Origin of the sequence: Catellatospora chokoriensis (genome assembly GCF_011297315.1) — a bacterium.
GTDB classification, from domain to species: Bacteria; Actinomycetota; Actinomycetes; order Mycobacteriales; family Micromonosporaceae; genus Catellatospora; species Catellatospora citrea.
The window spans coordinates 57,672-114,437 of the sequence record NZ_JAAOTI010000007.1 but is presented as its reverse complement, the minus strand read 5'-3'; the positions used below and the strand labels follow the sequence as shown (position 1 = coordinate 114,437).

Annotated in this window: 49 protein-coding genes (2 of these 49 running past the window's edge); 20 read left to right on the top strand and 29 right to left on the bottom strand. The window is 72.3% G+C overall.

Features of this window, described 5'->3' with window-relative positions; all coding sequences use genetic code 11:
- The 3 genes from HAV39_RS12840 to HAV39_RS42625 all read right to left on the bottom strand — a co-directional run.
- Positions 1–216 carry the 5' portion of a hypothetical protein gene (locus HAV39_RS12840; protein WP_191839424.1) on the bottom strand. Its footprint begins 54 nt before the window's first position, so 216 of the gene's 270 nt are visible here — the first part of the coding sequence; it begins with the start codon at positions 214–216; its stop codon lies off the left edge, out of view.
- A gap of 117 nt (positions 217–333) precedes the next feature.
- The gene (locus HAV39_RS12835) at positions 334–1,014 is read right to left on the bottom strand and encodes a response regulator (RefSeq protein ID WP_191839423.1); all 681 of its coding nucleotides are present in this window, start codon (positions 1,012–1,014) and stop codon (positions 334–336) included.
- Entirely contained in the window at positions 1,011–2,294 is a 1,284-nt protein-coding gene (locus tag HAV39_RS42625) for a sensor histidine kinase (protein WP_191839422.1), read from the bottom strand. The genes HAV39_RS12835 and HAV39_RS42625 overlap by 4 nt, the downstream gene beginning before the upstream one ends.
- A 173-nt stretch (positions 2,295–2,467) precedes the next feature.
- Here HAV39_RS42625 and HAV39_RS12825 point away from each other — a divergent pair, with 173 nt between their 5' ends.
- The 5 genes from HAV39_RS12825 to HAV39_RS12805 all read left to right on the top strand — a co-directional run bounded on the left by HAV39_RS12825 (position 2,468) and on the right by HAV39_RS12805 (position 8,140).
- Positions 2,468–3,148, top strand: coding sequence for an ABC transporter ATP-binding protein (locus tag HAV39_RS12825; protein ID WP_191839421.1), 681 nt, complete (start codon positions 2,468–2,470; stop codon positions 3,146–3,148).
- The gene (locus HAV39_RS12820; protein ID WP_191839420.1) at positions 3,145–5,586 is read left to right on the top strand and encodes an ABC transporter permease; all 2,442 of its coding nucleotides are present in this window, start codon (positions 3,145–3,147) and stop codon (positions 5,584–5,586) included. The genes HAV39_RS12825 and HAV39_RS12820 overlap by 4 nt, the downstream gene beginning before the upstream one ends.
- 231 nt (positions 5,587–5,817) lie before the next feature.
- A complete protein-coding gene (locus HAV39_RS12815) occupies positions 5,818–7,005 on the top strand; it encodes an LLM class flavin-dependent oxidoreductase (RefSeq protein ID WP_191839419.1) in 1,188 nt (395 codons plus the stop codon).
- On the top strand, positions 7,005–7,472 hold the full coding sequence (locus HAV39_RS12810; protein WP_191839418.1) for a MarR family winged helix-turn-helix transcriptional regulator: 468 nt from the start codon (positions 7,005–7,007) through the stop codon (positions 7,470–7,472). The genes HAV39_RS12815 and HAV39_RS12810 overlap by 1 nt, the downstream gene beginning before the upstream one ends.
- Positions 7,469–8,140, top strand: coding sequence for a CE1759 family FMN reductase (locus HAV39_RS12805; protein ID WP_191839417.1), 672 nt, complete (start codon positions 7,469–7,471; stop codon positions 8,138–8,140). Before HAV39_RS12810 ends, HAV39_RS12805 begins: the two co-directional genes overlap by 4 nt.
- A gap of 82 nt (positions 8,141–8,222) precedes the next feature.
- On the opposite strand, the gene HAV39_RS12800 is transcribed toward HAV39_RS12805, so the two are convergent.
- Both HAV39_RS12800 and HAV39_RS12795 read right to left on the bottom strand, forming a co-directional pair.
- Positions 8,223–10,424 (bottom strand): xanthine dehydrogenase family protein molybdopterin-binding subunit, encoded by a 2,202-nt coding sequence (locus tag HAV39_RS12800; RefSeq protein ID WP_191839416.1) that lies wholly within the window; start codon positions 10,422–10,424, stop codon positions 8,223–8,225.
- Entirely contained in the window at positions 10,421–10,894 is a 474-nt protein-coding gene (locus HAV39_RS12795) for a (2Fe-2S)-binding protein (protein ID WP_191839415.1), read from the bottom strand. Before HAV39_RS12795 ends, HAV39_RS12800 begins: the two co-directional genes overlap by 4 nt.
- A 125-nt stretch (positions 10,895–11,019) precedes the next feature.
- Here HAV39_RS12795 and HAV39_RS12790 point away from each other — a divergent pair, with 125 nt between their 5' ends.
- Positions 11,020–11,688, top strand: coding sequence for a hypothetical protein (locus tag HAV39_RS12790; protein ID WP_191839414.1), 669 nt, complete (start codon positions 11,020–11,022; stop codon positions 11,686–11,688).
- A 40-nt stretch (positions 11,689–11,728) separates the two neighbouring features.
- Here HAV39_RS12790 and HAV39_RS12785 read toward each other — a convergent pair whose 3' ends face one another.
- The 3 genes from HAV39_RS12785 to HAV39_RS12775 are packed head-to-tail and all read right to left on the bottom strand — an operon-like array spanning position 11,729 to position 14,099.
- Positions 11,729–12,343 carry an MFS transporter gene (locus HAV39_RS12785; protein WP_191839413.1) on the bottom strand — a complete coding sequence of 205 codons (615 nt, stop codon included), beginning with the start codon at positions 12,341–12,343 and terminating at the stop codon, positions 11,729–11,731.
- On the bottom strand, positions 12,343–13,443 hold the full coding sequence (locus HAV39_RS12780) for a winged helix DNA-binding domain-containing protein (protein ID WP_191839412.1): 1,101 nt from the start codon (positions 13,441–13,443) through the stop codon (positions 12,343–12,345). The genes HAV39_RS12785 and HAV39_RS12780 overlap by 1 nt, the downstream gene beginning before the upstream one ends.
- Before the next feature lie 50 nt (positions 13,444–13,493).
- Entirely contained in the window at positions 13,494–14,099 is a 606-nt protein-coding gene (locus HAV39_RS12775; RefSeq protein WP_191839562.1) for a class I SAM-dependent methyltransferase, read from the bottom strand.
- Between the two features lie 151 nt (positions 14,100–14,250).
- On the opposite strand from HAV39_RS12775, the gene HAV39_RS12770 reads away from it, so the two are divergent.
- Positions 14,251–15,075: a hypothetical protein gene (locus tag HAV39_RS12770; protein ID WP_191839411.1), complete on the top strand. Its 825-nt coding sequence runs from the start codon at positions 14,251–14,253 to the stop codon at positions 15,073–15,075.
- 89 nt (positions 15,076–15,164) lie between these two features.
- On the opposite strand, the gene HAV39_RS12765 is transcribed toward HAV39_RS12770, so the two are convergent.
- Positions 15,165–15,503, bottom strand: coding sequence for an RNA polymerase-binding protein RbpA (locus tag HAV39_RS12765; RefSeq protein ID WP_120321199.1), 339 nt, complete (start codon positions 15,501–15,503; stop codon positions 15,165–15,167).
- A gap of 236 nt (positions 15,504–15,739) precedes the next feature.
- Between HAV39_RS12765 and HAV39_RS12760 the strand changes: the two genes are divergently transcribed.
- The 5 genes from HAV39_RS12760 (at position 15,740) to HAV39_RS12740 (ending at position 21,919) form a co-directional block, all read left to right on the top strand.
- Complete coding sequence (locus tag HAV39_RS12760) at positions 15,740–17,317, top strand: SMI1/KNR4 family protein (RefSeq protein WP_191839410.1); 1,578 nt, start codon at positions 15,740–15,742, stop codon at positions 17,315–17,317.
- Positions 17,318–17,367: 50 nt separating this feature from the next.
- Entirely contained in the window at positions 17,368–18,480 is a 1,113-nt protein-coding gene (gene macS, locus HAV39_RS12755; RefSeq protein ID WP_191839409.1) for a MacS family sensor histidine kinase, read from the top strand.
- Positions 18,481–18,497: 17 nt separating this feature from the next.
- The gene (locus HAV39_RS12750; RefSeq protein ID WP_191839561.1) at positions 18,498–19,127 is read left to right on the top strand and encodes a response regulator; all 630 of its coding nucleotides are present in this window, start codon (positions 18,498–18,500) and stop codon (positions 19,125–19,127) included.
- A gap of 81 nt (positions 19,128–19,208) precedes the next feature.
- Positions 19,209–21,104, top strand: a complete 1,896-nt coding sequence (locus HAV39_RS12745; protein ID WP_191839408.1) for a 3-oxoacyl-[acyl-carrier-protein] synthase III C-terminal domain-containing protein — start codon at positions 19,209–19,211, stop codon at positions 21,102–21,104.
- On the top strand, positions 21,101–21,919 hold the full coding sequence (locus HAV39_RS12740; protein ID WP_239120335.1) for a DUF6999 family protein: 819 nt from the start codon (positions 21,101–21,103) through the stop codon (positions 21,917–21,919). Before HAV39_RS12745 ends, HAV39_RS12740 begins: the two co-directional genes overlap by 4 nt.
- A 79-nt stretch (positions 21,920–21,998) precedes the next feature.
- On the opposite strand, the gene HAV39_RS12735 is transcribed toward HAV39_RS12740, so the two are convergent.
- From HAV39_RS12735 to HAV39_RS12710, 6 genes are all read right to left on the bottom strand, one after another.
- On the bottom strand, positions 21,999–22,961 hold the full coding sequence (locus HAV39_RS12735) for a DUF3824 domain-containing protein (protein ID WP_191839407.1): 963 nt from the start codon (positions 22,959–22,961) through the stop codon (positions 21,999–22,001).
- Positions 22,962–23,132: 171 nt separating this feature from the next.
- Positions 23,133–24,941 (bottom strand): discoidin domain-containing protein, encoded by a 1,809-nt coding sequence (locus HAV39_RS12730; RefSeq protein ID WP_203736120.1) that lies wholly within the window; start codon positions 24,939–24,941, stop codon positions 23,133–23,135.
- 14 nt (positions 24,942–24,955) lie between these two features.
- Positions 24,956–25,921 (bottom strand): substrate-binding domain-containing protein, encoded by a 966-nt coding sequence (locus HAV39_RS12725; protein WP_191839406.1) that lies wholly within the window; start codon positions 25,919–25,921, stop codon positions 24,956–24,958.
- A gap of 30 nt (positions 25,922–25,951) precedes the next feature.
- On the bottom strand, positions 25,952–26,926 hold the full coding sequence (locus tag HAV39_RS12720; protein WP_191839405.1) for an ABC transporter permease: 975 nt from the start codon (positions 26,924–26,926) through the stop codon (positions 25,952–25,954).
- Positions 26,923–28,392: a sugar ABC transporter ATP-binding protein gene (locus HAV39_RS12715; protein WP_191839404.1), complete on the bottom strand. Its 1,470-nt coding sequence runs from the start codon at positions 28,390–28,392 to the stop codon at positions 26,923–26,925. Before HAV39_RS12715 ends, HAV39_RS12720 begins: the two co-directional genes overlap by 4 nt.
- The gene (locus HAV39_RS12710) at positions 28,389–29,789 is read right to left on the bottom strand and encodes an aldehyde dehydrogenase family protein (protein ID WP_203736121.1); all 1,401 of its coding nucleotides are present in this window, start codon (positions 29,787–29,789) and stop codon (positions 28,389–28,391) included. The genes HAV39_RS12715 and HAV39_RS12710 overlap by 4 nt, the downstream gene beginning before the upstream one ends.
- Before the next feature lie 224 nt (positions 29,790–30,013).
- Here HAV39_RS12710 and HAV39_RS12705 point away from each other — a divergent pair, with 224 nt between their 5' ends.
- Positions 30,014–31,219, top strand: a complete 1,206-nt coding sequence (locus HAV39_RS12705; RefSeq protein WP_191839403.1) for a hypothetical protein — start codon at positions 30,014–30,016, stop codon at positions 31,217–31,219.
- 30 nt (positions 31,220–31,249) lie between these two features.
- On the opposite strand, the gene HAV39_RS12700 is transcribed toward HAV39_RS12705, so the two are convergent.
- The gene (locus HAV39_RS12700) at positions 31,250–31,702 is read right to left on the bottom strand and encodes an ester cyclase (RefSeq protein ID WP_191839402.1); all 453 of its coding nucleotides are present in this window, start codon (positions 31,700–31,702) and stop codon (positions 31,250–31,252) included.
- A 157-nt stretch (positions 31,703–31,859) separates the two neighbouring features.
- Positions 31,860–32,741: an oxidoreductase gene (locus HAV39_RS12695; protein WP_191839401.1), complete on the bottom strand. Its 882-nt coding sequence runs from the start codon at positions 32,739–32,741 to the stop codon at positions 31,860–31,862.
- 199 nt (positions 32,742–32,940) lie between these two features.
- Between HAV39_RS12695 and HAV39_RS12690 the strand changes: the two genes are divergently transcribed.
- Together HAV39_RS12690 and HAV39_RS12685 are read left to right on the top strand one after the other, a co-directional pair.
- The gene (locus HAV39_RS12690; RefSeq protein WP_191839400.1) at positions 32,941–34,113 is read left to right on the top strand and encodes a cytochrome P450; all 1,173 of its coding nucleotides are present in this window, start codon (positions 32,941–32,943) and stop codon (positions 34,111–34,113) included.
- A gap of 38 nt (positions 34,114–34,151) precedes the next feature.
- Complete coding sequence (locus HAV39_RS12685) at positions 34,152–34,580, top strand: GNAT family N-acetyltransferase (protein WP_191839399.1); 429 nt, start codon at positions 34,152–34,154, stop codon at positions 34,578–34,580.
- A gap of 52 nt (positions 34,581–34,632) precedes the next feature.
- Here the strand turns inward: HAV39_RS12685 and HAV39_RS12680 are convergent, their stop codons facing one another.
- The 3 genes from HAV39_RS12680 to HAV39_RS12670 all read right to left on the bottom strand — a co-directional run bounded on the left by HAV39_RS12680 (position 34,633) and on the right by HAV39_RS12670 (position 41,033).
- Positions 34,633–35,256, bottom strand: a complete 624-nt coding sequence (locus tag HAV39_RS12680; RefSeq protein ID WP_239120337.1) for a class I SAM-dependent methyltransferase — start codon at positions 35,254–35,256, stop codon at positions 34,633–34,635.
- 64 nt (positions 35,257–35,320) lie between these two features.
- Positions 35,321–36,241, bottom strand: a complete 921-nt coding sequence (locus HAV39_RS12675; protein ID WP_203736122.1) for an SMP-30/gluconolactonase/LRE family protein — start codon at positions 36,239–36,241, stop codon at positions 35,321–35,323.
- Between the two features lie 115 nt (positions 36,242–36,356).
- Complete coding sequence (locus HAV39_RS12670) at positions 36,357–41,033, bottom strand: HEAT repeat domain-containing protein (protein ID WP_191839397.1); 4,677 nt, start codon at positions 41,031–41,033, stop codon at positions 36,357–36,359.
- Positions 41,034–41,252: 219 nt separating this feature from the next.
- Between HAV39_RS12670 and HAV39_RS12665 the strand changes: the two genes are divergently transcribed.
- Positions 41,253–41,879 (top strand): P-loop nucleotide/nucleoside kinase family protein, encoded by a 627-nt coding sequence (locus HAV39_RS12665; RefSeq protein ID WP_191839396.1) that lies wholly within the window; start codon positions 41,253–41,255, stop codon positions 41,877–41,879.
- A 144-nt stretch (positions 41,880–42,023) separates the two neighbouring features.
- On the opposite strand, the gene HAV39_RS12660 is transcribed toward HAV39_RS12665, so the two are convergent.
- The gene (locus tag HAV39_RS12660) at positions 42,024–43,277 is read right to left on the bottom strand and encodes a vanadium-dependent haloperoxidase (protein WP_239120339.1); all 1,254 of its coding nucleotides are present in this window, start codon (positions 43,275–43,277) and stop codon (positions 42,024–42,026) included.
- A gap of 417 nt (positions 43,278–43,694) precedes the next feature.
- Here HAV39_RS12660 and HAV39_RS12655 point away from each other — a divergent pair, with 417 nt between their 5' ends.
- Positions 43,695–45,626 (top strand): potassium transporter Kup, encoded by a 1,932-nt coding sequence (locus HAV39_RS12655; protein ID WP_203736123.1) that lies wholly within the window; start codon positions 43,695–43,697, stop codon positions 45,624–45,626.
- 58 nt (positions 45,627–45,684) lie between these two features.
- On the opposite strand, the gene HAV39_RS12650 is transcribed toward HAV39_RS12655, so the two are convergent.
- Both HAV39_RS12650 and HAV39_RS12645 read right to left on the bottom strand, forming a co-directional pair.
- Positions 45,685–47,583, bottom strand: coding sequence for an adenylyl cyclase (locus tag HAV39_RS12650; RefSeq protein WP_191839555.1), 1,899 nt, complete (start codon positions 47,581–47,583; stop codon positions 45,685–45,687).
- A gap of 287 nt (positions 47,584–47,870) precedes the next feature.
- Positions 47,871–48,932: a saccharopine dehydrogenase family protein gene (locus HAV39_RS12645; protein ID WP_191839395.1), complete on the bottom strand. Its 1,062-nt coding sequence runs from the start codon at positions 48,930–48,932 to the stop codon at positions 47,871–47,873.
- Between the two features lie 95 nt (positions 48,933–49,027).
- On the opposite strand from HAV39_RS12645, the gene HAV39_RS12640 reads away from it, so the two are divergent.
- Both HAV39_RS12640 and HAV39_RS12635 read left to right on the top strand, forming a co-directional pair.
- Entirely contained in the window at positions 49,028–49,984 is a 957-nt protein-coding gene (locus HAV39_RS12640; protein ID WP_191839394.1) for a helix-turn-helix domain-containing protein, read from the top strand.
- Between the two features lie 235 nt (positions 49,985–50,219).
- On the top strand, positions 50,220–50,993 hold the full coding sequence (locus HAV39_RS12635) for a class I SAM-dependent methyltransferase (protein WP_191839393.1): 774 nt from the start codon (positions 50,220–50,222) through the stop codon (positions 50,991–50,993).
- Position 50,994: 1 nt separating this feature from the next.
- Here the strand turns inward: HAV39_RS12635 and HAV39_RS12630 are convergent, their stop codons facing one another.
- From HAV39_RS12630 to HAV39_RS12605, 6 genes are all read right to left on the bottom strand, one after another.
- Positions 50,995–51,726 (bottom strand): ABC transporter permease, encoded by a 732-nt coding sequence (locus HAV39_RS12630; RefSeq protein ID WP_191839392.1) that lies wholly within the window; start codon positions 51,724–51,726, stop codon positions 50,995–50,997.
- Positions 51,726–52,649 carry an ABC transporter ATP-binding protein gene (locus HAV39_RS12625; RefSeq protein ID WP_191839391.1) on the bottom strand — a complete coding sequence of 308 codons (924 nt, stop codon included), beginning with the start codon at positions 52,647–52,649 and terminating at the stop codon, positions 51,726–51,728. The genes HAV39_RS12630 and HAV39_RS12625 overlap by 1 nt, the downstream gene beginning before the upstream one ends.
- 90 nt (positions 52,650–52,739) lie before the next feature.
- On the bottom strand, positions 52,740–53,399 hold the full coding sequence (locus HAV39_RS12620; RefSeq protein ID WP_191839390.1) for a response regulator: 660 nt from the start codon (positions 53,397–53,399) through the stop codon (positions 52,740–52,742).
- Positions 53,396–54,559 carry a sensor histidine kinase gene (locus HAV39_RS12615; RefSeq protein WP_191839389.1) on the bottom strand — a complete coding sequence of 388 codons (1,164 nt, stop codon included), beginning with the start codon at positions 54,557–54,559 and terminating at the stop codon, positions 53,396–53,398. The genes HAV39_RS12620 and HAV39_RS12615 overlap by 4 nt, the downstream gene beginning before the upstream one ends.
- 131 nt (positions 54,560–54,690) lie before the next feature.
- Positions 54,691–55,527, bottom strand: coding sequence for an ABC transporter permease subunit (locus HAV39_RS12610; RefSeq protein ID WP_191839388.1), 837 nt, complete (start codon positions 55,525–55,527; stop codon positions 54,691–54,693).
- Complete coding sequence (locus HAV39_RS12605; protein WP_120315008.1) at positions 55,524–56,441, bottom strand: ABC transporter ATP-binding protein; 918 nt, start codon at positions 56,439–56,441, stop codon at positions 55,524–55,526. The genes HAV39_RS12610 and HAV39_RS12605 overlap by 4 nt, the downstream gene beginning before the upstream one ends.
- Before the next feature lie 211 nt (positions 56,442–56,652).
- On the opposite strand from HAV39_RS12605, the gene HAV39_RS12600 reads away from it, so the two are divergent.
- A protein-coding gene (locus HAV39_RS12600; protein WP_191839387.1) for a serine hydrolase domain-containing protein crosses the window boundary here: on the top strand, positions 56,653–56,766 show its 5' portion. Its footprint extends 1,065 nt past the window's final position; only the first 114 of its 1,179 coding nucleotides appear in the window; its start codon is at positions 56,653–56,655; its stop codon lies beyond the right edge, outside the window.

The following is a 56,766-nucleotide window of genomic DNA, read 5'->3' as shown; positions in this document are numbered from 1 at the left end:
GCCGGCGACGAGCACCAGGCCCGACGGGCGATGCCTGGCCACGAACCCGAACGGCCGGTCCAGCAGCAACCGCACCTGCAGATGGCGTCCTGCGGGCGCGGCGCCGCCGGCCCGCATGCCGACGGCGCTGACCGTCGCCGCCTCGAACCCGGCCGCGGTGAAGGACGCCGTCACATCCTGCGCCGCCGCGCCGACGCCCAACGGGAAGTCACTCACGCGGGCAGCCACTGCGCGCTCAGGTCCGACACGCTACGCAGCCCGAACTCGCCGGGCCACCACGGTCACCGCATGGCGCACGAGCATGCCGAGGTGGGCGGGTCGTGGCGGCGGCTGTCACGAACCGGGGCTGACCAGGCCGCTCTCGTACGCGAAGATGACCGCCTGGACCCGGTCGCGCAGCTGGAGCTTGGCCAGGATCCGGGCCACGTGCGTCTTCACCGTCGCCTCGCCGAGCTGCAGCTGCGCGGCGAGCTCGGCATTGGACAGTCCGCGGGCCAGCAGCACCAGCACCTCGCGCTCGCGGGCGGTCAGCGTCGGCAGCGCACCGTGGTCCTCGCGTACGCCGGAGGTCGAGGTGAACCGGTCGACCAGCCGGCGGGTGATCGACGGCGCGAGCAGCGCATCCCCGTCGCGGACCAGCCGCACCGCGTGCACCAGGTGATCCGGCGTCACGTCCTTGAGCAGGAATCCGCTCGCCCCGGCGCGCAGCGCCGCGTAGACGTACTCGTCGAGGTCGAACGTCGTCAGGATGATCACCCGGGTGGGCTCGCCGGCGGTGGTCGTCGCGCCGGTCGCCAGCAGGCGGCGGGTCGCCTCCAGGCCGTCCATGCCCGGCATGCGGATGTCCATCAGCACCACGTCCGGGCGCAGCCGCCGCACCGCCGCCAGCGCGGCCTCGCCGTCGGCGGCCTCCCCCACCACGTCGAGGCCCGCGGCGGCGAGGATCATGGTGAACCCGCTGCGGACCAGCGCCTGGTCGTCGGCGACGACGACCCTGATCTGCGCCTCGCTCATGACGCCGCCGGGATGCGGGCGGTCAGCCGGAACCCGCCACCCGGCGCGGCGCCGGCCTGCAGGGTGCCGTCGTGCAGGCGCAGCCGCTCGCGCAGCCCGAGCAGGCCGCGCCCGGCTCCGGGGCCGCCGGGCTCGGCGGTCGGGACCTCGTTGCTGACCTCGACGAGCAGGTCACCGCCGTCGCGTCGGATGTCCACCGCGGTGCGCGCACCGGGCGCGTGCCGCAGCGCGTTGGTCAGCCCCTCCTGCACCACCCGGTACGCGGTCAGGTCGACGCCCTCGGGCACGTCCGCGCCGTCGCGGCGCAGCGTCACCGGCTGGCCCGCGGCGCGTACCGCGTCGACGAGGGTGTCGAGTTCGCGCAGGCCGGGCTGCGGGTGCAGGCGGTCGTCGACCGGCGCCATCAGGCCCAGCAGGTGGCGCAGCTCGGCCATCGCGGCCCGGCCGCTGTCCTCGATCGCCGACAGCGCGCCCGCCGCCAGGTCGGGCCGCCGGTCGATGACCTTCCCGGCCGCGCCGGCCTGCACCACCATCACGCTGACATGGTGGCTGACCACGTCGTGCAGCTCGCGGGCGATGCGCGCCCGCTCCTCGACGATCGCGGCGCGGGCCGTCGCCGCCTGTTCCAGCTCCAGCGCGGCGGCGCGGCGGGCGGCCGCGTCGGCCCGGCCGCGGGCGTTGCGCAGCGCGAACGCGACCAGGCCCGCGGGCACCAGCACCGCGAACGGGCTGGCCCAGCCGGGCATCTGCGGGATCGACTGGGCGAACAGGGTCGCGGAGATGATCGCCGAGACGACCAGCAGCGCCGCCGCCCACCGCACGGACCGGCCGTACGCGACCGCCGAGTACGCGCAGATCAGGATCGCCAGGAAACCCGGCCAGAGCAGGCCGTCCTGGATCACGAACACGGCTCCGGCCGCGACGGCGAGCGCGGTCATCGGCCACTTGCGGCGCACCGCCACCATCCCCGCGGCGATCACGTTGACGGCCAGCATGCCGACCGACGTCCCGCCGCCGTCCTCCTCGTGCGGGCGGAAGCCCGGCGGCGGCATCGGCACGCGGCCCACCCCGGGCACGTCCGGGACCTCGGGGAGCGCCGGGTACTGGGGCCGCAGGCCCATGCCGGGCAGGTCCAACTGCACCGGGGCGGCCGCGTCACCCCGCAGTCCCCCGCTCGTCGCCGCCCAGACGACCCCGGCCACCACGAGGATCGCCGCGAGGGCGAAGTCGGTCCGGGGCACCCCGAGGCGGTCGGGCAGGCGGCGCAGGTCTATCGGCACGCCGCCCATTGTGCCCAGGTCAGCCGCGGGCTGCGTCCGCCGTGATGACTACCCGCCTCATCATCGTGGCGGACGCCGCCCCGCCAGGTTCGCTCGTGCGCCGGACGCGTCAGGGCGCCGCCGCTGCCTACGGTCACCGGGTCCGATGTCCGACCCGGAAGGGGCCATTGACCATGACCGAACTGATCCGCCTGCGTGACGTGGCGAAAGCGTACGAGGCGGCCGGGCCGCCCGCCCTGGCGGGCGTCGACCTGACCGTGCACGCCGGGGAGGCCGTGGCGGTCATGGGCCCGTCCGGCAGCGGCAAGTCGACCCTGCTCAACGTCATCGCGGGCCTGGACCGGCCGACCGGCGGCAGCGTCGAGGTCGCCGGGGTGCGCGTGGACAAGCTGTCGGAGAGCGCGCTGGCCCGCTTCCGCAGCGCGCACATCGGCATCATCTTCCAGTTCTTCCACCTGCTCGACGAGATGACCGTGCGGGACAACGTGCTGCTGCCGGCCCGGCTGGCCGGAACCCGCCCCGCCCAGGCCCGTTCGCGGGCCGACGAGCTGCTCGACCGGCTCGGCATCGCGGGCAAGGCCGACGAGTACCCGGCGCGGCTGTCCGGCGGGCAGCGCCAGCGGGTCGCCATCGCCCGCGCGCTGATGAACCGGCCGCAGCTGCTGCTGGCCGACGAACCCACCGGCGCCGTCGACCAGGAGGCCGCCGCGGGCGTACGCGACCTGCTGCACGAGCTGTCCGCCGACGGCCTGACCCTGCTGCTGGTCACCCACGACCCGCAGCTCGCCACGGCCGCGGGCCGACGGCTGATCACGATGCGCGACGGCCACGCCGCCGAGGCGGTGCCCGCATGAGCGCCGAGCTGACCGGCACCCGCCCCGCCCGGCCAGGCGTGGCGACCGGACCGGACGAACCAGGCCCCGTGCGGTTCGACGTGCCGCGCCGCGGCCGGGGCGGCCGGGCCGTGGTCGCCGCGGCCCGGTCGGCGGTCGCGCGGCGCAGGCTGCAGACCGTGATCGTCGGCGTCGTCGTGCTGCTGTCGGCGGCCACGGCCGTGCTCGGCGTCGGACTGCTCGTCGCCTCGCACGGGCCGTTCGACACCGCGTTCGCCGACGCGTCGGGCTCCCACGTGACCGCCACGGTCAGCGCCGACGTGCCCGCCGACCAGGTCGCCGCCACCGGCAGGGCCGCCGGGGTCGCCGCTGCCGCGGGACCGTACGACCTGGTCACCGCGCTGCTGAGCGGCGTGATGGGGCCGCAGGGCATGAAGGTCGTGGTCGTCGGCCGCAGCGAGCAGAACGGTCCCGTCGACCGGATCACCGTCAGCACCGGCACGTGGCTGACCGGCCCCGGGCAGATCGTGCTGACCCGGCGCACCTCCGGACCGCGCATCGCGCCGGGCGGCGAGGTGACGGTCGGCGGGGTGAAACTGCGCGTGGCGGGCATCGCCGCGTCGGTCACCGGCACCGCCGAGGCCTGGGTGTGGCCCACCCAGGGCGACGTCCTCACCGGCGACGACGTCGCCCGGCAGATGCTCTACCGCTTCACCACCCCCGGCGCCGACGACACGGCGCTGCGCGCCGCCCTGGCCGACGCCACCGCGACCCTGCCCAGCGGGGCGGTCACCGGCGCGACGACGTACCTGACCGTGCGGCAGGCGCTCAACCGGTCCATCTCGGCCATCGCACCGTTCGTCGTCGCGTTCGCGGTGCTCGGCATCGTGCTGTCCGTGCTGATCACGGTCAACGTCGTCAACGGCGCGGTCGTCTCCGGGTTCCGCACCATCGGCATCCTCAAGACCATCGGCTTCACTCCCGGCCAGGTCGTCGCCGTGTACCTCGCCCAGGTGCTGGTCCCGTCCCTGGTGGGCGCGGCGCTCGGGGTCGGGCTGGGTGCGGTGCTGGCGGTGCCGCTGCTCGCCGAGACCGACGACGCGTACGGCATACCGGGCGACGGTGCGGGCGTCCCGCTGTGGGTGATCGGGCTGGTGCTGCTGGCCGCGCCGGTGCTGGTCGCGCTCGCCGCGCTCGGTCCGGCGACCCGGGCCGGGCGGCTGGCCGCCAACCAGGCGATCAGCGTCGGGCGCGCGCCGCGTACCGGCCGGGGCTTCCGGGCTCGCCGGGCGCTGACCGCCTCCGCGCTGCCGCGCTCGGTCGCGCTCGGCCTCGGCATGCCGCTGGCGCGGCCGTCGCGGGCCGTCGCGACACTGGTCGCGCTGCTGCTCGGCGCGGTCACGCTGGTCTTCTCCAGCGGGCTGTCCGCGTCGATGACCGAGGTCAACACGGCGTTCACCCGGATCGACGCCGTGCACGTGGAAGCCCAGGTCATGATCCCGGGAGCGTTCGGCCCGATGCGGGCCCGGCCCGGCGGCGGCACGATCGAACCGCCCGACCCCGCCGAGGTCGCCGCGGCGGCCGCCGCGCTGCCGGGAACCGCCCACTCGACCCTGCTCCGCGAGGCCGAGATCCGGGTCGCGGGCATCGGCCAGGAGGTCAACCTGCACGGCTACACCGGCGACGCGAGCTGGAACGGCTACCGCATCGTCACCGGCCGCTGGTACTCGGGCACGGGCGAGGTCATGGTCTCGTCGTACTTCCTGCGCCAGACCGGATATCAGGTCGGCGACCGGCTCACCCTGCCGGGCGGGCACGTCGTCACCATCGTCGCGGAGGTCATCGACGGCAGCGACCGGTACACGGTCATCGGCGACACGTCGCTGGTCACCGAGCCGATGATGGCCCGCGTCGAGGTCGCGCTCACGCCCGGCACCGACCCCGGCGCGTACACGAAGGCGCTGCAGGCCACGTTCCCGGAGGAGAGTTCCGGGGTGTACGTCGAGGACCGCACCGTCGGCGAGGACGGCGAGACGATGCTGATCATCCAGTCGCTGATCGCCACGCTGACGCTGCTGCTCAGCGTCGTCGCCGCGCTCGGCGTGCTCAACACCGTCGTGCTCACCACCCGCGAGCGCATCCACGAGATCGGCGTGCTCAAGGCGCTGGGCATGACACCCCGCCAGACCCGCACCATGATCATCACATCGATGGTGGGACTGGGCCTGCTCGCCGGGGTGATCGCCGTGCCGCTGGGCATCGCCCTGCACCACGCCGTAATCCCGATCATGGGCGAGGCCGCGAGCACCGCGCTGCCGCAGTCCGCCATGGAGGTCTACCAGCCCGCCGTACTGGTGCTGCTCGGCGGCGCGGGGATCGTCCTCGCGGTGCTCGGCGCGCTGCTGCCCGCTGGGTGGGCGGCCCGCACCCGGGTGGCGACCGCCCTACGCGCCGAGTAGCCGCCCGCGGGCGGGCGCAAAGATCGCCGTTTGGTGTCTCGATCTGGGGTCCAGCCGCAGATCAAGACACCGAACGGCGATCTTGCTTGCGGGACGGCGCGCGGCGGGTGGTCGGTGGTGTCGGGTGCGTCACGGTGGAATACCGAGGGGGGTGCGGCGGTTTATGTTTATGCAAACGCATGGACTCTCCGGTCGCCACCGCGCCCGGTGTGAGTGGAATGAGGGGTTCTCGTGCAGTTCGGAGTTTTCTCGGTCAGCGACATCACGCGCGATCCGGTGTCGGGCCACACGCCCAGCGAGGCGGAGCGCATCGACGCGGTCGTGCAGATCGCGAAGAAGACCGAGGAGGTGGGCCTCGACGTGTTCGCCATCGGCGAGCACCACAACCCGCCGTTCTTCTCCTCCGCGCCGACGACGCTGCTCGCGTTCATCGCGGCCGCCACCGAGCGCCTGATCCTGACCACGTCCACCACGCTGATCACCACGAACGACCCGGTGCGCATCGCCGAGGAGTACGCGATGCTGCAGCACCTGTCCAAGGGCCGGATGGACCTGATGCTCGGCCGCGGCAACACCGCCCCGGTGTACCCGTGGTTCGGGCAGGACATCCGCCAGAGCCTGCCGCTGGCGCTGGAGAACTACAACCTGCTGCACCGGCTGTGGCGCGAGGACGTCATCGACTGGGAGGGCAAGTTCCGCACCCCGCTGCAGGGCTTCACCTCGACCCCGCGGCCGCTGGACGACGTGCCGCCGTTCGTGTGGCACGGCTCCATCCGCACGCCCGAGATCGCCGAACAGGCCGCCTACTACGGCGACGGCTTCTTCGCCAACCACATCTTCTGGCCGAAGGAGCACTACATGCGGCTGATCAAGTTCTACCGGCAGCGGTACGCGCACTACGGCCACGGCACCGAGCAGCAGGCGATCGTCGGCCTCGGCGGGCAGGCCTACATCGCGCGCCGGTCCCAGGACGCGATCAAGGAGTTCCGCCCGTACTTCAACGAGGCGCCCGTCTACGGCCACGGCCCGGCGATGGAGGACTTCATGCGGCAGACGCCGCTGTCGGTCGGCAGCCCGCAGGAGGTCATCGACAAGACGCTGACGTTCCGCGAGCACTTCGGCGACTACCAGCGCCAGCTGTTCCTGATCGACCACGCGGGCCTGCCGCTCAAGACGGTCCTCGACCAGCTGGAGCTGCTCGGCGGGGAGGTCGTGCCGACGCTGCGCAAGGAGCTGGCAGCCAAGCGCGACCCGCAGGTGCCCGACGCGCCCACCCACGCCGCCCGGGTCAAGACCAAGTACGGCGACCTCGTGCCGCGTCAGCCGCGCCCCAACGCCAACCGGGGCGACAACGTGACCGGCGGCTCGCCTTACCAGGACACCGACCAGGTCGCCCAGGCCGCGCAGCCGGGCAACTGATGTCCGACCGGGGGCGGCTGGCCAACCACGCCTGGGAAGGGCTGCTGACCGCGCACGCCCGGATGATGAAACAGTTCGCCGACACCGACATCTGGCAGGACCTGTCGATGCGCGAGTACGACGTGCTCTACACCCTGTCGAAGTATCCCGAGCCGCTGCGCATCGGCGAGCTGAGCCGCCACGTCCTGCTCAGCCAGCCGGCCCTGTCCCGGATGGTGGACCGGCTGGCCGAGCGGGGGCTGCTGGAGCGGTGCCCCGACCCGGCCGACGGGCGTGGCGTACGGCTGTCGCTGACCGACACCGGCCGCGACACCCAACGCCAGATCGGACGGCGGCACGCCGCGCAGGTCGCCCGGGCCGTGACCGCCGAACTGAGCCGCGACGAACTCCAGCAGCTCGCCACGATCTGCTGGAAGCTGGCCGGAGCCGGCGCCCCGACCGACGACCCGGAGGTTTCCCGCCCATGACCGACCCGTACACCCTCGTGGTCGTCACCGCCGGCATCGGTGACCCGTCCTCGACCCGGATGCTCGCCGACCGGGCCGCCCAGCGGACCCGCGACCTGGTGACCCGGCGCGGCGGCACCGTCGACGTGCGGGTCGTCGACCTGCGTGAGCTGGCCGCCGAGATCACCACCGCGCTGACCGCCAACCACGTGGGCCCGAAGCTGCAGCTCGCGATCGAGGCCCTGGGCCGGGCCGACGGCGTCATCGCCGCCACGCCCGTCTACAAGGCCGCGCCCAGCGGGCTGTTCTCGTCGTTCTTCCAGGTCCTGGACAACGACCTGCTCATCGGCAAACCCGTCATCCTCGCCGCGACCGCCGGCACGGCCCGGCACTCCCTGGTCGTCGACGAGCAGCTGCGGTCGCTGTTCGGTTTCCTGCGTACGGTGGTGGCTCCGACGTCGCTGTTCGCCGCGCCCGAGGACTGGGGCGACCCGGGGTTGAACAAACGCGTCGACCGGGCGGTGCTGGAACTGGTGCTGCTCATGGAGAGCGGCTTCGCCCGCCAGGTCAGAGACGAGTCCTGGCACAGCTACCAGCACGAGTTCGGCAGCGCCGGCGGCACCGAGGTCTCCATCGACCTGAACTCCGACATGATGCGGCTGGCCGCGGGCGGCACCGTGGCGGACTGAACCACACCGGCCGGGTCGGGCCAGGCAGTTGTCTGACCCGACCCGGCCACGATTTCGCCCACGCTCGGCGCCGTCAGCACCCTCACAGCCGCAACGGCAGGCTGCGCAGCCGCGGGCCGCCTGCGGCATGGACCGCGTTGGCCACCGCGGCGGGCACCGGCCCGACCACCGGCTCACCCATCCCGTGCGGCACGTCTCCGCCGCCGGTGAACGTCACCCGCACCGGCGGCGTGTCGGCCATGTCCAGGATCGGGTAGCTGTCGAAGTTGTCCGAAACGACCTGCCCATCGCGGATCTGCAGGCTCTCCCGCAGCGCCGAACTCAGCCCCATCACGATCGACCCCTGTGCCTGCAGCTTCGCCCCGGCCGGGTTGACCACCAGGCCGCAGTCCACCGCCGCGTCGATACCCGTGACACGCAGCCGACCGCCGGACAGGTCGACCTCGGCGACCACGGCCACCACCGTGCCGACGTCACCGGAGCACGCGATGCCCCGGCCCCGGCCGGGCGGCAGCGATTCACCCCAGCCCGCCATCTGCGCCGCGGTGCGCAGCACGGTCCGCAGCCGCTCCCCCTGCTCGCCGCTCTTGCGCAGGTGCGCCAGTCGGTAGGTCAGCGGATCGGACCCGGCTGCCTCGGCCAGCTCGTCGAAGAAGCTCTCCAGCGCGAACGTGTTGGGCAGCAGGCCCAGCCCGCGCCACGGACCGGTCGGCACCGGCAGCTGCTCGCGGCGGTTCACCAGCCGGTACGCGGGCAGGTCGTACGGCAGGAACAGGCCCAGCAGCCCGCCCGGATCGAAACCGAGCAGGCTGCGCACCGGCTCGGGCAGCCCCGCCACCGCCCAGATGATGTCCCCGGCGGCGCTGTGCTGCTCCACGCCCCGGATCATGCCGTCGGGCCCGATCGAGCCGTGCATGCTGGTGTGCGTCGGCGGCCGGTAGAACGCCTGCCGCAGGTCGGTGTCGCGGGTCCAGCCGACGTGCACCGGCCGGCCCGTGGCCGCGGACAGCCGCGCCGCCTCGACGGCCAGGTGCTGGCCGCCCTTGCGCCCGAACGAGCCGCCGAGCTGGGTGACGTGGACGACGACCGGCCGGTCCTCCCCCAGCGCGGCGTGCAGGTCCTCCAGCACGCTCTCCGGGCTCTGCGTCGGCACCCAGACCTCGACCTTGCCGGCCGGGCCCGGCTCCACCCGGGCCAGCGCCGCGAGTGGCTCCAGGTGGGCGTGGGCGGCCATCGGCGTACGGTATTCCGCTGCGACGATCCTGCCCTGCGACAGGGCGGAGCGGATCGAGCCGTCCCGGCGCAGCACCACACCGTCACCGGCGGTGACCTGCTGTTCGAGCGCCGCCGTGTCGACGCGGGTGCCCTCGCTCCAGCTCACCTTCAGGGCCCGCGCCGCCGCCCAGGCCCGGGTCCTGGTGTCGGCGACCACCCCGGCGAACCCGGCCGCGACGTCGACGACCACCTGCCGCACGCCGGGCATGCCCGCGGCGTCGCCCGCTTCGGCGCTCTCCAGCCGCGCCCCGAAGCGCGGCGGCACGGCGAACGCGCCGTAGCCCATGTCCGGCAGGCGGGCGTCGTAGCCGTAGACCGCCTCACCGAGCACCTTCGCCCGGAAGTCGACCCTGGGCACGGACCGGCCGATGCTGGTGAACTCCCCGGCCGGGCGCAGCACCGGCCGCTCGGCGGGCTCCTGCCACGGCCCCTGATGCGCGGCGATCACTTCGGAGTAGGCCAGCCGCCGCTCCGATCCGGCGACCTGGAACATGCCGTCGGCCGCGGTCAGCTGCTGCGCCTGCACGCCGAGCTGCCCCGCCGCGGCCAGCTCCAGCATCGACCGCACCGCGGCGGCCGCCTCGCGGATCGGGGTGTACAGCGAGGCCACCGACGTGGAGCCGAACGTGAACAGCGTCGCCGCCGGGAACCCGCGTGCGGTGTCGGCCTGCACCACTCGCAGCTGATCGGGCCGCACCCGCAGTTCCTCGGCGGCCACCTGGGCCAGCGCGGTGTGGATGCCCTGCCCCATCTCGATCTTCGGCACGTGCAGGGTGATGCCGTCCCGGGTCAGCTCGAACCACACCAGCGACGACTCGGGGATCTCGGTCGGGCCGGTGCCGCGTTCCAGCATCCACTGCACCAGCGACGGGCGGCCGTACTCCAGCGCGATCGGCACACCCACCAGCAGCGATCCGAACGTCGCCCCGGCCCCGATCAGCAGGCGGCGGCGCGCCACCCGCCAGCGGCGGCCGACCGGTGCGGGCGGCTCGGCGTTGGCGTCGCTCATGCGTCGCGGGCCAGCTCGGCGGCGCGGGCGACCGCCGCCTTGATCGTGTTGTAGCCGCCGCACCGGCACAGGTTCGGCTGCGCGGCTTCGGCGATGGCGGCCGCGTCCGGTGCCGGGTCGCGCGCCAGCAGCGCGACGGCGCTCAGCACGTGGCCGGGCAGGCACCAGCCGCATTGCAGCGGATTCTCCAGGAACGCCTGCTGCACCGGGTGCAACGCGACGACCGCACCGTCGGCGTCGCGTTCGGCGAGGCCTTCCAGCGTCACCACGGGACGCTCGCCGACCTCCGCGGCGGTGATCTGGCAGCTGCGCGCCGGGCGGCCGGCCAGCAGCACGGTGCAGCAGCCGCACATCCCGATCCCGCAGCCGTAGTGGGTGCCGGTCAGACCCAGCTCGTCACGCAGCACCCACACCAGCGGCTCGTCGCCGTGCTCGATCTCGTGGTGCCGTCCGTTGATCAGCAACTGCATCGCGACCGCTTCCGGAGCACCATGCGACGTAGTCTAGGCAGCCGCCTGCGGCACCACCACTGGCACATGTCGCTACTTCGATGCCCTGGGTGTCGCCGTCGGTGGTCGCCGCTAAGGTGCCGCCCATGACGGTCAAAGACGGCTGGATCTCGTTCGATCTGGGCAGGTTCCGCCCCCACGAGGTCGACTTCGCCACGTACAGCGGCAGCCCGCACGACAGGCTGCCGACCCTGCCTCTCGGGCACCCGGGCGGTCTGCACGAGTGGATGCGGGAACTGGTGCCGCTGGGCGAACTCGCCGCCGGGGAGTACGGCATGGACACGGTCACCGACGGCGCGCCCGTGTCCGGGCACGAGGCGGCGCTGCCGGCGGAGTTCGTCGCGTTCATGGCCGATCCGGTGCTGCGCGACTCGGTGCCGACCTGCACGTCCTGCTACTGGGCCGCCGACCTTCGGGTGGCGCCGAGCCCGGTGCGCGACGGGGCGCTGCTGGTGCGGTTCCTCAACGACCAGCAGGGCTGCCTGTACTGGTACCTGCATCTGCTGCCGGACGGCAGCCACGAGGTGCTGTGCGGCGGTGAGGCCTACGACCTGCAGCAGGTCCCCCGCGAGGTCGCGGTGGAGGACCTGGTGCGGGTGGCCGACGGCTTCGACCGGTTCATCGCCCGGTTCTGGATCGAGAACCTGGCCTGGTACGAGGTGGCGGGCCAGAAACGATCCGATGCGGAACTATCCGCACCGGTCTGGGCGTACGTGCGCCAGTACACGGGCGCGGACCGGCCTGCCGCCAGGTGAGTGTGGTGGTGGCGGCTCGGCAGGGCCGCCACCACGCCGGTCACCGGGAACCGCGCGTGGCGGCGACAATCCCACCCACCGCGGTCGCGACCAGTGCGAACAGGATCAGCACCACCATCGACAGGTACGCCGGCCGCCAGCCCAGCATCGTCGACAGCAACCAGCCGAGCACCGGCCCCGCCACCAGCCCGCCGAGCACGGCGAGCCCGAGCCCCAGGCGCGCCTGCGCTCGATGCGCACCCGCCTGGCCGCTCAGGCCCGCGGCGGTGCCGAGCACCGCACCCGCGCCGAGACCCGTCACCACCCCCGCGCCCAGCGCCATCGCCGACGTGGCGGACAGTGCGGTCACCACCGCGCCGACGAGCATCAGCAGAAGTCCCGACGCGACCAGCGACGTTGGCGCCCGCCGTCCGAGCAGGAAACCCGGCACGGCACCCAGTGCGGCGGCGACCAGCTGTGCGACGACGGTCATCGCGAGCCACGCGGCCGAGGCATCGAGGTCACGATGGAGGGCACTGTGCGCCGGTCCGAACACGATGGCGAGCTGGCATGCCGCGACCACCGCCGCGACTCCCGGCCCGATGAGCGTCCACAGTGGCCGGTCGGCCGACAGGACGGTGGGAGTCGCATGCGGTCCACTGCTCGGCTCGATCATCACGCCATAGTAGACACCGGTGGTGGGTGCAGGAACCGCGTGATCGCAGTCGCTTCCCGGTCGACCTCGACCTGGATCTGTGCGGCCAGGGGCGAGAAGGGGTCCACGGCGATCGCCCGGCCGCCGGAGCCCCGCGCCCACGTGCCGACCACTTGCCCGTCGAGCAGCACCGTCGGCCGGATCACGCCGCCGCCGGGCCAGACCCGCGCTTCGAACGCGGCGTCGACCGACTCCTGCCGGGTGCGGTAGCCGGTCAGGTAGTTGTCGTATGCGGGCAGCAGCCGCACGTCCGGTGAGCCGGCCTGGTCACCGGTGTCCTCCGGGCGCCGGGCGAGCACGGTCGCGTCGCCGTCGGTGACGATCGCCGCGGCCTGGGCCAGGTCCTGCCACGCCCGCCGCGCCGCGCCGACGGCGAGGCCCGACCAGCACGCGAAGTCGTCGACGGTCGCCGGGGCGTAGGCGGCCAGGTACCGGCGAGCCAGTTCCTCCAGTGCCGCGTCCTCGGTCGGGCCGCGCTCACCGGCCGCGGGCAGCCAGTCGTCCAGCAGCACGTATGTCGGTTCACCGGCGCGTAGCGGCCCGTGGCAGAGCAGCCCGGTCAGCGCGGCGTGCCGGATCAGATGGAACGGCGTCTGACCGGTGGGGTCGACGCCGATGACGGCCAGGCGCTCGGCCAGTTCGGCCCTGGTGAGCGGGCCGTGCGCCGCGAGTGCCTGGCCGATCAGCGCGTCGGTGCGGTGCCGCAGGTCGTCAGTGAGGCCGAGGTCCCGGTAGCGGTGGCGGGTCGCGGCGAGCACGCGCGGGGCGAGCAGCCGGGTGACCCAGCCGACATCGTCCGCCGGGATCGTGTGCAGGGTGCCGCGCATGAACCAGTTGCGCACGATGGTGCGGTCCTGCTCGTACGCGGCGCGGACCGCCCGGGCGGTGAGGTCCTGTCCGCGCGCCCGGATGCCGAGGCCGGCAGCGGTGGTGTCCTGGGCCTGGATCGCGAAGACCCGCCGCACGACGTCCTCGGCGGTCTTCCCGCGCCGTCCGCCGCCCAGCAGTTGCGCGCGGGCACGTGCCCGGCTCAGGGAATCGTCGTCGTCGGGGTGGGACACGGCGTTGAAGTTACGGCACCTCGGCCAGCCGGGATCGAGGCGGCGTCGGCCTACGAGCCCAGCACCGCCGCGATCGCGGCCTGCGGTCGCTGAGTGTCGTCGCCCGGCCGGTGCAGGCGCTCGACCTCCGTGAAGCCGGCCCGCGCCAGCCGAGCGGAGAACTCGTCGACGGGCCAGCGGTAGGCCGTCACGACCTTGTGGTCGAAGGCGGAAAGCTCCTCGCCGTGGACGAAGCCCGCGACCAGCGTGCCGCCCGGGGCCACCACCCGCCGCAGTTCGGCGAGCACGACGTCCAGGTCCGGCGGCGGCAGGTGGATCAGCGAATACCAGGCCAGGATGCCGGCGACGGACCCGTCGCCGGCGTCGAGGCTGTTCATCGACCCGAGCCGGTAGCTGCCGTCCGGGTGAGTCGCCTTCGCATGGGCGATGAACCCGGCGACCGGGTCGATCCCCGTGGCGTCGACACCGAGCGACTGAAGGTGGCCGGTGATGTGGCCGGGGCCACAACCAAGATCGAGCACGAGGCCGGGTCTGATCGACAGGTGCCGCTCGATGAACGCGAGGTCGTCGGCAGGCACCTGCTCTATCGCGCCGAACAGACTGATGTAGAGGTCTGCGACGGAGGCGTACGCATCTCGAACCTGCTCCACGTGCATCACGTGACTATAGGAAGTCCGCGCATCCGTGTCACCGCGACCCCGACTGCGATGCGGCCCCGTCACCGGTCTGGTTACCATCACGCGATCGTCCGAACTGGAGGCATTGTCGATGGCGCGGCGCAGCAGCCCCACCGGGTGCGGGTGCATCATGCTCATCCTGGTGGGCCCGTTTCTGGTGAGCCTGGCGGTCTCCGTTCCCGGCACTGTGCTCGCCTCGCCCGCGGTCGTGGCATTCCTGCTGGCACGGGACCCGAAGCAGATCGCCGTCCACCCCTCGTGGTGGGCGGGCGTGGCACTGGCCCCGTTGGTGGCATACCTCGTGGTCCGGTTCGCCGGACGCGGCAGGGTGTATGCGCGGCACCGGATCCACCTGGTCCGCGCCGGTGTCCTAACCGCGCTGTGCGCCGGCGCGGCCCTGCTGGCGATGGTGCTTTACCAGCAGCACCTCGATGCCACGACCGCCGCGACACGGCCGGCCCCGGCCGGGCCGCAGCCGCTGGAGACCTCGCTGCCACTGGTCGGCTCGGTGGCGGCCGGCACGACGGCGCTGCTCTGCTACGTCATGCTCCGGCTGCTCGACCGCAGGCTCCCGCACCGGTCGCAGGGCGAGCCGCACACGCAGAACGCACCGGCCTGGCTCGAACCGCGGCCGCAGGAGATCTGGTGGGGAGAGATCGAGTTCCGCGACGGCGACGGCGCCAAGGACCGCCCGTTCGTCGTCCTGCGGGCCCTGCCGCATCACCTGGAAGTCCTGCAGATCACGTCGCAGGACAAGGCACACCGCGACGACCACCTCCCGTTCTGGACCGACAGCGACGATCCGTATGCCGTCGACGACGGCTACCTCGAACTCCGGGTCCGGCAGGTGAACAAGCTCGGCCTGCGCCGCAGGGACGCCGCATACTGCCCGGACGAGATCTGGCACCGGGTGCGGTCGATCAAGGCGACCGACACGCCGCGCGCCGGATCGTGACCGCCGGGGTCACGCCGCCGTCCGCGACAGGCCGAGCCGACGCACGCCGAGCCGACGCAGGCCGAGCCGGCCAGGGCCGGCCACCACGGTCAGCGGCCGCGCTTGGCGCGCAACACCGCAAGCCGTTCGTCGAGCAGTTCGTCGAGGTCGGCGATGGAGCGGCGCTCCAGCAGCATGTCCCAGTGCGTACGCGGCGGCTTGCCCTTGCGCTGCTCCAGCTCGGTGCCGTCGACCAGCCGCGCCACCACGCCGTCGAATTTGCAGTCCCAGGTCGTGGGGACCTCCACGTCCATCGCGAACGGCACCGCGAAGCGGTGGCCGTTGACGCAGCAGAACTCGCGGCTCTGCCGCGCCACGAATTCGGTGTTGCGGACTGATTCGTAACTGACGGAACCGAGACGGCTTCCTCGTAGCGTGCGGTCTACCATGCTTTGCTCCTCACGGTTGGTGCCGGTCAAGGTGACGCGACGACGCGTACCACCGTGTTTGCCACGTGAGGTCTGGGCGCCATCCAGCAGATCATGCTTGGGCGTGCCGTCCCGGCCAGCCTACCCGCGGTGCCGGGCGGACGAGCGCGTCATGCGCCGGGAGCGCTGTCGATCACGTCGGGTTCGGGCGAGATGAAGGCACCACGTATCGGCGGCTCTCTGGCACAATCCCCGCCGTGGACGAGATCGCATCCATCGCACACCAGCTCGCGGCAGCGCTCAGCTCCGGGCCGGCCCAGGCCTGTTCGATGCATGCCGTCGTGACCGCCAACAGTCAGCAGACCCAGATCCTCGACGCCGCGGGCAGACGTGTGCGGCTGGGCATGTCGCACGCCGTGCCGTCGTTGCTGACACGGTTCCGGTCCCGGGCCGGGGCCGCGGGCGCGTTCTGTGTGCAGCTGGCCGTGACCGGGTCCGGCGAGTACACGGCCAGCTACTCCACGGACCTTCCCTCGCTGCCGCCACGGGTCGTCCTCGACGCGTCGTACCGCTATCCGAACGACCCTGCACCGGGGATGGACAGGCCCGACGCCGCGGTCGACGACGGGCGCCCCACAGATGCTGCGGTCCTGGCCGAGGTGCAGGCGCTTGTCGACGAATTCCGCCGGGAGCATCTCCGGTTGCACGGCACCGCCCCGGCCCTGTCCGCCGGCTACGCGGAGGAGGAGATCCTCGCGGCCGAGGCCCGCCTCGGCGCGCGCCTCCCGGAGGACCTCCGCGCGCTCTACCGCGTCGTCCACGACGACCTCTACGAGTCCCATCTGCTCGGCCGGTTCCGCCTGGTCCCGCTGGAGTCGGTCCTGGAATGGCACAATCCGCACGATGCCGGCTTCCATGGATTCGGCAGGACAGGCCTGTTCGAGGACGACCCGGTCGTCTTCGAAAGCCACCCGCACGGCCGAGTCCGGCGATTGTCACGCAATGACTGGTGGGTGACGTTCGCGCTCGACATCGGCATGAACTACGCCACCGTCGACCTCGACCCGGCCCCGGCCGGCGCCTACGGGCAGGTCCTCATGTACGGCCGGGACGTCCACGGCCCCGCCGAATACGTAGCGCCCTCGGTCGGGCACCTCCTGCGCGCGTCCGTCGCCTACCTGCGCGCCGCTCGGCCCGGCGACGTATGGGATCCCGACGACCACCCGACAGCCGACCACGACTGGCTGGTCGACGTCGGCGACGCCGACCTGGCCCACGAGGTCGCCGCCCATCCCGACGCGCAGGCGATCCAGAAGGTCCACCTGCGCAAGATCGATCGGGTGCGGCTCACCGACCTGGCCGGATTCCCACACCTGCGCGCGATCCGCGCCCTCGACGTCCGCAAGCAGGCCGGGCACGTCGACCTGTCGCTCACGCCCGGTCAGCCGGTCGAGCAGATCGACGTCATCGCCGCACACTTCGAGCCCCGGCTGCTCACGTCCGCACCGACGATCCGGTACGTCAAGCTCAGCGGGAACAGCGAACCGGTCTCGATCGCGGCGCTCACCGGCCTTCCCGAACTCCTGCAACTGGACCTCGCCGCGGCAGAGGTCACCGACGTCGCCTCGATCACCGGTTTCCCGGCCCTGCGCGTGCTCATCCTCAACGCCAGGCAATGGGACGAACTCCTGGCGACCGGCTGGACACCGCACAAACTGGCCGCCGTGGGACTCGACGGACCCACCGGAGTCGCCCAGGCCGTCGCCTGGGCGAACACCGTTCAGGGCCCGGAACAGCCTGCCCGCGGCGTCCATACCATCCGGGGACGGCTCTGATTCCACCCCCTGAGCAACGGCAGCTCCCGGCTGCGGAGAGGAGACCGCCGATGGGATTGCAGGCCCCACTGTGGCGGGCCGTCACCGTGTTCCGGGTGGCCGCGCTCGTCTACGCCACCGTCCTGATGCTGGCCGGATTCCGTGACTTCACCCGGCCCTGGCTGGGCTGGGCGGTGCTCGCGGCGATGGTGGCCTGGACCGCCGTGACCGGCGTGCGCTACCACGACCCCACCGGCCGCAACCGGACCTGGCTGGCCGCCGACCTCGCCGTGACCCTGGCCTGCCTGCTCGCGTCCATGCTGGTCGTGCCCGCCGAGCGGCTGGCCTCCGGCGGGCCGACGCTGCCGATGGCCTGGGTGGCCGGCGCGGTGCTCGTGTGGGCGCTGCGCGGGGGACGGCGGGCGGGCGGGATCGCCGCACTGATCATCGGCGCGGCCGACCTGTTCCTGCGCGGCGAGATCACCTCCGCCACCGTCAACGGCACGGTGCTGCTGCTGCTCGCGGGCGGGGTGATGGGATACGTGTCCCGGCTGACCGACGACGCCGAGACCCGGATGCAGAAGGCCGTCGAACTGGACGCGGCGACCCGGGAACGCGAGCGGCTGGCCCGCGGCATCCACGACTCCGTCCTGCAGGTGCTCGCGCTGGTGCAGCGCCGCGGCATGGAGCTGGGCGGCGAGGCCGCCGAGCTGGGCCGGCTGGCCGGCGAGCAGGAGGCGGTGCTGCGTTCGCTGGTGGGCGTGCACGACACGGCGGCGGCCGCGGGCCGGACCGACCTGCGCCTGCTGCTGGGGCGGCACGCCTCGCCGCGGGTCACCGTCGCCATGCCCGCGACGCCCGTAGTGCTGCCGGCGGCGGTCGCGGCGGAGGTGGCCGCGGCGGCCGGCACCGCGCTGGACAACGTGGTCGCCCACTGCGGCCCGCAGGCGCGGGCCTGGGTGCTGGTCGAGCAGGAGCCGGACGCGGTGACCGTGTCGATCCGCGACGACGGGCCGGGCATCGCCCCGGGGCGGCTGGCCGAGGCGGCCGCGTCGGGCCGGCTCGGGGTGGCGCAGTCGATCCAGGGCCGCATCCGCGACCTCGGCGGGGCCGTCTCGATCACCGGCGGGCCGGGTCAGGGCACCGAGGTGGAGCTGCGCGTGCCACTGCCGGGACTAGGCTGACGCCCGTGGTGGACGTGATGGTGGTCGACGACCATCCGATGTGGCGTGACGGGGTGGCGCGCGACCTCACCGACGCCGGGTACACGGTGGTGGCGGCGGTCGGCGAGGGCGCGCAGGCGGTGCGGATCGGCCCGTCGGTGCGGCCCGACGTCGTCGTGCTCGACCTGCAGCTGCCGGACCTGTCCGGGGTGGACGTGATCCGCGGCCTGGTCGCGGCCCTGCCGCAGGTGCGGGTGCTGGTGCTGTCGGCCAGCGGCGAGCAGCAGGACGTGCTCGACGCGGTCAAAGCCGGTGCGGCGGGTTACCTGCTGAAGTCGGCGGCACGGGAGGAGTTCCTGGACGCGGTGCGGCGTACGGCCGAGGGCGATGCGGTGTTCACGGCCGGGCTCGCGGGCCTGGTGCTGGGCGAATACCGGCGGCTCGCGGCCGCGCCGGGCGACGGGCCGGAGGCCCCGCGGCTCAGCGAGCGGGAGACCGAGGTGCTGCGGCTGGTCGCCAAGGGCCTCACCTACCGGCAGATCGCCGAGCGCCTCACCCTGTCGCACCGCACCGTGCAGAACCACGTGCAGAACACGCTGGGCAAGTTGCAGCTGCACAACCGGGTGGAGCTGGTCCGCTACGCGATCGAACAGGGCCTGGACGACTGACCGGCCGCTGAGTACGGCGCACATCGCGGTTGAGTGCCTGAGCGGATTCGCGCGCGCCCGGCGACTGGCTGAATCGGTGGCATGACTGCTTTCCCGAACGTGTACCTGACCGGGTTCGGCGCGTACCTGCCCGGCGAGCCGCTGGACGCCGAGCAGATCGCCCGGCGGCTGGGCGCGGGCCCGCGCGGCGCCGGGCTGCGGGCGCGGGTGCTGGCCGCCAACGGCATCCGGACCCGGCACTACGCGCTCGACGAGCACGGCGAGGTCACCATGCTCAACGAGGAACTCGCCGCCGTGGCGGTGCAGGAGGCGCTGAAGGACCGGGACCTGCCGCTGGAGTCGGTGGGCATGCTGGCCGCCGGGACCACCCAGGGCGACCTGCTGGTGCCGGGTTTCGGTTCGATGGTGCACGGCCGGCTGGGCGGGCCGCCGATGGAGGTGCTGTCCGCGGGCGGGGTGTGCGCGTCGAGCATGGCGGCGCTGTCGGCCGCGGCGCGGGCGGTGCGGCTCGGCGAGCACGACGCGGCCGTGGTCGTCGGGTCGGAGCTGGTCAGCCGCTCACTGCGGCAGAGCCGGTACACCGGCGAGCGGGCGGGCTTCGACGCGGAGTTCCTGCGCTGGACGCTGTCGGACGGGGCGGGTGCGGTGGTGCTGGAGCCGCGACCGCGGCCGGGCGGGCTGAGCCTGCGGCTGGACTGGACGCACCTGGTGTCGTATGCCGGAGAGCGTCCGGTGTGCATGTCGGCGGGCGGCGAACCGGTCGCCGGGCAGACGTGGCTCGACGGGCCCGATGTGGCGAGCGCCGAGCGGGCCGGGCTGGTGCGGCTGCGTCAGGACGTGAAGTCGCTGCCCGCGCTGTTCCGGCTGGGTCTGCGTGAGTACATGGGGCTGGTCCGGGCGGGCCGGTTCACCCCCGACGCGATCGACCACGTGCTGTGCCACTACAGCGCCGAGCACTTCCGGGGCGAGATCTTCGGGCTGCTGCGCGGGGCCGACCTCATGATCGACGAACAGCGCTGGTTCACGAACCTGCACACGCGCGGCAATACGGGGGCCGCCAGCATCTTCGTGATGCTGGAGGAGGCGTGGCGGTCCGGCCGGTTCACCCCCGGCGAGCGCATCCTGCTGATCGTGCCGGAGTCGGGCCGCTACTCGCTCGCGTTCGCCCAGCTCACCTGCGTGGCCGCCGATGACGACGGTGCAGTCGGCGTGGACCTGGCGGGCGACACGGGACGTGCCACCACCGCTGCCCCGACGGTCTCGGCCCCGGCAAGCGCGGGCACACCGTCGCCGTTGACGGCGTGGGACGGCGACGGCGAGGTGGTCCGGTGGACGGTGCTGGAACTGGCCCGGGTGTGGGCGGAGTTCGAGCGGCAGGTGCGGGCGACCCCGCTGGTGCGGCGGATCGACACCGGCACGGCGACGCTCGACGACTACCGGCGGCTGCTGGTGCACCTGCGCCAGCAGGTCGTCGAGGGCGGGCGCTGGATCAGCCGGGCCGCGTCGAACTTCTCCGTCGAGATGTTCGCGCTGCGCAGCGCGGCGATCACACACGCGGCCGAGGAGCACCGCGACTACCAGCTGCTCGAACGGGACTTCTGCGCGGTCGGCGGCACCATCGAGGAGATCCGGGGGGCGCGCAAGAACATCGGCTCGGAGGCGCTGTCGGCGTACGTGTTCCACCAGGCGAGCCAGCCTGACCCGGTGGACCTGCTGGGCGCGATGTTCGTCATCGAAGGGCTCGGCGCGGGCCTGGTGCTGGGCTGGGCGCGGGCGCTGCGCGAGCAGCTGGACCTGCGCGACGACCAGGTGAGCTTCCTCGGCTACCACGGCGAGGCCGACGACGCGCACTTCGCGGAGCTGGCGCACCTGCTGCGCGAGGCGGTGCCGGACCGGGCGGCCGCGGCTCGGGTGGTGCGCACGGCCGAGGTCGTCGCCCGGCTGTACGCGATGCAGCTCGCGGAGGTCGACGCGTGAAAGGCCCCACCGTGTGGACGGCGATCATGGCCGACCCGACCGTGCCCATGGACCGCGACGTGCTCGCGATGGTGGTGGCCGACCAGCGGCAGTGGACCCGCCGCTGGCTCTACCCGCCCGCGCGGATCGTGTCGCGGGTCGCGGTGTGGCTGATCCGGGTGGTCAAGGCGCTGCTGCCGGGGACGTTCTCGGCGCACACCACGATGGACCGGCTGTGCGTGTGGTTCCTGCGCCGCTTCGTCTCGCCGCGGGCCGGTGAGCTGCTGATCCGGCACTTCCTCATCGAGACGAACCTGCTGGCGTTCATCGCCCGCAACAGCGGCGTGACCGGGATGAGCGAGCCGACCCTGCGCCCCACCACGCTCGCCGGGCTCGGGGACCGGGCGGTGATCGAGCACGACGTCAACGTGTACGACGTGCTCATCGCCCTGGGCGCGGGGCGGCGGGAGCCGCGCGGGCCGCTGGACTTCTCGATGCTGGCGGTGCCGCCGGTCGACGCCTCGCCGGGGCTGCGGCGGCTGCTGCGCCTGGACATCCAGACCGCGCTGTGCCTGATGAACATCCCGTTCGCGCTGTGCCTGACCCCGCCGGAGTACCGGCGCGCGGTGCACTCGATGCGGCTGGACGAGTCGCTGCTGACGGTGCTGGCGGAGCTGACCGGCGACGACACGTTCCTGCGCTGGCGGCCGGGCGGGGTGGTGGTGCGCGTCGACAGCGGGCTAGACGTGCCGCGCGCGGTGTACGAGCACGCGGTGGTCCACGAGTACGCCCACGCCCGGCTGGTGGCCCTGGCGACCCGCGAACCCGCCCGCTGATCCGGCCGGGATGCCGGCGAAGGCGGCTCCGCGGTAGCGGGGCCGCCTTCGCCGAAGGATGGTGGGGTCGGGCTGGGACTCAGCGCAGTTCGGCGTTGAGGTGCAGCGTGGTCGCGCCTTCGTAGCCGCGCTGCTCGGTGTAGGTCAGCAGGATGCCGGCGAACTGGAACATCGTCAGCGGGAGCTGGATGATCGTGCCGATCACGGTCGACACGAGGGCGCCCAGGGTGATCACCGCGAGGCCGTTCACCGTCGGGCCGATCGCGTCGGCGCTGACACCGTTGACGGCCAGCTCGATGACGGCCTGGACGGCGCTGGCCGCGAATCCGCCGCCGATGGTGATCACCAGGATCAGCGCGAGCCTGCCGAGCACCCGGCCGCCGCTGTTGTGGAGCATCTTGAACGAGCGGCCGATCGGGTTGATCCGCTCGTACAGGAAGATCGGGCCGATCAGAGCGGTCGCGGCGATGAAGTAGAAGCCGGGCAGCAGGCAGGCGAGCGCACCCGCCAAGATCATGAGGGTGACCGGGATGTACCAGCCGAACAGTCCGAGGCTGCGGCGGAAGCCGTAACCGAGCGACTCGCCGAGGCTCGCCGGCGTCCCGGCGGCCTGCCGGGTGACCGAATGGGTCGCGGCGGCGTATCCGGCCAACTGCACGACGTAGAGAGCGAGCATGACGAGAAGACCCGCGCCGAGGATGGGGAAGAACACCGCGGGGTCGATGTCGAGCGTGCCGCTGGCCGGATCCGTCTGGAGGAACTCCAGTCCGACGTACACCCCGACGAAGAGCCCGGCGACGGCGATGAGGATCCCGGGCAGGAGCTGGGTCAGCGCGATGATGGTCAGGATCGGGCGCCAGCTGTTCCGGAACAGGCCGCCGATGCGGTTGAACCAGCCGCCCACGCCGCCGTGCGGGGGCGCGACCAGCGGGTCGTGGTGCGGGTCGCCGCCCGGCTGCACGAACGCCGACTGCGGCGGCAGGTACTGGCCCAGTGGCGCGTGCGGCGCGGCGGGGTCATACGGGTTGGGCTGGTACGACATCTGGGCTCCAGGTCGGCGGGGTGTGGCCGCCTAGTGTGCCATGCCCTGACCAGCGGCGTGGGCCCCCAGCCCCAGCGAGGGTCATCGACTTAGCGATATGTCTGTTGAGACCGGATTCGGCGCCCGGGCGGCGGCAGGGTGCCAGCTCGCGGGCACCCTGCCGCCTTCGTCTCAGCTCGCGTACGCCTCCAGTTCGTAGATCCGGGCGGCGGTGTCGGTGTCACTCGTCGGCGTGATCACGTTGATCCGGACATATCGGGCGGTCACCGGGGTGATCGTGTGGGTGGTGACGTTGGCGGTGTTGCCGCGCGGCGAGGCCACCGTCGTCCAGGTCGTGCCGTTGGTGCTGACCTGGATGTCGAAGTCGCGGGTGTTCCAGGCGGTCTTCTCCCCGCCCGCGCCGGAGTGGCGCAGCACGACCCGGCCCACCTGCTGGTTGGACTGCAGGTCGACCCGGATCCACTTGCCGCTGCCCAGGGCACACCATTTGTCGGTGTTGCCGCCGGTCCAGCTGCCGTTGACGGCCTTGGCCGGGGCCTCGTTCGCCGCGCACTGGCCGGAGGCGGTGGCCGGCTTGTTGAGGGCCAGGTTCGCCGGCGGGGTCGTGGTCGGCACGTACAGGTTGATGTCGGTCAGGCTGGCGCTGCCCTCGTACACGTTGGTGTAGAGGTCGCCGATGACGAAGTAGTCCGGGTACTGCGAGCCGGCCGGCCACTGGTTGGGCCAGCTGGCGCTGCCGTGGTCGTCGTTCTGCGTCAGCGTGCCGTTGAACTGCCCGCCGTACTCGGCCGCCGTGGTGTTGTAGTGCCAGATCGGCGCGTTGTTGACCACGAACGGCCGGTGGAAGCGCAGCGTCTGCTGGCCCGCGCGGGCGAAGTTGCCGCTGGCCTCCAGGGTGTATCCGGTCGCGTCGCGCTCGATGGCGAACGTGTAGAACTGGTTGGGCATCAGCTCGGGCTGCAGCTCGGCGGCCGAGGACAGCTGCTGCTCGGCGACGCCCCCCGAGCAGCTGGTCATGAACCACTGGGAGTTGCCGGGCAGGCCGCCCGCGCCGGGATTCCAGTTCGGCATCCCGCTGATCCACATGTTGACGGTGTTGAAGCTGCTGTCGCGGTAGTTGTAGTACTGGTTGGTGGCCGCGTTGCAGACCCGGCCGCCGGTGCCGGTGCCGACCCGGTCGGGGTGCTGCGAGAACGAGTCCATCAGCACCTTGCGGTGGTAGTGCCAGAAGTGGTTGTTGCGCGGCGCGGGGTTGGCGAAGTCGACGATCGACAGGAAGTGGAAGCCGTTGTAGCCGTACGGGCCTTCGCGCACGCTCTGCCACTGGCAGTACGGCACGGACGCGTCGCCGCTCCAGCCGGGCGTGCCCTGCCCCTCCCCCCACGGATGCTGCGTCTTGCAGCCGGTGGTGCTGTACCCGTTGACGCGTCCGCCGTAGTTGATGGTGCCGTTGCGCTTGCCGCCGAAGTCGAGGGTCTTGAGCTTGTACTCGATGCGGTAGCGGTCGGGCAGCCGGTTCGTCGGCCGGAAGATCGCCCCGCCGGTGCTCTCCGGCACGTTCAGCACGGCCACGTTGCCGCCGCCCTGCGCCTGGGTGGTGATCGACGGCGGGGACTCGATGACACCGTCGGAGTTGAAGTCACGCGCCGACAGCGACGCGGTCAGCCAGCCGTTCTGCCCGAGCGTGATGTCCTTGCGGTACGTCGCGAACGAGTTCAGCGCGGTGTCCCACGCCGAGCCGTAGTCGTTGTGGTACCACACACCCGGGTCGTCGGTGATGTTGTCGAAGCCGGTGGCGTAGGTGTCGCGTACCCATGGGGAGTTGTTGCTGTTGAACGGGGTGGTGAAGTTCTCCGTGTAGAGCAGCTGCCAGCCGGGCGGGGCCGCGGCGGCCGGGACCGCCGTCACCGCCGACGCGGTCGCCGCGAACAGGACACCGGCGGTCAGGCCCGTCGCGAACAGTCTCCTTTTCCTGATCATGGGGGTGCTCCCTGCTACTTCGGGTCGATGTACTGGGCGGCGTTGTCCTTGGTGATCTGCGGCGACGGCACGACGGTGTCCTTCTCGACCGTCGCCCCGCCAAGGATCTCCACGGTGCGGTCCAGCGCCAGGCTGCCGATGACCTTCGGGCTGTTCAGGCCGGTGACGACGTAGTTGCCGCCGGCCAGGATGGCCTGCAGCGCCTCCAGCTGGCCGTCGACGCCCGCGAAGACGATCTGCGCGGACTTGCCCGCGGTCTGCACGGCGCGCTGCGCGCCCAGGCACATGGCGTCGTTCTCGCAGAACACCGCCGACAGGTCGGGGTTGGTCGCGAGCAGGTTCTCCATGATGGTCAGGGCGCCGTCGGAGCTCCAGCCGCCGAAGCCGGGCGCTTCGACGATCGTGATGCCGGGGGCCTTGCTCAGCGACGACTTGAGCCCGTTGGTGCGGGCCAGGCCGATGCTGTTGTCGGCGGGGCCGCCCTTGATGATCGCGACCTTGCCCTTGCCGCCGAGCCGGGTCACCAGGAACTCGCCGTCCTGCTTGCCGATGGCCTCGTTGTCGGGGCCGATCCAGCTGGTGTACTCGCCGGTGGCGAACTTGCGGTCGACGAGCACGACCGGCTTGCCGGCGGCCTTGATGGCGTTGAGGGCGGCGGGCGCCGACTCCAGCGGGCCGCCGGAGATGATGATCGCGTCGACGTTCTTGCTGAGCAGGTCCTCGACATCGGCGGCCAGCTTCGCCGCGTCGCCGTTGGCGTCGGTGCTGATCGTCTTGACGGTCAGGTCGCCCGTCGACTTCGTCTTGGCCTGCGCGGTGATCGCGGCGTCCATGCCGCTGAAGTACGGGCCGCTGAGCAGGAAGTTCGCGACCCCGATCGTGTACGTCTTCCCGCTGCTCGGTTCGTCGGCGGAGCAGGCGGCGCCGCCGGCGAGCAGGACGGTGGCGGCCAGCAGGCCGATCAACCGGTTCTTCGACATCTGGGCATCTCCACTGGTTGAGGGACGGATTCAGCCGCGGGACCGGTTCACACGCTGCACGAGGATGACGGCGATGATGATCAGTCCCTTGAGCACCTGCTGCCAGAAGCTCTGCACGCCGTACAGGTTCAGCAGGTTGTTGATGAGCACCAGGACCGCGACCCCGCCGAGGGTCGCCCGGACCGAGCCCCGTCCGCCGGACAGGCTCGCCCCGCCGATGACGCACGCGGCGATCGCGTCGAGTTCGAACGCGACACCGACGCTGGGTTGGGCGATGCCGACCCGGCTGGCCAGGATGACCCCGGCCAGTCCGGCGCACGCGCCGCTGATGGTGTACGCGGCCATGACATGGCGGCGCACGTCGATGCCGGCCAGCCGGACCGTCTCGGCGTTGCCGCCGATCGCCGTGATCGACCGCCCGGCCGGGGTGCGGGTCAGGAAGACCCCGCCGACCGCGAACACGGCCAGCATGATCACGGTGATGAGCGGGACCGGCCCGACCATCGCCGTGCCCAGGTCGAGAAACGCCGGGTCGGCCGGCGCGATCGGCACCTCCGAGTACACGAACGCCAGGCCGCGGATCGTCGTCAGCGACGCCAGCGTCACCACGAACGGCGCCAGCGCGAACCTCGCCACCAGCGTTCCGTTGACCAGCCCGAACGCGATGCCGGTGGCGACACCGACGGCCATCGCCACCGGGATGGGCAGGTCTGCGGCCAGGCCCGCGGTGACGATGCCGGCGAACGCGACGACCGAGCCCACCGACAGGTCGATGCCGCCGGTGAGGATCACCACGAGCATGCCGAGGGAGAGCAGGCCCACCGTCACCATCTGCTTGAGCAGGCTGGTCAGGTTCACCGGGGTGAGGAACGAGTCCGACGTCGTGGCCGCGACCGCAACGAAGGCCACGATGAGCAGCGTGAACCCCGCCTCCAGGGTGAGGTCCCGGCCGCCGACGACCAGCCGTGGCAGGCGTCGGGGTGCTCGGGTGGACTCGGCACTCATGCGGGCCTTCCCATCGCCAGGGCGAGGACCTCGTCCTCGTCGGTGTCTGCGGACCTCAGCTCGCCGGTGAGCCGGCCCTGGTGCATGACGAGGACCCGGTCGGTGGCGCCGATGACCTCGGTGAGGTCGGAGGAGATCAGCAGGACGGCGAGGCCCTGCCGGGCGAGCTCGTCGACCATGCGGTAGATCTCCACGCGGGTGGCCATGTCGACGCCGCGGGTCGGCTCGTCGAGCAGCAGCACCCGGGGGTCGCGCAGCAGCCATTTGGCCAGCACGACCTTCTGCTGGTTGCCGCCGCTGAGGTGGACCGCCGGCATGGACGCGCAGCCCTGGGGCCGGATCCGCAGCCGGTCGACCATCGCGGCGACGTCGCGGCGCAGCCGGGCCACGTCCAGCAACGGACCGCGCGACATCGGATACCAGCTGGTCAGCGACATGTTGTCGCGCACCGTCAGGCCCAGGACCAGTCCGGTGCGGGCGCGGTCCTCGGTGACCAGCGCCATGCCGGCTTCGATCGCCTCGGCCGGTGACCCGTACGCGCCCAGCCCGCCGGTGGCGGGCGTGGCGCCGAACATGCACCGGGCGAGCTCGCTGCGACCCGAGCCGACCAGCCCGAACAGGCCGGTGATCTCGCCCGCGTGCAGCTCGAAGCCGATGTCGGTGAACTCGCCTGGGCGGGTAAGTCCCTGCACCCGCCGCAGCACGGGCCCGCGGCCGTCGCGGCGTGCGGGGTAGATCTGCTCCAGTCGGCGGCCCGCCATCAGGCCGATCAGCTCGTGCTCGCCGGTGTCGGCGGGCGCGAGGGTCTCGATGACCCGGCCGTCCTTCATCACCACGATCGACGTCGCGAGCTGGAGCACCTCCGGCAGCCGGTGCGACACGTAGATCACCAGTACGCCGCTCTCGCGCAGGTGGCGCACCAGGGCGAACAGCGCTTCCAGGTCGGCTCCAGCGAGCACGGCCGACGGCTCGTCCAGGACCAGCACCCGGGGCTCGCTGATGAGGGCCTTGGCGATCTCGACCATCTGCTGGCGGGCCACCGACAGCCGCCCGGCGCGCCCGCGGGGGTCGATCGCGCCGAAGCCCACCCGGTCGAGCAGTTCCCGGGCGCGGGCGTCGGCGGCCTTCCCGTCGATCAGGCCCCACCGCCGGGGAAACGCGCCCAGCAGCAGGTTCTCGGTCACCGACAGCTCCGGCACCAGCGACAGCTCCTGGTAGACGGTGCGGATGCCGAGGTCGTGCGCGTCGTGCGGCGAGCGCGGGTCGACGCGTACGCCGTCCATCCACATCGCACCGGAACTCATCGGCAGCGCACCGGACAGGATCTTGATCAGGGTGGACTTGCCGGCGCCGTTGGCCCCGACCACGCCGATGACGTCGCCGGCGTCGCCGCGCAGGCCGACGCCGTGCAGCACCTCGACCCCACTGAACTCCTTGTGCACGTCGCGCAGCTCCAGGCGGCTCACGCGAACGCCTCCATCACCACGATCGTCTTCTGCCGGGTCAGGTCGAGCGCGGTCTCGTGCAGCCCCTCGCGGTAGCCGCCGGTGTCCTTGGTCCCGCCGAACGGCAGGTTCTCGGCCCGTAGCGCGGTCGAGCCGTTGATGATGACCCCGCCGACGTCGAGCTGCCGGGCGATGGTGAACGCGCGCGAGACGTCGCGGGTGAACACCGCCGCGTGCAGCCCGTACGGTGACGCGTTGGCCATCGCGACGGCCTGCGCGGGGTCGCTGAACCGGGCCACCGGAGCGACCGGTCCGAAGATCTCCTCGGCGAACGCCGGGCTGCTCGCGGGCACGTCGACGAGCACGGCCGGGTCGACGAACGCGCCGTCGCGGCTGCCTCCGGCGAGCAGCCGCGCCCCGTCGGCCACGAGCTGCGCCACGGCCGCGGTGACCCGCGCCGCGGCCTGCTCGGCGATGAGCGGCCCGACGTCGGTGTCCTCCTTCAGCTGGTCGCCGACCTTCAGCGCCGCGGTCTGGGACAGCAGCGCGTCGACGAACGCGTCGTACACACCGTCCTGCACGTACACCCGCTTGACCGCGCAGCAGATCTGGCCGTTGCCGCGGGCCAGCCGGCCCAGCACGACCGCCCGCGCGGCGGCCTCCGCGTCGGCGTCGTCGCAGACGATCAGCGCGTCGTTGCCGCCCAGCTCCAGCAGGACCTTCTTGAGGGTCGACGCGCCGAGCCGGGCGATCTCCCGGCCCGCGGCGGTGCTGCCGGTGAGGGTCACCGCGGCCACCCCGGGATGCTCGGCGAGGGTGCGCGACACCTGCGCGTCGCCGGTGACCAGCTGGTGGCCGTACTGCGGAGTGCCCGCCTGGCGGACGAGTTCGCCGATGCGGACGAGGGCGAGCGGGCAGCGCGCGGGTGGCTGGACGACGACGGCGTTGCCGGCGGCGATCGCGGCGGCGGCCTTGTGGGCGTACAGCTCCACGGGATAGTTGAAGGGCACCAGCGCGGCCACCACACCCAGCGGTTCGCGGATCGTCACGGCGAGGTGGCGTTCCAGGCCGGGCACCGCGTCCAGCGGGATCTGGCGGCCGAACAGGCGGGTGGCCTCGGCCGCGCTCCCCCGGAAGATGCGGATGGCGGCGTCCACCTCGCCGCGGGTCTGCAGGATCGGCTTGCCGTTCTCCGCGGCCAGCAGAACGGCCAGGTCGTCGCGTTCGGCCTCGATCAGGTCGGCGATCCGCCGCAGCAGCGCCGCCCGGTCGTGGGCCGCCAGCGCGGCCATCGCGCGCTGGCCCTGCTGGGCCAGGTCGACGACGGCGGCGACCCGCTCGGGCGTCATGGCCTCGATCTGGCCGAGCGGTTCGGCGGTGCCGGGATTGCGGACATGCAGAAGCGCAGCGTCGGGCACGGAAACTCCTCGGGATTCACCGGAAGGCCGACCGCGCCGACGGTCGCGACAAACTCACATAATTCAGAGCAAGTGCATGCAAGTCACTACGATCAATGTACCCGAATCCTATAGGATGTCAACGCCTGGTTTCCGGGACGTCTCCACGCCGAGATCCGCCACGCGCCAACCGGTCCGACGCAGGGGCTACTCCAGCCGCGCTCGCATCGTGCAGAATCCGGCGCGTGCCACACGATCTGAACAGCATCGACTGGGCGTCCCTGACGCACGCGTACGGAAGCGCCGAGGACGTGCCCGACCTCATCCGCGCCCTGCGGTCACCGGATGCCGAGGCACGCCGGGAGGCGATGTACGAGTTGTACGGCAACATCCACCACCAGGGCAGCCGCTACGAGGCCAGCGCGTACGCCGTCCCGTTCCTGCTGGAGCTGGCGGCCGACCCGACCGTGCCGGACCGGCACGAGGTCATCCACCTGCTGGCCGACCTCGCCGTCGGATACGGGCACCGCCACGCGGCAACCGGCTACCCGATCACCTCGATGCGCGAGGCCGTGGCCCAGGTGCCCGACCAGACCTGGCAGAGCTGGTCGCAGGCCATGAAGGCCTGGTACGACGTCGTCAGCACCGGGCAGCGGCAACCGCTGCCGCTGACCAAGCCCGAGCGGCGCCTGCTCGAAACCCGGCACGAACTGGCCGCGTACGACGCGGTCCAGGCCGGTGTCCCGATGCTCCTGGACTGCCTGACCGACCTGGACGCCGAGGTGGCCGGCGCAGCGATCCACACCCTGGCCTGGTTTCCGGAGCAGGGCGCGGCCATCCGCCCCGGCCTGATCGCCGTCGCCTCGGACAACAGGCAACCGGTGCCGCTCGCGGGAGCGGCCCTGGTCGTCCTCGGGCTGCTCGGCGGCGCACCCGCGCCGCCGGTGGCGGACCTGCTCGACGCCAACCTGGCCGGCGCCGACGCCCACCTGCGGTGGTCGGCCGCTCTGGCGTGGGCGCACCTGGGCGGTGACCGGACACCGGACTCGGCCGTGGCCGAACTCCGGACCTGGGCGATCATCCGCGAACAAGACACCGGCCGGACCGCCTGGGGGCATCGCGGCCGCCTGGCGTTGAAGATGCTCGACCGGGTGGCAGCGCCGGTCGCCGAGCAGGTGCGCGCGGAACACGTCGCCGAAGTCCTGGCGGAGCAACCATCGTCGAACTGGCACAACCACTTCAACGTGGTGCTCGATCACGCCTTTCCGGAGATGAACGCCGACCACGGCCGCACCTTCGCGGAACTGACCGCGGGACAGCAGGCCGCGGTCGTCTGGCTCGTCGAGAACCCGCACGTGTTCGACCGGTCGGGGCCGGACGGTCCGCTCCGCCGGCACGGCCTGCCGACCACCCACGAGACGTTGCGGAGCTACGCCGGGCGGGACGCCTGACGCAATCCGCGACGCCACGGTGGCGCAGGCTCAGGCCTCGGGCGGCGTCATGGCCACGCCGAGCTGCGCCGCCTTGGCGAACAGGTCGGCCACGGCCCACACCGCGCTGACCCGTCCCTCGCGTACGACGAAGAAGTGCACGCCGTCCCAGGTGATCGTCTTGCCGGTGGGCGGCACCGGTCCCCAGGCGCCCACCTGGCGCGCGGTCGCCCGCCACCGCACGGCGACCTGCTCACCGTCGCTGACCAGCGACATCACCTCGTACCGGGTGTCGGCCCAGGCGGCCGCGTCGGCGGCGTGCCACTGACGCAGTCCGGCGACGGTGTCGGGCCTGCCGCCGTGGTCGAACGGGTCCGCGTAGAAGCGCTCCAGCTCGTCGGTGTGCCCGCCGTTCCACACGCGGTCGATGAGTTCCCGGATGGTCCGCTCACCACGTGGCCAGGTGCTGTCGTCACGCGGCGCGTCAGCTCCGGACGTATCCATGCGGAGCATTCTCCCTCGCCCCACACTCCCGCGCTGCCCGTGGTCCCACCAGCGCCTGCGCGCACGACCGTTCGCGGGTCTCTCTTCCTCGCCGCCGACGAGTTCAGGCCGGCCGCCCCGCTGAACCGCCGCACCGAGGCGGAGTCGGCTCGTGCGGTCAGGTGCCCAGCTCGGGTCCCGGTGCCGGGTCCGCCGATCGGGCACGGCGGGCGGCGATGTCGCCCAGCGCGGTGAACAGCGCCACCACGAGCCGGTCGAAGACGCGGTCCGGCAGCAGCCAGCGGGCGAGCACCGCGGCCCGTGCGCCACGCCCCACCGCGTAGCGGGCACGCGGCCGCCGCACCGTCGCGGCCCGCCCGATCGCCCTCGCGACGACCGAGGGAGGCGAGATGTGGTCCGGTTCCGACATCAGTGTCAACGCGTAGCGGCGGGCGTGCTCGTCGTACGGCCCGCCGCCCGAGGTGGCGAGCAGCCGCTCCCCCGCCACCCGCGGGAACTCGGTCGCGATGCCGCCGGGCTGGATCACGACCACGTCGATCCCGAGCGGCTTGAGCTCCACCCGCAGGCAGTCGCTCAGCCCTTCCAGCGCGTACTTGGTCGAGTGGTACCAGCTGCCCAGTGGCTGGTACAGCTTCGCGCCCACCGAGGAGACGTTGATGATGCGGCCCGACCCCTGCGCCCGCAGGTGAGGCAGGACGAGCTGGCAGAGTCTGGCCGCGCCGAACACGTTGACCTCAAACTGCCGCCGCGCCTCGTCCATCGGCACGTCCTCCAGCGCGCCGAACGATCCGTATCCGGCGTTGTTGACCAGCACGTCGAGGCGGCCCGACGCGGCGATGACCCGGTCGACCAGCGCCACCAGGGCGGCGTCGTCGGTGACGTCGACGGCGGCGGTGTGCATGCCCAGTGCGGCCAGCGGCGCCATCCGGTCCAGGCGGCGGGCCACCGCGTACACGGTGAAGCCCAGCTCGTGCAGCCGGCGCGCGGTGGCCGCGCCGATCCCCGCGGAGGCACCGGTCACGAGGGCGACCCTGCTCATCTGCTCCACCTCTTGGCGTCCGGACCGGCAGCGGCGCTCACGGTACAGCGGCAGTGCGGCCGGAGGCATGGGCCGATCCGTCGGGGTCGATTGCTACTCGGTCACCGCCCGCACCGTCACCACCGGTAGGGTGACCGTCGCTGTCGGGCATCTGTCGGTTCGCTACCGACCCACCGAAGACAGCGGCTGTAATCGATATATGATCCCGGCCGCCGAAAGTGCCTTCGCACAAAGGTCCAGCTCGCCCGCTGCGCTGGGGCGCAACCTCGCGGCTCTCGGGCAGCGGGAGCCGATCGTATTCGACGAGCTGATGAACGCGCCGCTGGTGCTGCGGCACCGGGACGTGAGCGCCGCGCTGCGCGACACCGCCACCTTCAGCACCCGGTTCTACGGGATGGGCCCGATGAGCGCGGCGATGATCGCGCTCGACGGGCCGCCGCACCACGGGCTCAGGCGCGTGCACAACCGCTTCTTCAGCGCCGCCGCGAGCGCGAAGTACGCCCAGGCGGTGGCGCCGATCGCCCAGCGCACCTTCGCGCCGCTCGCCGCGAAGGCCGAGGTGGAACTCGTCGAGGAGAGCATCGCCCGATACCCGATGGAGGTCTTCCTCGCCCTGCTCGGCGTCCCTGACGAGCTGGGCGACCAGGGCCTGGCCTGGGTGCGTGCGATCATCACGTGGCTGGGCTCGCCGATGGACGAGTCGGTGGCCGAGGCCGGCCGGCACGCGTACGCGCAGCTGAGTGACTACACGTCCACGCTGGTGCAGCAGGAGCGGCGCGACCGTGGCGACAACATGCTCGGTGAGATCATCAGGGCGTTCGAGGCCGAGGACGCCTACTCCGTCGAATCCGTGACGACCGCGGTGGTGAGCCTGCTGCTCGGCGGGTTCGAGACCACGATCCAGATGATGTCGGCCACGGTCTCCTCCCTGCTGCTCAACCCGGACGCGCTGGCCCGGGTGCGGGCCGACGGCAGCCTCGCCGAGCCCGCGATCGACGAGGCGTTCCGGTGGGCCAATCCGACCGCGGGGCTGTACCGCTTGGTGATGCGCGACGTCGAGGTGGCCGGGACCGCCCTGGCAGCCGGCAGCATGGTGTACCTGTGCATCGCGGGCGCGCACTTCGATCCGGAGGTCTACCCCGACCCCGAGGCGTTCCGGCTCGACCGGCGCGGCACCCACCTGGGCTTCGGTCTCGGCCCGCACTACTGCGTCGGCGCCCCGCTGGCTCGCATCGAAGTCACCGCGGCCCTCACCGCGCTGCTCGACGCCTGCCCCGGCCTGCGGCTGGACCCCGGCGCACAGCCCAGCTTCCACTACGGCGCCCGAGGATTCGTCCAGCACGGCACGGAGGCGCTACCCGTGCTGACCTGACCGCGGCGGCGGTCACGGGATTCCCTAGACTGCGCCGGATGATCGTGAGGAAGGCCGGCCTGGCGGACGTCGCGGTGCTCGCCGAGCTGCGTGGCATCGCATCGGACAACCTGCCGGCGTACGCCGACTGGGTGGCCGCCCACGCCGAGACGCACCTGCCGTTCGTGGCCGAGGTCGACGGGGCCGTGGTCGGCGTCGCCTGGCTGCACGTCGCGGAACGGGTGCCCGGAAACACCGCGCTCGACCGGCGGTACGGCGACGTCCAGTCCGTCGAGGTGCGCGAGCCGTACCGCAACCGCGGCATCGGCGGCGCGCTCATGGCCGCGATCCTGGACGAGGCCCGGACCCGGAACCTGCTGCACGTCGGCGTCCACTCCGGCCGCCGGGCGGTGGACTTCTACCTGCGCAACGGCTTCAGCCATCACCGTCAAATGCTGCTGTGGGAGCCGGCCCAGCAGGACGGCTGACGTCGGCCGCCGTCTGCTCGCCACCGACCGTGCCGCGCCGGTCCGGTTCAGTTCAGTTCACGTCCGTGCGGTGGATCGTGGCCAGCCAGCCCTGCGCGGTGTCCTTGACGGAGCTCATCTCCAGCACGGCGGGTGCGATGCGCGCCACCGTCCAGCCGTCGTCGAACACCGCCCGGATCTCGTCCTGGGTGACGCGGCGCGGACCCCAGTCGCCCGGCTCCCGCTCACTGAAGCAGAGCAGGTGGTAGGTGCTGCCGGGAACGACGGCGGCCCGGACGACCTGCCCGTAGGTGACGCGGTCGGCGTCGGACAGAGTGTGGAACAGCGCCGAGTCCAGCACGGTGTCCCAGCGCCCGTGCTCCGCCAGACGCAGGACGTCGCCGACGACGAAGGTCGCCGCCAGGCCCCGTGCGGCGGCCTTCGCCCTGGCCAGGCCGATCGCGGTCGGTGCGGCGTCGATCCCGGTCGCCGTGAGTCCGGCCGCCGCCGCCATCAGGGCGTGCTCGCCGGTGCCGCAGCCGACGTCGAGCACCCGGCCGTGCAGGCCGCCCGCGGCGGCCACCGCGGCGAGCGCCGGTTGCGGTCGTCCGATCTCCCACGGAGGTGTGCCGTCGTACATGGCGTCGAAGTCGTGGCGGGGCTCGCCCGGCGGCTGCGTGGCGCTGGTCTCGGTCACCTGTCGATGATCCCACCGGGAACCGTTTTCGGCCGCCTGGCAGGTCGCGCCACCGGCGACCGGCTCAGGGCAGTCTGACGTGTGCTATCGCCTTCGCATGAAGGCTGCCCAGCCATACCGTGCCGGCCTCCTCGCGCACCCCGGTGACCATCGAGAATCCCGGGGTGGCCGTCTGCAGGTCGTGGACCGTGCGTCCGGCGGCGTCGACGGCCTGGACCCAGACGGTGTCGGCGGGCTGCGGCAGCAACGCGTCGGGCAGCGCCCACAGCAGCCGCCGCAGGACCGGCGGCCGCGAAGCGAGCAGGTCGAGCGTGCGGTTGCGCGGCGACCCCATCGCGATCCAGATCAGCCCGTCGCTGCCGCGGGCGATGTTGTCCGGGAATCCGGGCAGGTTGTCCACGAGGACGTCGCGGTCGCCGCGCTGCGGGCCGGTCAGCCAGAGCCGGGTCAGCCGGTATGCGCCGGTCTCCGCTACGGCGACGAACGACTCGTCGGCGGCGAGGGCGACACCGTTGGCGAAGTGCAGGCCGGTGAGCGCCGTGGTGACCGTGCCGTCCGGGTCGCGGCGCAGCAGGCGTCCGGTGCCGGAGTGCTCGATGAGGTCGGCCTTCCAGTGTGCGAGGTCGAACCGGGCCGTCGAGTCGCTGAACCAGATGGTGCCGTCGGCGGCGATCGCGGCGTTGTTGCACACCCGCAGCGGCATGCCGTCAACGGGCGTGCCGGCCGGGACGAGGTCTTCGATCGTCCCGTCGCCCGGCCGCACGCGGAGCAGGCCGCGAGCGGCGTCGCAGACCACGAGGGCGCCCGCGTCGTCGACCTCGATGCCGAGCGGGCGACCGCCGGTCTCGGCGACGACCTCCACGAGGTCGTCACGGACCCGGAGGATCCGGCCGTCGGCGAGGCCGGTGTAGACAGCGCCGTCGGCGGCCACCACGACGTCCTCCGGTCCGATGCCGGGCAGCGGGTGAAGGACCGGCGGCGGCATCGGGGCTGCGCCGTGCGACTGGCGCGCACGAGCCGGTGTCGCGGGTGGCTGCCATACGATCGGCCTGATGGGGGGCTTCATGGGATGCTCAGCGTAGTCCTGGCCGGGCCGGGACTCAACCGCGCTCGATCGCCGTGATCCGGTCCGACCGCTCGTGCTCGGTGATCTGGTCGAGGATCGCGGTGTAGTGGTGCCGCCTGTCCGGTCGGGCGTGGCTGGCCGCCTGCCTGAGGGCCGGGGTCGCCGGCGGTCCGATCCGGACCAGAGCACTCGCGGCCGTCCTGCGGACCGCGATGTGGGGGTGCGCGAGCAGGCCGACGATCCCTGGGATCGACGGTTGGTACGCAGCGTGGCTGAGGGTGTCGATCGCCGACCGGACCACGTCGGGTTCGGGATCGTCGAGCAGCACCGCGGTGTGGCGCAGGTAGGTGGAACGGTCCAGGAGCTTGCGAGCGAGCCGCTGGCTGTGCAGGCGGATTCGAGGCTCGGCGTGGTGGAGCAGGTCGGCCAGCAGGTTCTCCAGTTCGGGGTCGGTGACCGGCCCGGCGCCGACCGGGCGCCCGTCCTCGTGAAGTTCGGCGAGGCGGGTGAGCGCGCGGCGAATCTGTTCGGTGTGGCCGGTGCGGATGAGCCGGAGCAGCTCCTCGCGTGACGGACCGGCTGCGGCAGGGTCGGTGGCCGGCTGCGGGCGTTCGCGCAGTGCCGCGAGCCGGGCCGCGTCGCTGTCGACGGCGTCGGGTCGCCGTAGCGGGCCGTCCACGAGGGTGAGCTTGTCGGCGAGGTCGTCGCGGCCTTCGGCGCGCAGCCGCCTGAGGGTGTCGGCCAGGGCCGGGGTCCGCAGTAGTGGCCATCCGGTGATCAGGTCGAGGAAACCCCAGGCTCCGGCGTCGAAACGGCCGCGGAGGCTTTCGGCGAGGACGTCGGCGAGTGCGGGAGCGCGGCGCAGCGCGCGTTCGACCGACGTACGTGTGGCGGGTTGCCCGTGCTCCCACCAGTCCAGCAGCAGTGGCAGTAGTCGGTGCAGGTCAGGCGGGTCGAGATGGAAAGCCACGCGGGCGACTCGTTCACGGACCGGCTCGGCGTCCGGGCTGCCGGTGATGGTTCGCAGCTCGGTTTCGTCGAGGCTGCCTAGGGCTCGGGCGAGGCGGGCATCGGTCGCGATGTCGGCGCGTCCGTGCAGGAACGCGCGGAGCACATCGCGGGCGGCTTCCGGTTCCGGCCAGGCTCGCAGCGCCGCGGCGGCGACATCGCGCCGGCTTGCGGTGGGCGCGTCGAGCATGGCGAGCAGGCGTTCCCGTTGCGCTGCCGAGCGTGGCTGGTCGAGATCGCCGTCGTGCGGTGTCCGTGCCGTGGGCGTGGTCCGGTGGGCGTCCTCGGTGATGGTCCAGGGCGGCCCGCCGACGGGTTGGAGGCTCCCCATCCAGTCGAGCATCGCGCCGCGGGTGTCCGGGTGCGCCGACGGGAAGGTGTCGATCAGGGCGTTGAGCCGGGCGCGTGACGGGACGGTGTGATCGTCGCGGTTGCGGAAGCCGTGGAGGGCGACCGGTGTGCCGACGGCGGCTTCGAGTCCGAGCCGCCAGGCATGGGCATGGGCGTCGTCGACGGTGGTGGTGACGGCGAAGGCGTCGCGCAGGGCCGCGGTCTCGGCGAGCCACGGGTCGGGACCGAGCCGGGCGCCGGCGAGCGCCTGCTCGACGTCGGCACGGGTCAGGACTGCTCCGCACCGGCGCAGCAGGGCCAGCGACGATCGTTGCCCGGTGGCGGGCGCGAGCGCGCGGAGCCGGGCGGCGAGGTCGAGCGCCTGGGCCGGGTGCAGGGTGGGCGCGACGGCTTCGAGCACCGCGATCAGGGCGTCCCGGTCGTCGCCTTCGGCGCCGGTGAGTGCGGCGGTCAGGGTCCGGGCTGCCCGGGCGAGATTGCTGATCTCGTCGGCCGACCAGGGCGCGGGGCAGAGCCGCAGGGCGAGTCGTAGCGTCGCCGGTCCGGCGAGCGCCTCGGTGGCGGCCAGATGGAGCCAGTCGGCGAGCATCGGGCGTAGCCGAACGAGCTGGCCGGCGCTCAGGTGCTCGGGCAGTGCTTCGTGTCTGTGCGCGATCCGCAGGGCGGTCTCGGTGTTCCAGCCGTCGCGCACCAGCGCGTCGACGTCCGCGTCGGACGGGCCGTCGGCGGCCGGCGCGGGGCGGGCGGGTGCGGCGATGCCGTGTGCCGCCAGCTGCTCCGTCAGGTCCTCGATCCTTCCGGCGGCGAGCCTGACCCGGCCCGCGGCGACCAGTGCCAGCAGCGCCGGCGCCACCGGTGAGCCCTGCTGCGCCAGTGCGTCGACAGCACGCGCCGAAAGCGTCCCGCCGAGCCCGTCGAGCAGCAGCCGGCGGGCCCGCTCGCCGTCGGCCTGCTCGGCTGCCGCGAGGACCGTGGCGGCGTACGCCGGACCGAGGATCGTCCGAAGTGCCTCGACGAGGGTGGCACGCAGGCCCGGATTGTCCTGGTGGCCGAGCCAGCGCAGCAGCTTCGGCACCGCGGCGGGCGCACCGGCGTGGATCAGGACCGCGGCGGCGGTCTTCTTGATGTTCATGGTCGGGTGGTCCAGGCAGGCCGCGATCGCCGGCGCGGCCCAGTGTGCCCGGATGTGGCCGAGGGCGAGCAGCGCCTGCCGGACGGTCGGCGCGTCTCGGGCCGCGGTCAGCGCGATCAGGCTCGCCGACAGCGCCTCGGCGTCGTCACCGGTGGCGTCGGCGGCCAGCAGCGCGATCACGTGCTTACGGACGTGGCGGTCCCGGTGGCGCAGCAGCCGGTGCACGCGAGCCCGGGTGCCCGCGTACGGGGCGCGTTGCAGCAGGTTGAGTAGGACGGCCTGCTCGCCACCGGACAGGCCGGGGCGGTCCAGCAGGTCCAGCACCGTGGTCGCGACGAGCACGTGGCCCGCCTCGTCGGCGTCGGCGGCCTCGCGCAGGCAGTACGGCCGTAGCTTGCCGCGGTCGTGGAGCCGGCCGCCGAGCGCGCGGATCGCGGTCACGACCGCGTCGGGCACGGCGGGTTCACCCGCGGGCGGCCCGTCCGTGCGACGGCCGTCGGCGGGTCGGGCGGGACTGCCGGGCTCCCACGACGCCGCGAGGTCCGCCACGATCCGCAGCAGGAGGTCGGCGACCGTCGGCAGGCCGGCGGCGTCGCCGTTGCGGGCCAGCGCGCGCAGCGCCGCCGCCGGGTCGTCGGCGTCGAAGTCGGCGGCCAGCAGCGCCAGTTCACGGGGGTCGGGTGCGCCGAGGTCGGTCGCGATCCGGCGGGGCACGTCGCGGGGGTCGAGCCGGGCCACGATCGCGGCTCGCCGGGCGGGCTCATCGGTGAGGTGCCAGAGCAGTTCCAGCGCACGATGGCGGACCGGACGCAGGTGGGGTGCGATGACACCTGCCGGGGCGTCGCCGCCCGGCGAGGTCAGGCCGAGCCATTCCTGCAGCGCGGCCACGGTCTGCTGACCGCCGACGGCCTCCAGGGCATGCAACGCCGCCGCCGGCGCCCTCGGCAGCGCGTCGAGCACCGCCGCTTCGGCCGGGGCGTGGCGCAGCGCACGGATCGCGGCCAGGAAGGGCTCCGGCCGCGACGCCACGGGCAGCACGCCGGCGATCGCATCGCCGACCGGCAGGTCGCCGCTTCCCTGCTGAGCGAGCGCGACCAGCAGCGCCAGCCGCCGCGGCCACGTCGGGTCGTCGGCGTCCTCGGCCACCAGCGCGTGGAACGCGTCGCGCCGACACGTGAACATGATCGTGGCGAGCTCGGCCGCGGCCACGGTGTGGTCGGCGAGCGCGAGGCCCACGATGGCCGCCGCGTCCTGCCCGGCCGGGAACAGGCCGCGCCGGTGCAGTGCCCGCAGGCAAACGGCCATGGAGCCGCCGAACAGCAGCGGGTCGGTGGCGGCCACCGAGGTCAGCTCGCCGATGTCGTCGCGTCCGGCCAGGTCGCCCAGTGCCTGCAGCGCGCGCTGCCGGGCCCGCGGTGGCGTCGCCTCGTCCGCGACCATCTCCCACAGGAGGTCACCGTGTCCGTGCCGGGTCGCGGCCGCGAGCGCGGCATCGAGCTGCGGCGACGGCGAACCGGCGGCCAGGTGCGGGCGCAGCTTCTCCGGTCGCAGCGCAGCGAGCGCGGCCCATGGCTCGGCTAGCTCACGCAGGGCGGCCGTGGCCAGACCGGTGGAGTCGAGCAGCCTGCCGAGGTGTTCGCGGGCTCGGGCCGGGGCCAGCAACGCGGCGTGCAGCCCTTCGCGAGCCAGCCGCAGCGCGGCGCCCTGGAGCACCTGGTCGCCGCTGGCGGCCAGTTCCCCGACCAGGTCGTCGAGCTGGTCGGGGTCGGCGGCGGCGATCCCGGCCACGGCCTGGTAGAGCAATTCGCCCGCCGGTTCGTGACGAACCGTCGCCGGCTGGTGGGAGATCTCCGCCCGCAGCCAGGCGATCTGCACCCCGATCGGCAGACCCGCCGCACGCCACTGCGGTCGGCGCTGCTGGGGGACGTGACGCCACAGCTGCTGATGGAGGCGGGCCAGCACCAACGCCGTCTCCGGCGGCCCGTCCAGGGTCGCCGGCAGCAGCCCGGCGAGCTCGGCCGACTCCGATTGCTCGATGCCGGGCCGGGCGATCCGTGCGCCCAGCCGGTCCAGGCCCAGATGCCGCAGTGCCGGGTCATCGTGGCGGACCAGAAGCTTCAAGACAGCCGGTGGGCAATCCTGCGCCCCGAGGTGCCCGGCGAGCCAGGCGAGGTCGGCACGCCGCACCGCGGCCCGTACCGGCTCGCTCACTGGTGTCATGCCGCCCGATGTTAGTGCGCCGCGTGATCGCGTCCAGTCCAGCCGACCTGAGGTGCCGAACAGCGCCGCGACGGACCTGCCCCCGCATTCCCAGGGAGACCCTCGGGCGGCACGGCACCACCGCTGACACCCTCTCCGTCGCTGACAGCGGGCAAGGAGGCAGGAAGAGGATCGCGGTCGAGGGCACCTGGAGATGATGCGATCGGGGAGAATCACGCGATGCACTATTGCCAGCGTTGCGAACCTGCGGTCGTTCTCGAACCGGCCGCAGCTGTCGCGGTCTGCTCGCGCTGCGGCTGGACCGAACCTGCCCGCCGCGAGCCGCTGTACGTCGTCACCGGGGCGTCCGGCTCCGGAAAGACGGCGATCTTCGCACCGCTGGCTGCCGCGCTGCCTGAATGCGTGGTCTTCGACGTGGATTGGCTGATCGATCCGCTGCAGCACAACGGGTCGGTCGACTGGGACGCTTTCCGCGATGCCTGGCTGAGTGTCGCGCACGGCATCGCGCAGGGAGGCCGCAGCACCGTCCTGCTGGGGCCGCTGATGCCGGAGCAGTTGGCGGACCTGCCGTCGCGGCGCTGGATCGGGCCGGCCCATTTCGCCGTCCTGGATTGCACGGATGAGCAGCGCCGCGCCCGGCTCCAAGCCAGGCCGTCATGGCGCGAGCATGCCGTCGGCGAGCATCTGGCCTTTGCCGCGCACCTGCGCCGCACCATCGGCACCGTGCTGCACACCGGAACGGACACGCCAGATCAGACCGCTCGACAGGTCGCCGCCTGGGTGAGAAGAACCGCAGCTCGCCGCGACGATCACGCAACGCCTCTGTCGGCCTCATCCAGCAGCTGAGCCGGGTGGGAGCGAGGATGGCAGGCGGCGTCCGGCGAGCCACCGGCCGTTCGGGCCGGCCCTGTAGCAGGGCCGGCACCACGACACGGCTCGCATCGACTTGACGAGTGGTTCCAGGGGGTTGGCGAGGAGTTACCCGTACCGTCACAGTGGCTTGAAGTAATCCCCGGCGGCCATGTAAGCGAAGACGGACAGTCCGATCCGCACGCCCTGGTTGTCAGCGGATCGGAAGTGGACACCACCCCAGATGCGCGCTTCGACGACCTCGGCCAGCGCCTTCGAGAAGCTCGTGAAGTGCCGGGTCGCGTTCGCGGCGGGACTGTACGCGCTGAAGGAGATGTTGTCCTTACGGTAGAAGAACGCCAGTGTTGCCATCGATGCGGAGGTGAAGCAGGTGTGGCCGGAGGTGTATTCGGGGAACGGAGGTGTCACGAGCAGCGGCATCCAGTCCGGATCACCCACGGTCGCCCGGTTGCCGTCGGTGTCGCCGAGTTGGACCGCTGTCACCGGCCGCCAGAAGTTCCAGTACTCCTTCTCGCTGTAGCAGGCGATGAGGGCATCGGCCTCGGTCATGTCCACCATGGCGAACATGCGCGCAGCCTGCAGCGCGTTCAGCCCTTGACTGACCGCGACCTGGCGTTTGATCTCCCATTCGGTGAGGCGCCGGTCATGCCACCAGATCGCGGCCGTCGTCTGGTCGGCGGTGCGTGCCGAACTGTCGACCGCGCCGAGCCGTTTCACCTCGTTGTAGTCCCGGGCGTAGGCGCTGCTGGTGAGCGCGGGCGGACCCGAGGTCCGGAACATGGACGCGCTGGGCAGGAGGAACGGTTTGACGTGCCCCGTCCAGGCGCCGGCCGACGCGAACGTCGGTGGCGTCGGGCGCCACTGACCAGGCTGGGTGCCCACCCGCCAGGTCTGCGACCCGAATGCGCCGTCATTGCGACGTGCCGCGATCATCGCGGCCGCGGTCTGCGCCCCCACCGACACGCCGCGCTGCTTCGCCGAGCCGTCGGGAATCGCAGCCAACGCGGCGTCGTATTGGGCCTGAAGCCGTGCCAGTTGAGCGGGGAACAAGGACACGAGCATCTCGTACGCGGCCGTCGCGACGGCCGCGTCGGTCGACTCCGTGCCGTCGGCGGCCGGTGCGCCCAGATACGGCCGGTACGGCGTGCCCGCGATCGCGTTCACCGCGTCGTAGACGGCCCCGTGCACCATCGCGAAGCTGCGCGCCTGCTCGTTCGGCTGCTGCTGCGCAACGTCCCAGATGGCCTGCTGGGCGTTGACGTCCCAGGCGATGACCGGATTGGCGGCGGCAGCCTGGGCGATCGGCGATCGGAGTGCCACCGTTGACGTGAGGATGACGGCTGTGGAAACGGCGATGCGCAGGAAGGTACGCATTGACATGGAATCCCCGTTCTGAACGTAACCTGCCACTCGTCACCCATCGAACCATTCCTCTCCGTGGATCACAATGGCCGACGTCGCCCGCCCGAGACGTTGCCCGCGACGGCAGGCTTCCGGACGCCGTTGCATCGCCGGATCGGCGTGTGTATCGAACCGGCGCCGTAGCCGCGGTCAGCGCCCGTTGAAGAACCAGGTCAGCAGGGCTCACCCGGCTCGATGGCGCGGGAATCCGAATCAGTCTCGGTGTGTCGCGCGGACACGAGGTGCGGGAACCGCCGGCGACCGGAGCGAGCCCGGCGGTCGACGTGACCGGCACCACGCCGCTGCTCACCGTGAACCTGCCGGCCCGCCGGACGGTATCGTCCCACGGTAGATCGATCATCGGCGCCGACAGCCGCAGGAGGAATACCCGTGACGAGCCGTCAGCAGGAGACGGGCCACGGCCCGGGTGCGCGGGACGTGGTGCGGCTCGCCGTCGTCGTGGGCGCACTGGGTGTGGTGTTCGGCGACATCGGCACCAGCCCGATCTACACCATGCAGACCGTTTTCAACCCCGCCGACCCGCACCCCGTGCCGGTCAGCGTGGACAACGTGTTCGGCGTCGCGTCCCTGATCTTCTGGTCCGTGATGATCATCGTGACGGTCACCTACGTCCTGCTCGCCATGCGCGTCGACAACCAGGGCGAGGGCGGCATCATGGCGCTCATCACGCTGCTGCGCCGGTGGAGTTCGAACGGGGGCCGCACCGCGGCCGTGCTCGCGGCGCTGGGCATCTTCGGCGCGGCGCTGTTCTTCGGCGACAGCATGATCACCCCGGCGATCTCGGTGCTGTCGGCGATCGAAGGCCTGGAGATCGTCAACCCCGATCTGGAGCCGGCGGTCGTCCCGATCACCGCCGTGATCATCGTGGCGCTGTTCATGGTGCAGCGCAGGGGCACCGCGGCGGTCGGCCGCGTGTTCGGTCCCGTCATGATCGCCTGGTTCCTGGTCATCGCGGTGCTCGGGATCGCCGGGATCACCCACCACCCCGACATCCTCAAGGCCCTGTCCCCCGCGTACGCCCTGAGCTTCCTGGCCGGCCACTTCGGCATCGCGTTCTTCGCGCTGGCCGCGATCGTGCTGTCGGTCACCGGTGCCGAGGCGCTCTACGCCGACATGGGCCACTTCGGCCGCCGCGCCATCACCCGTGGCTGGCTGGGCCTGGTCCTGCCCGCCTGCGTGCTCAGCTACGTCGGCCAGGGCGCGCTGATCCTCGAGGACCCCGCCAACATCAGCAGCCCGTTCTTCCTGCTCGCCCCCGGCTGGGCCCGGTTGCCGCTGGTCATCCTGGCCACCGCCGCGACCGTCATCGCCTCCCAGGCCGTGATCACCGGCGCGTACTCGGTCGCCTCCCAGGCCGCGCAGCTGGGCTACCTGCCGCGGCTGCGGATCGCGCACACCTCCGAGGCGACCATGGGCCAGATCTACGTCCCGTGGATCAACTGGCTGCTGATGACCTCGGTGCTGATCCTGGTGTTCGCGTTCCAGACCTCCGCGGCCCTGGCGTACGCGTTCGGCATGGCCGTCACCGGCACCATCACCATCACCACCCTGCTGTTCTTCTACGTCGCCCGCCTCAAGTGGGGCACCCCGCGCTGGCTGCTCGGCATCGGAGCGTTCCTCCTGCTCGGCGTCGACCTGCTGTTCGTCGCCGCCAACCTGACCAAGCTGGTGCACGGTGCCTGGCTGCCGCTGCTCATCGGCCTCACCGCCTTCACGATCATGACTACGTGGCAGCGCGGTCGTGCCATCGTCACCGCCGAACGCGCGCGCACCGAAGGAACCCTGCCCGAGTTCGTCGAGCAGCTGCGCGAGACGGCCGCCTCCACCGCGACGGTGCCCGGCACTGCGGTGTTCCTCAACCGCGGCAAGCAGACCGCACCGCTGGCCCTGCGCGCCAACCTCGAGCACAACCACGTCCGGCATGAGCACGTCGTCATCATGTCGATCGAAACCGACACCGTGCCCCGCGTGCCCGCCGACGAACGCATCACCGTCGACGACCTCGGCTACACCGACGACGGCATCACCCACGTCACCGCACGGTTCGGATACATGGACAACCCGGACGTGCCCGCCGCACTGCACACCCTGGACCCGGCGCTCACCGAGGGACAGCTGGATCTCGACAACGCGTCGTACTTCCTGTCGACGATCGAACTGCGGCGCGGCCCGGCGCCGACGATGGCGTCATGGCGCAAGCGGCTGTTCATCGCCACCTCGTACATCACCGCCGACGCGGCCGCGCACTTCGACCTGCCGCGCGACCGCACCATCATCATGGGCTCGCACATCGACGTGTAGGACATGGCACGGCCGGCCGGGACATCGCCCCGGCCGGCCGCGACATACGGCACCCGCGTTACGGGGCCGGGTACTGCGTGACGTACACCGGTGCGCCGATGCGGGTCGTGTCAGCCGGGTCGCCGAGCCCGTTGACCACGTGGTCGATCGTGCCCGCGCTGAGGTTGACGGTCATGATGTGGTGCAGGTTGATGCCCGGCCGGTTCGGCACCTCGAAGCCGTTCTCGGTGTGGATGGACGGGTTGTTCTGGTTGAACACGTAGACGCCGCCACCGTAGAGGGTGTGCTTGCGCACGTGGTCGCCGACCTTGTAACCCGCGTAGCCTTCGACGTCGCCGTTCATCCAGTCGGCCTGCGTCGGCGGGTCGTAGGGCAGCTCGTTCTGGTACAGGATGGTGCGGCCGTTCTCGCCGTTCCAGACGGTGTTGTACTTCTGGAAGTGCTCGACGAACAACCCGTTGGCATTGACGTTGTCACCGTTGATGACCGCGCCGTACCGGCCGGTGTTGGTGTTCCACCGCTGGGTGTCGGTGAAGCCCTCCACGCCGTGGTCGCCGCGCCACACCCAGGTGTGGTCGATGACCACGTTGTCGCTGTTGACCTCCAGCGCGGTGTCGGTCTTGCCGATGTGCGGACCGCCGACGCGGAAGTACACGTCCGACAGCGTGGTCGGGTTGCTCGCCTGCGACCAGCGCAGGAAGTTGTGCTTGCGGCCGACGCGCAGCAGCACCGGGGACTCCTTGAGACCCGCGTCGACGGTGACGCCCGCGATGATGACGCCGGGCACGTCGGCGACGTCGAGCGGCACGGAGCCGTTGACGGCGGTCAGCGTCGCCTGGCCCAGACCCAGCACCACGGTGTCGGGGCGCCAGACCTCGATGCTGCGGGCGATGTCGTACACACCCGGGGTGAGCAGCAGGTTCTTACCAAGCGCCAGCGCCACGTTGATCTTCGTGACGGAGTCGCCGGGCTTGGCGACGTAGAAGTCGCTCAGCGGCACGGTGCGGCCCGGGGTCAGGCCGTTCGCCCAAGAGACACCGCTGCTGTCGAACTTCGCCGACGGCACCCGCACCTGGTACTTGCCGTTGGCGTCCAGGAACAGGTACGGCTTCTCCCGGGTGACCGGGGTGGTGGCCAGGGTGGTGTAGGGCGGGTTCGGGAACGCCTCGTCGGTCGGGGCGCCGACCACACCGGTGAACACCTGGTTCCACACGCCGTTGGACCAGCCGGCCACCTCGCTGTTGCGGGTCAGCCACTGCTGCTGCGAGCCGCTGACCACGAACGGCAGCTTCGAGTCGGCGATGAAACCGCCGCTGGCGTACTGCGGGCCGGCGGTGCAGTAGTCCATCAGCGACAGGTTCGCCCCGGTGATGTTGAGCCGGCGCATCGAGACCGCCTGTGACACCCCCCAGAAGTTCGCCGAGCCGCGGCAGCCGTCCTGCCCGGCGGAGTTGACGTTGATCGTCAGGTTGGACAGGGTGCGCCAGAAGTTGACCAGCGCGAGGCAGTTGCTGGTGCCGCCGTCGGCCAGGCAGCGGTTGTAGACCTCGACCTTGCCGTTGATCACGACGTCGGTCGGCGACGCGCCGAGGCCGGCGATCTCGGTGTAGTAACCCACCTTCACCTGGAGGGGCTGCTCCGCGGTGCCGTAGGTGCCGGGCTTGAACAGGAACGCGTACCGGTTGGGCGCCATCTCGGCGTCGACCTGTGCCGTGTGCACCGCGTCCAGGGTGGCCTGGATCTGGCTGACGGGCATGCTCGGGTCGAAGACGGTGACGTTCGCGCCGAAGTTCGGCGCGGCGGCCGACGGCGGGGTCGCGGCGGCGGCCGGGCCACTGGCGCCGGCGACGACGATCGCCGCGGCGAGCGTCGCCTTCAAGCCGAGCGCCACCTTCCGGCGTACGGCGCCGGTGCCCGGGGACGGTGCCGCTACGGCACTGCCGGGACTCGTGCTCATCATGGAGTGCAGGTCCTCTCTGCTGGACGGCTCGGCACGGTGACAGCGCTCTCGCCCATGCGAGTGAGGCGTGACATGGATTTTCGATGTCGGAGAGAGCGCTCTCCCGTGCCAATCCTCTGGAGCGTAGCGGAGCGGACTCATTCTGGAAATCTCCGTTGTGGACGCTGACGCATCGATCCCGGTTTGCCGGAACAGCAGGCTTCCTCGCATCTCGCCCCGCTTGGCACCGACCGTCCATCCCGGCCGACGGGGCCGATGACGGCCCCGCCCGCTACGCCCGGAGATCAGGCGAACTGCGGCACCCGAGACTCCTGGCGCGCAGTGACCGACAGGTGCGCCGACAGCGCGTCGAGGAAGTCAGGCGCGTCGAAGATCTCCCCGGCGGAGGCGACGCCACTCGTCCGCGTCTGCCCGTCGAGGATGCGCCGGACCGCTTCGACCGCCAGCGGCGCGCTGATGGCGTAGATGTCCTGGCCGACGGCGACGACGCGGCGCTGCGTGTCACCGGAGCGCACGACGACGTCCACGGTGAACGTCTGCGCGGACCGGCCGAGCTCGTCGACCGCGGCCGGTGCGGGCGTGTCCACGGCGGCCAGGTCCCGCGCCGCGGCGGTGGTCATGTATGTGCGCACCTCGGGAATGGACAGGTGGCTGGGCACGGTGACTACGTCGGCCATCGTGAACTCGCCGAACACGGGCCGCGGGCCCATCGGTGCGGGGAAGTCCCAGTCCAGGGTCGGCAGGTCGCCCTCGGCCGCGTAGTACTCCAGCCGTCCGCCGGTGTGGCGGACACGCCGGCCGTCGCGGCGCTCGCGGGAGACGGTGCCGGAGACGCGGGTCCCGGCCGTCGGGTGCCAGCTGTTCAGCCCGTACGCGACGTGCGCCTCGTCGGCCGCCGTCCAGTCGCCCATCGCCGTCGTGACCAGCAGGTCGCCGAGTCCGCCGAAGAAGGCCATCGCCGGGACCACCGCCACGCCCGCCGCCTCGGCGCGGTCGGCGAAGTGCGTGAACGTGTCGACGTTGGCCTCGATCTCGGCCGCCACGTCCACGTACGGGATCGCGGCGCGCAGGGCGGCCTCGATCACGGGACCCGCGGTCGAGGCGAACGGGCCGGCGCAGTTCACGACCGCGGCCACGCCCCGCAACGCCCGGTCGAGCGAGGCCGGGTCGTCGACCGACGCCACCCGGTGTGCGAGCCCGGGATGCTCCTGCGCCATCGTGCGGAGCCTGCCCGCGTCGCGGCCGAGCAGCACCGGGACGAAGCCCTGCGCGCGCAACTCCGCCACCACGAACCGGCCGGTGTGCCCGTATGCGCCGAACACCGCCACCGTCTGCTTCGTACTCATCTGCCTTGCCCCTTAAAGATCGACTAAAACCATCCTCCCGTCGGCGGCCGGTCCCGGCGAGTGTCTGGAACGCCAAGCCCCATACACTTTCGGACATGGCCACCATCGCGCTCGCCGCCACCGACGGGATGCTGCACTTCGAGCTCGCCATGGCCTGCGAGATCTTCGTCCGCGACCCCTCCGGCCTGGCCGACCCGTGGTACGACCTCGTGGTCTGCGGCCCGGGCCCGGTCCGGATCGGCAGATTCCACCTGGAACCCGACGCCGGCCTGGACCGCCTGGCCCGCGCCGACACCGTGATCATTCCGGCCGTGGCGGACATCGACGTGGACCTGCCGTCCGGCCTGGTCGACGCCGTCCGCGCAGCCCACGAGGCGGGCGCCCGGATCGTCTCGCTGTGCACGGGCGCGTTCGTGCTGGCCGCCGCCGGCGTGCTGGACGGGCTGCGGGCGACCACGCACTGGGCCCACACCGACGAGCTGGCCGCCCGCCATCCCCGGGTGACGGTGGACCCCGACGTGCTCTACGTCGACAACGGCAACGTGCTCGCCTCCGCCGGCAAGGCCGCCGCGATCGACCTGTGCCTGCACCTCATCCGCCGCGACCACGGCTCGACGGTCGCCAACGCCGTCGCCCGCCGGCTGGTGGTGCCGCCGCACCGGGCGGGCGGCCAGGCCCAGTTCGTCACCACGCCGGTGCCCGCCCGCGACGACCATCCCCTGGCCGACCTGCTCCCCTGGGCGCTGGAACGCCTGGACCGCCCGCTGACCGTGGAGGACCTGGCCCGCCAGACGAACATGAGCTCACGCAACCTGGCCCGCCACTTCAAGTCGGCGACGGGCACCACCCCGCTGCAATGGCTGTCGACGCAGCGCATCCGCCGCGCCCAGGAGCTGCTGGAGAACACCGACAGCAGCATCGACGCCATCGCGGAGGCGGCCGGCATGGGCACCGCCACCACGCTGCGCCGCCACTTCCACCGCACCGTCGGCGTGCCTCCGGATGCCTACCGCCGCACCTTCCGCACCGCCTGGCCCCTGCCCGAGTCGTGAGCCGCCTGTCCGATCGGCAGGCTGACGGTCGCGCTCAGCGGAGGTGACCGGCTGTCCCGTCCCGGCGTGCCGGAGAACCGGCTGACCCGTCCCGGCGTGGCGGGGAAATCGTGGTGCCCGCCCGGCCGGCACGATGGCAGACTGCCCAGGTGGACGACATCGCACAGGCGACAACCGGACCTGCGGTATGACCGGCCGATCGACGACTCCGGAAGCGGCGCGACCGCACCGCCGGATGTCGTTCAACGCGGCCGCGAGCACCTACCAGCGCGGCCGGCCGCCGTACCCGGACGCGGTGTTCGACCTGCTGGCCCGCCGCTGCGGGCTGCGGCCGGGCGCGCGGGTGCTGGAGATCGGCGCGGGCAACGGGCTGGCGACCGGGCCGCTGCTGGCAGCCGGGGCGCACGTGGTCGCGGTGGAACCCGGCGCGAACCTCGCCGCGATCCTCACCGACAACCATGCGTGCGACCGGCTCGAAGTGATCGTCGCCGACTTCGAGACCGCGACCACCACCGGCGGCTTCGACCTGGCGGTGGCGGCGACGGCGCTGCACTGGCTCGACCCCGCCACCTCGACCGAGAAGATCGGCGGCCTGGTCCGGCCGGGCGGGTGGCTGGCCGCCTGGTGGACCGACTTCGGCGACGTCAGCCGGCCGACACCGTTCCGCGACCGGCTCGACGAGGTGTACCGCGACCTGCTGCCCGCCGAAGCCGGCTACCGGCAGAGCCGCTCGTACATGCTCGACACGGACCGGTGGCGCGGGCAGCTGACCGCCGGCGGCTGGTTCGGCGACGTCGCCGTCGAGGTCATCGCCTGGCAGCAGACCCTGACCCCGGAGACCGCACGCGACCTGTGGTCGACGTTCCCGAACATCGCCGAACTCGCCCCGGCCGACCGCGAGCAGTTCCTGACCCGGCTCGCCGCGCTCATCGAGGACGAGGGCGGGCAGGTCGACGATCCGCGCCTGACCGTCGTCTACACCGCCGCCCGCACCGCACGGACGTCCTGACTCAGCTGCGGCCGAGCCGGCGGATGGCGAGGACCCAGGCGACGGCTGCGAGCGCCGCCAGTAAACCGAGCGCGGTCAGGTCGTTGCCGTCGCCGAGCCACGGTCGGCGGATGCTGTCGACGAGCAGTCCGGTCGGGGTGTAACCGGCGACGGTGTTGACGGCGGCGGGCAGGCGGCCTGGCGGTGGTCCGCCACCGACCAGGAAGAAGGTGCCGAAGAACAGCACCAGGCCGACGCCCTGGGCGGCTCGGGCCGACGGCAGCAGCGACCCGAGCAGCGTGCCGAGGGCGGAGAAGGCGATGACGCCGACGGCGAACGCGGTGACCACACCGGCGACGTCACGCGGGGCGGCCAGGTCGAACCCGGTGTAGGCGATCACCAGCTGGACGGTGGCGCCGACGACGGCCAGCACGGCCATCACGACGACCTGGGATCCGGCCACCGCACGGCCGGCCAGGCCGGCGGCCTGGAACCGGCGCAGCACGCCGCTGTCACGGTAGGCGGCGAGGTGGGCGGGGGTGCCCATGAAGCCCAGGACCGCGATGGCCGCCGCGAGGTATGCCGTGACGTAGAAGACCGTGCCGTCGCCGCCCCCGAACACCGGGGACGTCTCGCCGCCGAAGGAGACGAGCAGCAGCACCATCATCGTGACCGGGAAGGCCAGGCTGAAGACCAGCACCAGCGGCTCCCTGGTCAGCAGCTTGAGCTCGGTCCATACCAGCTGTCCGGTCATCACTGGGCTCCTTCGTCCAGGCGACGGCCGGTCAGGGCGAGGAAGACGCCCTCCAGCCTGGGATGGTGGGTGCGGAAGTCGTCGGGGAACAGGCCGTGTTCGGCGAGCGCCGCGGCGACCCTGACCGCGGCCGGGCCGGTGCCCTCGACGGTGACGCGGCCCCCGTCGACGGTCACCGCCGTGACCCCGGGCAGCAGGCGCAGGAAGGTCACGTCGCTCGGGCCGGCGGTGAACGTGGTGCGGACCGCCCCGCCGTGGCGCGCGGCGAGCGCGGCCGGGGTGTCGAGCGCGACGACGCGCCCGCCGTCGACGACGGCGACCCGGTCGCACAGCGCCTCGGCCTCCTCCATCAGATGGGTGACCAGGACGACGGTGGCGCCGCGGTCGCGGACCCGGCGTACGAGGTCCCAGGTGGTGCGCCGGGCGACGGGGTCCAGACCAGTGGTGAGCTCGTCGAGGAACACGATCTCGGGGCTGCCGAGCATGGCCAGGGCGAGGAACAGCCGCTGCCGCTGGCCGCCGGACAGGGCGCCGTAAGCGCGGCGGCGCAGCGCGGTCAGACCCCAGGTCTCCAGTGTGTGCGCCACGTCGACGGACTGGTCGCCGGTGAAGCGGCGGCCGAACAGTGTGATCGCCTCGCCGGCCCGGAGCCGGTCCGGCAGTGCCGCCGACTGGAGCTGGGCGCCGATCCGGCGGCGCAGGCGGCCGACGTCGCGGTCCGGGTCGAGCCCGAGCACCGCCAGCTTGCCGCCGTCGCGGGGACGCAGACCCTGCAGGCATTCGACCGTCGTGGTCTTGCCGGCTCCGTTCGGGCCGAGGATCCCGAAGATCTCCCCGCGCCGTACGGACAGGCTGACGTCGGCGACCGCCGTGACGGGGCCGTACCTCTTGTGGAGCCGCTCCACGTCGATCACGGTTTCCATGCACCGCACGGTACGAGCGCACGGGACCGCCGTCGTCGGCGAAACGAGGCACCGCCGCCTCACACTTTCGAGGTACGCGGTGCCGTGGCCCTACTCCCCCGGGCGGACCAGCCCGGTCTCGTATGCCAGCGCCGCGGCCTGAACCCGGCTGCTCAGACCGAGCTTGGTCAGCATCCGGGAGACGTGGGTCTTGGTGGTGAGCTCGGAGATCTGCAGCAGTGCGGAGATCTCCCGGTTGGACCGGCCGCGCGCGACGAGGCCGAGGACCTCGCGTTCCCGGTCGGTGAGCAGGTCGAGCCCGGCGGGCACGGGCCGGTCCCGGACGATGCGGGCGGCGATGAGGCGGTCGACGAGGCGTCGGGTGGTCACCGGCGAGATGACCGTGCCACCGCGGGCCGCGGCCCGGATCGCGTCGAGCAGCTGCGTCGGCGGGGTGTCCTTGACGAGGAACCCGGCGGCGCCGGCTTCCAGGGCGTCGAAGGCGTTCTCGTCGGTGTCGAACGTGGTGAGGATGAGCACTTCGGGTGGTTCGGCCAGGGCCCGGATCCGCCGGGTCGCCTCGATGCCGTTGACGCCCGGCATGCGGATGTCCATCAGCATGACGTCGAGCCGGTGGCTGCGGGCGAGCTCGACGGCGGCGGCTCCGTCGCCGGCCTCCCCCACGACGTCCAGACCCGCGTCCGCGTCGAGCAGCGCCCGGAACCCGGCCCGGACCAGTTCCTGGTCGTCCACGACCGCGACGCGGATCATGACAGGGCCTCCCGAACGAGTGTCCCGTGGTCCGGCTCCTCGGGTGTCAGCGGAAACCGGGCGGTGACGGCGAATTCCTCGCCCTCGCCGGTGATCTGCAGCCGGCCGTCGTAGAGCGCGACGCGCTCTGCCATGCCCCGCAGGCCCTGGCCCGGCACCACGGTCCGGCCGAACGGGCCACCCGTGTTGCGGACCTCGATCTCCAGATGTTCCGGCAGGTAGCGGATCGTCACCCAGGCTGGTGCCCCGGAGGCGTGTTTGGCCACATTGGTCAATGCCTCCTGGGCCAGGCGGTAGACGGCCAGTTCGAGGCCGGTCGGCGCCGGACGGTGGACGCCGTGCACGGTGAGCGTGACCGGCACCTGTGACTCACGCGCCTGTTCGATCAACCGGTCCAGGTCGCGCAGGCCCGGCTGCGGCTCGGGCAGGGGCGCCCGCGGATCGGGGTCGCTCAGGACGGCCAGCATGCGGCGCATCTCCGACAGCGCCTCGCGGCCGGTGCTCTCGATGACCCGCAGCGCGGCGGCCGCCTCGGCGGGGCGCGAGTCCAGCAGGTGCGCGCCCACCCCGGCGCGTACGGTGATCACGCTCATCGCGTGCGCGATGACGTCGTGCAGCTCCCGGGCGATCCGGGCCCGCTCGTCGGCCACGGCACGATCCGCGAGTTCACGGCGTGCCTGCTCCAGCGCCGCCGTCCGGGACTCCAGCTGCGCGGCGTAGGACCGGCGGTCGGCCAGTGCGGCGCCCAGCGCCCACACCACGACGAACATCACCGCGACGTACCCGATCTCGGCTTCGGGCGCCCGCCAGAAAACCGCCGCGACCAGCATCCAGGCCGGCGCGAGCAGGCCGAGCGCGCGGACCCGGAGCGGCCGGGCCCACGTGCCGACCGCGTACATCGCGGCGACCGCCGGCAGCGACTGCAGCAGGTGCGGTTCATGGCCGAGCAGCATCCAGCACGGGTACGCGACGCTGAGCAGGGCCAGCACCGCGAGCGGGTAACGCCGCAGCAGGAGCAGCGGCAACGTGTTCAGGGCGACGAGCAGCAGGTCGAGTGGCTGTCCGTCCGGGCCGAGGTCGCCGAGCCGCCACGCGGAGAGCGTGAAGACCGCCGTGAGAACGGCGGTGAGCGTGCGCAGGCCTCGTGACGTGCCGATCATCGCGGCCGACGCTACACGTCCCGGCAGCAGGACGGAATGTCCAGGTCATGCCCACCGCTGGGGCGCTCCGGTCCGGCGAAGTCGGTAGTCCGGGGCCGCTCCACCAAGGGGAGCGGCCCCGGACAACGGGCTCAGGACACGTCGCGCGAGCGGGTGAGCAGCGTGCCGACGAGGCCGGTGACGACGGCCCAGCCGACCAGCACCAGCGCGCCGACCCAGTACGCGGGCTGGCCGGGAAGGTTGGCGCCGCTGGTCATGAGGTTCGACGCCAGCGACGGCATCGCCCACTGGACGTTGGCGAGCCAGTCCCAGTCCAGCGCGGTCGTCAGCAGGTTCACGATGATCGACACGGCGGCCGTGCCCACCGTGTAGACGACCATCGCGGTGACGGTGGCGCCGATCTGGCTGCGGATGAGCACCCCGATGCCGATGCCGATCAGTGCCCACAGCGCGTACGCCAGGCCGTTGAGCAGGACGGCCCGGATGACCTCGCTGTCGCCCAGGGCCGGAGTGATGCCCTCGGATTCGAGGAAGATCGCGGTCGCCGGCACGGTCAGCGCCGTGGTCACCAGCCACAGCACGATGCCGAAGACGCCGCCCGCCACCGCCTTGGCCACGATCACCGAGGTCCGGTGCGGGGTCGACAGGAACGTCGTGGTCGCGGTCTGGTGGTGGAACTCGTTCGTCACGGTGATGATGCCCAGGAGCATGACGAACATCAACCCGAAGTACTGCCCCGAGGTGACCATGTAGGAGGTCAGCGCGACGGGATCGGCCAGCGCCTTCAGCACCGCGGCCTGCTCGGGGTCCATGGTCTGGCCCGCCTCGGTCGGCGGCTCCAGCACGAAGTGCATGTTCAGCGCGTTGGCCGCGAACGCCACCACGAGCAGGCCCATCGCGCCGAGCGCGAACAGCCACCACACGTTGGTCGTACGGATCTTCAGGAATTCGCTGCGGACGAGCCTCACCGGATCGCCTCCTTGCCCGCTGTGAGGTCGAGGAAGACGCGCTCCAGGTCGGGGCGTTCGGTGACCAGTTCGTGGATGGCGACCCCGGCGCGCAGCGCGGCGTCGCCGACCTGCTCGGCGGTGACGCCGGTCAGCACCAGCGCGCCGTTCTCGCCGCTGCTGCTGCCGACGCCGTCGAGCGCGCCGAGCAGTTTGTCGGGGTGCGGGGTGCGCACGCGTACCGTGCCCACACTGCCCGCGTTGCCGATCACCTCGGCGACCGGGCCCTGCGCGACCAGCCGGCCCGCCGCGATGATGACGACGTCGTCGGCGAGCAGCTCCATCTCCGACAGCAGGTGGCTGGAGACGAGGATGGTGCGGCCTTCGCCGGCGAGTTTCTGCAGCAGGTCGCGCATCCAGCGGATGCCCTCGGGGTCCAGGCCGTTGGCCGGCTCGTCGAGGATGAGCACCCGCGGGTCGCCGAGCATGGCCGCGGCGATGCCGAGCCGCTGCCGCATACCCAGCGAGTAGCCCTTGAACTTGCGCTTGGCCGCGGGGGTCAGCCCGACCAGCTCCATCGCCTCGTCGGCGCGGGAGGCCGGCAGACCGGCGGCGGCGCAGATGACCCGCAGGTGGTTGCGACCGGTGCGGCCCTTGTGCGCGCTCGACGCCTCCAGCACGGCGCCGACCGCGCGCAGCGGCTCGGCGAGGTCGGCGTAGCGGGAGCCGCCGATCGTCGCGGTGCCCGCGTTGGGCGACACCAGATTCAGGATCATTCGTAACGTAGTGGTCTTGCCTGCGCCGTTCGGTCCGAGGAAGCCGGTCACCCGTCCCGGCTTGATGGTGAACGAGAGTCCGTCGACGGCTTTGACCTGTTTGTAATGTTTGGTCAGGCCGGACACGACGATCTCACCATCGGTGATCACATTGCCCATCCGCACAGTGTGCTTGGCCGAGGCAAGTACGGCCACCGCGATTGCGTCACGATTCCCCCAACAACCGTCGGCGAAGACGATGCGGGGCGCGCTCTCCGCCGCCAGGACGACGGCGGAGTCCCCCGCGGGACCGAGGACCGCGTCCCTCGCCGGACTGACGGCACGTGCCCGCAGATGGGGCAGCATGGCTTCTGTCCAAAGGGGAGGAATGATGACCAGAACGCCCATCCGTGCCGTCCTCGGCGCCGCCATCACCGTGAGCCTGCTGGCCGGGGCCGCACCCGCCGCCGCCACCGGCTCGACCCTGCGCCCGCAACTGGAGGCG

Coding starts and splice junctions, on each gene's coding strand:
- HAV39_RS12820 (WP_191839420.1), top strand. CDS start 3,145: ATGAGCGCCGAGCTGACCGGCACCCGCCCCGCCCGGCCAGGCGTGGCG.
- HAV39_RS12735 (WP_191839407.1), bottom strand. CDS start 22,961: ATGTCGTACCAGCCCAACCCGTATGACCCCGCCGCGCCGCACGCGCCA.
- HAV39_RS12775 (WP_191839562.1), bottom strand. CDS start 14,099: ATGCACGTGGAGCAGGTTCGAGATGCGTACGCCTCCGTCGCAGACCTC.
- HAV39_RS12675 (WP_203736122.1), bottom strand. CDS start 36,241: ATGCCGCCGCCGGTCCTTCACCCGCTGCCCGGCATCGGACCGGAGGAC.
- HAV39_RS12685 (WP_191839399.1), top strand. CDS start 34,152: ATGATCGTGAGGAAGGCCGGCCTGGCGGACGTCGCGGTGCTCGCCGAG.
- HAV39_RS12615 (WP_191839389.1), bottom strand. CDS start 54,559: ATGATCGGCACGTCACGAGGCCTGCGCACGCTCACCGCCGTTCTCACG.
- HAV39_RS12605 (WP_120315008.1), bottom strand. CDS start 56,441: ATGGGCAATGTGATCACCGATGGTGAGATCGTCGTGTCCGGCCTGACC.
- HAV39_RS12785 (WP_191839413.1), bottom strand. CDS start 12,343: ATGATCGAGCCGAGCAGTGGACCGCATGCGACTCCCACCGTCCTGTCG.
- HAV39_RS12770 (WP_191839411.1), top strand. CDS start 14,251: ATGCTCATCCTGGTGGGCCCGTTTCTGGTGAGCCTGGCGGTCTCCGTT.
- HAV39_RS12750 (WP_191839561.1), top strand. CDS start 18,498: ATGGTGGTCGACGACCATCCGATGTGGCGTGACGGGGTGGCGCGCGAC.
- HAV39_RS12765 (WP_120321199.1), bottom strand. CDS start 15,503: ATGGTAGACCGCACGCTACGAGGAAGCCGTCTCGGTTCCGTCAGTTAC.
- HAV39_RS12625 (WP_191839391.1), bottom strand. CDS start 52,649: ATGGAAACCGTGATCGACGTGGAGCGGCTCCACAAGAGGTACGGCCCC.
- HAV39_RS12800 (WP_191839416.1), bottom strand. CDS start 10,424: ATGAGCGACGCCAACGCCGAGCCGCCCGCACCGGTCGGCCGCCGCTGG.
- HAV39_RS12665 (WP_191839396.1), top strand. CDS start 41,253: ATGCACTATTGCCAGCGTTGCGAACCTGCGGTCGTTCTCGAACCGGCC.
- HAV39_RS12725 (WP_191839406.1), bottom strand. CDS start 25,921: ATGTCGAAGAACCGGTTGATCGGCCTGCTGGCCGCCACCGTCCTGCTC.
- macS (WP_191839409.1), top strand. CDS start 17,368: ATGGGATTGCAGGCCCCACTGTGGCGGGCCGTCACCGTGTTCCGGGTG.
- HAV39_RS12805 (WP_191839417.1), top strand. CDS start 7,469: ATGACCGACCCGTACACCCTCGTGGTCGTCACCGCCGGCATCGGTGAC.
- HAV39_RS12825 (WP_191839421.1), top strand. CDS start 2,468: ATGACCGAACTGATCCGCCTGCGTGACGTGGCGAAAGCGTACGAGGCG.
- HAV39_RS12650 (WP_191839555.1), bottom strand. CDS start 47,583: ATGAGCACGAGTCCCGGCAGTGCCGTAGCGGCACCGTCCCCGGGCACC.
- HAV39_RS12640 (WP_191839394.1), top strand. CDS start 49,028: ATGGCCACCATCGCGCTCGCCGCCACCGACGGGATGCTGCACTTCGAG.
- HAV39_RS12795 (WP_191839415.1), bottom strand. CDS start 10,894: ATGCAGTTGCTGATCAACGGACGGCACCACGAGATCGAGCACGGCGAC.
- HAV39_RS12635 (WP_191839393.1), top strand. CDS start 50,220: ATGTCGTTCAACGCGGCCGCGAGCACCTACCAGCGCGGCCGGCCGCCG.
- HAV39_RS12645 (WP_191839395.1), bottom strand. CDS start 48,932: ATGAGTACGAAGCAGACGGTGGCGGTGTTCGGCGCATACGGGCACACC.
- HAV39_RS12835 (WP_191839423.1), bottom strand. CDS start 1,014: ATGAGCGAGGCGCAGATCAGGGTCGTCGTCGCCGACGACCAGGCGCTG.
- HAV39_RS12810 (WP_191839418.1), top strand. CDS start 7,005: ATGTCCGACCGGGGGCGGCTGGCCAACCACGCCTGGGAAGGGCTGCTG.
- HAV39_RS12720 (WP_191839405.1), bottom strand. CDS start 26,926: ATGAGTGCCGAGTCCACCCGAGCACCCCGACGCCTGCCACGGCTGGTC.
- HAV39_RS12620 (WP_191839390.1), bottom strand. CDS start 53,399: ATGATCCGCGTCGCGGTCGTGGACGACCAGGAACTGGTCCGGGCCGGG.
- HAV39_RS12695 (WP_191839401.1), bottom strand. CDS start 32,741: ATGAGCAGGGTCGCCCTCGTGACCGGTGCCTCCGCGGGGATCGGCGCG.
- HAV39_RS12730 (WP_203736120.1), bottom strand. CDS start 24,941: ATGATCAGGAAAAGGAGACTGTTCGCGACGGGCCTGACCGCCGGTGTC.
- HAV39_RS12790 (WP_191839414.1), top strand. CDS start 11,020: ATGACGGTCAAAGACGGCTGGATCTCGTTCGATCTGGGCAGGTTCCGC.
- HAV39_RS12660 (WP_239120339.1), bottom strand. CDS start 43,277: ATGCGTACCTTCCTGCGCATCGCCGTTTCCACAGCCGTCATCCTCACG.
- HAV39_RS12630 (WP_191839392.1), bottom strand. CDS start 51,726: ATGACCGGACAGCTGGTATGGACCGAGCTCAAGCTGCTGACCAGGGAG.
- HAV39_RS12690 (WP_191839400.1), top strand. CDS start 32,941: ATGATCCCGGCCGCCGAAAGTGCCTTCGCACAAAGGTCCAGCTCGCCC.
- HAV39_RS12700 (WP_191839402.1), bottom strand. CDS start 31,702: ATGGATACGTCCGGAGCTGACGCGCCGCGTGACGACAGCACCTGGCCA.
- HAV39_RS12745 (WP_191839408.1), top strand. CDS start 19,209: ATGACTGCTTTCCCGAACGTGTACCTGACCGGGTTCGGCGCGTACCTG.
- HAV39_RS12670 (WP_191839397.1), bottom strand. CDS start 41,033: ATGACACCAGTGAGCGAGCCGGTACGGGCCGCGGTGCGGCGTGCCGAC.